The organism is Vibrio sp. Vb1127 (genome assembly GCF_033338735.1).
GTDB lineage: Bacteria > Pseudomonadota > Gammaproteobacteria > Enterobacterales > Vibrionaceae > Vibrio > Vibrio alginolyticus.
Genome location: NZ_JAWOTF010000027.1, coordinates 1 through 42,101, shown reverse-complemented (window position 1 = coordinate 42,101; position 42,101 = coordinate 1). Strand labels below are relative to the sequence as shown.

General features: G+C 45.0%; 39 protein-coding genes and 1 riboswitch. Of the genes, 20 read left to right on the top strand and 19 right to left on the bottom strand.

Annotated elements, in window-relative coordinates; all coding sequences use genetic code 11:
• The first annotated feature begins 61 nt into the window (after positions 1-61).
• Both R7H07_RS21460 and R7H07_RS21455 read left to right on the top strand, forming a co-directional pair.
• A complete protein-coding gene (locus R7H07_RS21460) occupies positions 62-1,210 on the top strand; it encodes an AI-2E family transporter (RefSeq protein WP_017634412.1) in 1,149 nt (382 codons plus the stop codon).
• Positions 1,211-1,426: 216 nt separating this feature from the next.
• On the top strand, positions 1,427-2,098 hold the full coding sequence (locus R7H07_RS21455) for a DUF2057 domain-containing protein (protein WP_017634411.1): 672 nt from the start codon (positions 1,427-1,429) through the stop codon (positions 2,096-2,098).
• Between the two features lie 58 nt (positions 2,099-2,156).
• On the opposite strand, the gene R7H07_RS21450 is transcribed toward R7H07_RS21455, so the two are convergent.
• On the bottom strand, positions 2,157-2,603 hold the full coding sequence (locus tag R7H07_RS21450; RefSeq protein ID WP_017634410.1) for an RDD family protein: 447 nt from the start codon (positions 2,601-2,603) through the stop codon (positions 2,157-2,159).
• Between the two features lie 180 nt (positions 2,604-2,783).
• Positions 2,784-3,548 (bottom strand): ferredoxin--NADP reductase, encoded by a 765-nt coding sequence (locus R7H07_RS21445; protein ID WP_062730902.1) that lies wholly within the window; start codon positions 3,546-3,548, stop codon positions 2,784-2,786.
• Positions 3,549-3,758: 210 nt separating this feature from the next.
• Between R7H07_RS21445 and R7H07_RS21440 the strand changes: the two genes are divergently transcribed.
• Positions 3,759-4,211 (top strand): acyl-CoA thioesterase, encoded by a 453-nt coding sequence (locus R7H07_RS21440; protein WP_065275502.1) that lies wholly within the window; start codon positions 3,759-3,761, stop codon positions 4,209-4,211.
• Positions 4,212-5,792: 1,581 nt separating this feature from the next.
• On the opposite strand, the gene R7H07_RS21435 is transcribed toward R7H07_RS21440, so the two are convergent.
• The gene (locus tag R7H07_RS21435; RefSeq protein ID WP_005374929.1) at positions 5,793-6,011 is read right to left on the bottom strand and encodes a VF530 family DNA-binding protein; all 219 of its coding nucleotides are present in this window, start codon (positions 6,009-6,011) and stop codon (positions 5,793-5,795) included.
• Positions 6,012-6,143: 132 nt separating this feature from the next.
• Here R7H07_RS21435 and R7H07_RS21430 point away from each other — a divergent pair, with 132 nt between their 5' ends.
• The gene (locus tag R7H07_RS21430; protein ID WP_005374928.1) at positions 6,144-7,067 is read left to right on the top strand and encodes a LysR family transcriptional regulator; all 924 of its coding nucleotides are present in this window, start codon (positions 6,144-6,146) and stop codon (positions 7,065-7,067) included.
• Here R7H07_RS21430 and R7H07_RS21425 read toward each other — a convergent pair.
• A complete protein-coding gene (locus R7H07_RS21425; RefSeq protein ID WP_005374925.1) occupies positions 7,064-7,354 on the bottom strand; it encodes a putative quinol monooxygenase in 291 nt (96 codons plus the stop codon). The two genes, R7H07_RS21430 and R7H07_RS21425, sit on opposite strands and share 4 nt — an antisense overlap.
• Before the next feature lie 69 nt (positions 7,355-7,423).
• Complete coding sequence (locus tag R7H07_RS21420; protein WP_005384588.1) at positions 7,424-8,077, bottom strand: oxygen-insensitive NAD(P)H-dependent nitroreductase NfsB; 654 nt, start codon at positions 8,075-8,077, stop codon at positions 7,424-7,426.
• Between the two features lie 167 nt (positions 8,078-8,244).
• Here R7H07_RS21420 and R7H07_RS21415 point away from each other — a divergent pair, with 167 nt between their 5' ends.
• Together R7H07_RS21415 and R7H07_RS21410 are read left to right on the top strand one after the other, a co-directional pair.
• Positions 8,245-9,708, top strand: a complete 1,464-nt coding sequence (locus R7H07_RS21415) for a helix-turn-helix transcriptional regulator (protein ID WP_170960398.1) — start codon at positions 8,245-8,247, stop codon at positions 9,706-9,708.
• A gap of 129 nt (positions 9,709-9,837) precedes the next feature.
• A complete protein-coding gene (locus R7H07_RS21410) occupies positions 9,838-12,495 on the top strand; it encodes an alpha-amylase family glycosyl hydrolase (protein ID WP_065275503.1) in 2,658 nt (885 codons plus the stop codon).
• A gap of 84 nt (positions 12,496-12,579) precedes the next feature.
• On the opposite strand, the gene R7H07_RS21405 is transcribed toward R7H07_RS21410, so the two are convergent.
• Positions 12,580-13,737 carry a D-alanyl-D-alanine carboxypeptidase family protein gene (locus tag R7H07_RS21405; RefSeq protein WP_029803147.1) on the bottom strand — a complete coding sequence of 386 codons (1,158 nt, stop codon included), beginning with the start codon at positions 13,735-13,737 and terminating at the stop codon, positions 12,580-12,582.
• A 210-nt stretch (positions 13,738-13,947) separates the two neighbouring features.
• Here R7H07_RS21405 and R7H07_RS21400 point away from each other — a divergent pair, with 210 nt between their 5' ends.
• Both R7H07_RS21400 and R7H07_RS21395 read left to right on the top strand, forming a co-directional pair.
• Positions 13,948-15,243, top strand: a complete 1,296-nt coding sequence (locus R7H07_RS21400) for an alpha/beta fold hydrolase (RefSeq protein ID WP_065275504.1) — start codon at positions 13,948-13,950, stop codon at positions 15,241-15,243.
• 455 nt (positions 15,244-15,698) lie between these two features.
• The gene (locus tag R7H07_RS21395) at positions 15,699-16,679 is read left to right on the top strand and encodes a rhodanese-related sulfurtransferase (RefSeq protein WP_017820145.1); all 981 of its coding nucleotides are present in this window, start codon (positions 15,699-15,701) and stop codon (positions 16,677-16,679) included.
• A 68-nt stretch (positions 16,680-16,747) separates the two neighbouring features.
• On the opposite strand, the gene R7H07_RS21390 is transcribed toward R7H07_RS21395, so the two are convergent.
• Positions 16,748-17,053 carry a DUF6482 family protein gene (locus tag R7H07_RS21390; protein ID WP_017634442.1) on the bottom strand — a complete coding sequence of 102 codons (306 nt, stop codon included), beginning with the start codon at positions 17,051-17,053 and terminating at the stop codon, positions 16,748-16,750.
• Positions 17,054-17,161: 108 nt separating this feature from the next.
• Here R7H07_RS21390 and R7H07_RS21385 point away from each other — a divergent pair, with 108 nt between their 5' ends.
• The 3 genes from R7H07_RS21385 to gbpA all read left to right on the top strand — a co-directional run bounded on the left by R7H07_RS21385 (position 17,162) and on the right by gbpA (position 21,154).
• Positions 17,162-18,643, top strand: a complete 1,482-nt coding sequence (locus R7H07_RS21385) for a cryptochrome/deoxyribodipyrimidine photo-lyase family protein (protein WP_065275505.1) — start codon at positions 17,162-17,164, stop codon at positions 18,641-18,643.
• 80 nt (positions 18,644-18,723) lie between these two features.
• Positions 18,724-19,224, top strand: a complete 501-nt coding sequence (locus R7H07_RS21380) for a fasciclin domain-containing protein (protein ID WP_005384595.1) — start codon at positions 18,724-18,726, stop codon at positions 19,222-19,224.
• Positions 19,225-19,491: 267 nt separating this feature from the next.
• Positions 19,492-19,592, top strand: a riboswitch (cyclic di-GMP riboswitch).
• Positions 19,593-19,690: 98 nt separating this feature from the next.
• Positions 19,691-21,154 carry an N-acetylglucosamine-binding protein GbpA gene (gbpA, locus tag R7H07_RS21375; protein ID WP_065275506.1) on the top strand — a complete coding sequence of 488 codons (1,464 nt, stop codon included), beginning with the start codon at positions 19,691-19,693 and terminating at the stop codon, positions 21,152-21,154.
• Positions 21,155-21,206: 52 nt separating this feature from the next.
• Here the strand turns inward: gbpA and R7H07_RS21370 are convergent, their stop codons facing one another.
• Entirely contained in the window at positions 21,207-22,079 is an 873-nt protein-coding gene (locus tag R7H07_RS21370; RefSeq protein WP_017634445.1) for a patatin family protein, read from the bottom strand.
• Between the two features lie 190 nt (positions 22,080-22,269).
• On the bottom strand, positions 22,270-22,911 hold the full coding sequence (locus R7H07_RS21365) for a MarC family protein (RefSeq protein ID WP_005374889.1): 642 nt from the start codon (positions 22,909-22,911) through the stop codon (positions 22,270-22,272).
• A gap of 194 nt (positions 22,912-23,105) precedes the next feature.
• Here R7H07_RS21365 and nfsA point away from each other — a divergent pair, with 194 nt between their 5' ends.
• Positions 23,106-23,828, top strand: coding sequence for an oxygen-insensitive NADPH nitroreductase (nfsA, locus tag R7H07_RS21360; protein ID WP_065275507.1), 723 nt, complete (start codon positions 23,106-23,108; stop codon positions 23,826-23,828).
• Positions 23,829-23,897: 69 nt separating this feature from the next.
• Here the strand turns inward: nfsA and R7H07_RS21355 are convergent, their stop codons facing one another.
• Complete coding sequence (locus R7H07_RS21355) at positions 23,898-24,791, bottom strand: hypothetical protein (RefSeq protein WP_065275508.1); 894 nt, start codon at positions 24,789-24,791, stop codon at positions 23,898-23,900.
• A 458-nt stretch (positions 24,792-25,249) separates the two neighbouring features.
• Between R7H07_RS21355 and R7H07_RS21350 the strand changes: the two genes are divergently transcribed.
• The 3 genes from R7H07_RS21350 to R7H07_RS21340 all read left to right on the top strand — a co-directional run bounded on the left by R7H07_RS21350 (position 25,250) and on the right by R7H07_RS21340 (position 29,158).
• The gene (locus tag R7H07_RS21350) at positions 25,250-26,368 is read left to right on the top strand and encodes a polysaccharide export protein (RefSeq protein ID WP_017820139.1); all 1,119 of its coding nucleotides are present in this window, start codon (positions 25,250-25,252) and stop codon (positions 26,366-26,368) included.
• Between the two features lie 129 nt (positions 26,369-26,497).
• The gene (locus R7H07_RS21345) at positions 26,498-26,938 is read left to right on the top strand and encodes a phosphotyrosine protein phosphatase (RefSeq protein WP_031780905.1); all 441 of its coding nucleotides are present in this window, start codon (positions 26,498-26,500) and stop codon (positions 26,936-26,938) included.
• A 51-nt stretch (positions 26,939-26,989) separates the two neighbouring features.
• Positions 26,990-29,158, top strand: coding sequence for a polysaccharide biosynthesis tyrosine autokinase (locus R7H07_RS21340; RefSeq protein WP_005374875.1), 2,169 nt, complete (start codon positions 26,990-26,992; stop codon positions 29,156-29,158).
• Positions 29,159-29,223: 65 nt separating this feature from the next.
• Here the strand turns inward: R7H07_RS21340 and R7H07_RS21335 are convergent, their stop codons facing one another.
• Positions 29,224-29,595 (bottom strand): hypothetical protein, encoded by a 372-nt coding sequence (locus R7H07_RS21335; protein ID WP_017634450.1) that lies wholly within the window; start codon positions 29,593-29,595, stop codon positions 29,224-29,226.
• Between the two features lie 7 nt (positions 29,596-29,602).
• Positions 29,603-29,911, bottom strand: a complete 309-nt coding sequence (locus tag R7H07_RS21330) for a monooxygenase (protein ID WP_206959488.1) — start codon at positions 29,909-29,911, stop codon at positions 29,603-29,605.
• A gap of 109 nt (positions 29,912-30,020) precedes the next feature.
• Here R7H07_RS21330 and R7H07_RS21325 point away from each other — a divergent pair, with 109 nt between their 5' ends.
• The 3 genes from R7H07_RS21325 (at position 30,021) to R7H07_RS21315 (ending at position 34,151) form a co-directional block, all read left to right on the top strand.
• Positions 30,021-30,911, top strand: coding sequence for a LysR family transcriptional regulator (locus tag R7H07_RS21325; protein WP_042521726.1), 891 nt, complete (start codon positions 30,021-30,023; stop codon positions 30,909-30,911).
• 280 nt (positions 30,912-31,191) lie between these two features.
• Positions 31,192-32,457 (top strand): DUF1835 domain-containing protein, encoded by a 1,266-nt coding sequence (locus tag R7H07_RS21320; protein WP_206959489.1) that lies wholly within the window; start codon positions 31,192-31,194, stop codon positions 32,455-32,457.
• Between the two features lie 389 nt (positions 32,458-32,846).
• The gene (locus R7H07_RS21315) at positions 32,847-34,151 is read left to right on the top strand and encodes a dicarboxylate/amino acid:cation symporter (RefSeq protein ID WP_017820133.1); all 1,305 of its coding nucleotides are present in this window, start codon (positions 32,847-32,849) and stop codon (positions 34,149-34,151) included.
• Positions 34,152-34,255: 104 nt separating this feature from the next.
• Here R7H07_RS21315 and R7H07_RS21310 read toward each other — a convergent pair whose 3' ends face one another.
• From R7H07_RS21310 to R7H07_RS21295, 4 genes are all read right to left on the bottom strand, one after another.
• Positions 34,256-34,630 (bottom strand): YkvA family protein, encoded by a 375-nt coding sequence (locus R7H07_RS21310; protein ID WP_047102406.1) that lies wholly within the window; start codon positions 34,628-34,630, stop codon positions 34,256-34,258.
• Positions 34,631-34,842: 212 nt separating this feature from the next.
• Positions 34,843-35,967: a M20 family metallopeptidase gene (locus tag R7H07_RS21305; RefSeq protein ID WP_206959490.1), complete on the bottom strand. Its 1,125-nt coding sequence runs from the start codon at positions 35,965-35,967 to the stop codon at positions 34,843-34,845.
• 9 nt (positions 35,968-35,976) lie between these two features.
• On the bottom strand, positions 35,977-36,444 hold the full coding sequence (locus tag R7H07_RS21300) for a YjiG family protein (RefSeq protein ID WP_005374849.1): 468 nt from the start codon (positions 36,442-36,444) through the stop codon (positions 35,977-35,979).
• Positions 36,444-37,181: a nucleoside recognition domain-containing protein gene (locus tag R7H07_RS21295; protein ID WP_064376878.1), complete on the bottom strand. Its 738-nt coding sequence runs from the start codon at positions 37,179-37,181 to the stop codon at positions 36,444-36,446. The genes R7H07_RS21300 and R7H07_RS21295 overlap by 1 nt, the downstream gene beginning before the upstream one ends.
• A gap of 448 nt (positions 37,182-37,629) precedes the next feature.
• On the opposite strand from R7H07_RS21295, the gene R7H07_RS21290 reads away from it, so the two are divergent.
• Both R7H07_RS21290 and R7H07_RS21285 read left to right on the top strand, forming a co-directional pair.
• Positions 37,630-37,917, top strand: a complete 288-nt coding sequence (locus R7H07_RS21290) for a hypothetical protein (RefSeq protein ID WP_081107505.1) — start codon at positions 37,630-37,632, stop codon at positions 37,915-37,917.
• 96 nt (positions 37,918-38,013) lie between these two features.
• On the top strand, positions 38,014-38,730 hold the full coding sequence (locus R7H07_RS21285; protein WP_005374842.1) for a DsbA family protein: 717 nt from the start codon (positions 38,014-38,016) through the stop codon (positions 38,728-38,730).
• A gap of 69 nt (positions 38,731-38,799) precedes the next feature.
• On the opposite strand, the gene R7H07_RS21280 is transcribed toward R7H07_RS21285, so the two are convergent.
• From R7H07_RS21280 to R7H07_RS21270, 3 genes are all read right to left on the bottom strand, one after another.
• Positions 38,800-40,860, bottom strand: coding sequence for an alpha-amylase (locus tag R7H07_RS21280; RefSeq protein WP_318128779.1), 2,061 nt, complete (start codon positions 40,858-40,860; stop codon positions 38,800-38,802).
• 180 nt (positions 40,861-41,040) lie between these two features.
• Positions 41,041-41,715: a monofunctional biosynthetic peptidoglycan transglycosylase gene (mtgA, locus tag R7H07_RS21275; protein WP_025768637.1), complete on the bottom strand. Its 675-nt coding sequence runs from the start codon at positions 41,713-41,715 to the stop codon at positions 41,041-41,043.
• A gap of 136 nt (positions 41,716-41,851) precedes the next feature.
• Positions 41,852-42,101, bottom strand: a 250-nt coding sequence (locus R7H07_RS21270) for an alpha amylase C-terminal domain-containing protein (protein WP_318128778.1), incomplete at its 5' end; no start/stop codon positions are given.

The window sequence follows — 42,101 nt, the reverse complement described above, 5'->3', positions numbered from 1 at the left end:
TATATGGCGATTGTTGTTTCAAGTCTCGTCAGTTCTAACATTGATCATCAGGTAAACAAAAATGGATAAACAATCGGTAAAAATCGACAGTAAGCTTTTCATCAGTAATATGGTGGAATCGGCAATACGCATTGGCTTGATCTTTGTCTTGCTGATGTTTACGTACGACATCATCAAACCCTTCATCCTTCCGGTTATTTGGGGCGCTATTATAGCCGTCGCTTTAATGCCGCTTACCCAAAAATTGCAGCGTGTATATGGTGGTCGCAGAGGCCTGGCAGCCACAACCATTGCTTTACTTGGTATTGCCCTCCTTGTCACGCCACTTGTTATGGTATCAGGCTCCATTGTGGATGGTGCAACGCACGCGCTTGAAGTACTACAAAATGGACAAGTGAAAATACCAGGGCCAAAAGCTTCCGTAGCGGATTGGCCTATCGTGGGTGATAAGCTCTACGAAGTGTGGACCCTATTCGCTACTAATCTTGAGCAAGCGATTCAAACCTTTATGCCACAAATAAAGGCAGGACTCACATCTTTACTGGGTACACTGGGGGGCGTATTGGGAAGTTTACTGCTTTCAATCTTGTCACTTGCGATTGCAGCAGGTTTCATGACGTACTCTGAATCTGCGGCATCAGGCTTAAGAACCATCGCGATTCGAACCGCAGGTGAAAACGCAAAAAGCTGGACCACGCTTATCGCAGCGACAATTAAAAGCGTACTGCTTGGCGTAGTCGGTGTAGCGGCGATTCAAGCACTGTTGATCGGTGCTGGTTTCTTCGTATTTGGCGTTCCGGCAGCAGGTTTACTCACACTGCTTCTAATGATCTTATGTATCGCTCAGCTCCCGGCGTTGCTCGCTGTGCTACCTGTGATTGGCTTCATGTACATGACCCAAGACACCTCAACAGCAACCATGTTTACTGTTTGGGTCGTAGTTGCGGCTCTTTCTGAAAACCTGTTCAAACCAATGTTGATGGGACGTGGTGTCGACGTGCCAATGCCTGTGATTCTGCTCGGTGCCATCGGTGGTATGCTTTTCTACGGCATCGTTGGTCTGTTCTTAGGTGCCGTTATCCTAGCAATTTGGTATGAGTTATTTGTTTGGTGGTTGAGCATTGAGAAAGCACAACAGCAAGAAGAAATGGCAGAACAACAAGACGCTTCTGATGACCAATCAGAACCTGGACATGGTGCAGGCATATAATAAATCAATAAGTTAGAAATAAATTTAATCTATAACTTATAGAATCAAACCGCTGAATTTCAGCGGTTTGATTCTATTTGGATCACAGTTTCGTCGTAATAAATGCGATAAAAATGACGTTCTTGTTAAATTTTCATACTTATTACACTTGGGAGTTGCAATCGGGCAATGAACGATGCACTCTCGATGACCACTAATTTGCTTAGGATAAAAACAATGAAATTGATCAAGCCTTTAACTTGTGCGCTTGCTCTCGCAATGAGTGGCATGGCATTCGCAGATGTAACCGTGAGTGTTCCTGACAACGTTTCAGTATTAGCGGCTAACGGTGAAAAAGCAGATCTTTCGGGTGGTTTTTTCGCCTCTGAGAGAACACTGACGTTACCTGATGGCCTTAACCAAGTCGTATTTCGTTTCGCCCCTTACTTCAACCAAGGTAATGACCGTTTAAGTGTTGAAAGCGATGTTATCGTTACACGATTTGACGCGACCAATGCCGAACTCACTCTACAAATGCCAGAATACCGCAACCTACGTGATGCGGAAGAGAAGATCAAAGACTTAGATTGGAAACTGGTTGATGATTCTGGCAACGCAATCGCGGTTGACCAGGACAAGCTGCTCAAACCGGGTATGCAAATCGGTCGTGATTACGTACGTGAAATCGAAGATTACAACCAGGCTGGCGGTGCAGCAGCCGTGGCTTTTGCTGGCGCAGCGACCATGCAGCCAGTCACGCTTCCTGCAAAGGTTCCTGCGGATATGAAGCAAGTGAGAGCAACTGCGGTTAAAGCGGATTCGACAGCTGAAGAGATGCTGCACTTCTGGTACCAAAAAGCAGATGCAGAAACCAAAGCTCGCTTTAAGAAATATGTTAATCAACAGTAAATCTGGTTAACTTTATCGATATTAAAAAGCCACTTCACGTGGCTTTTTTGATCAAAAATTAGGAAACTTGGACAACTTTAGTATTGGCGATCAAGTCATGCAACAAACGTCGCTCCGGATGAAAGAACAACAATGCCAAATTTACCAACGGGATCCCCGGAATGAGCATCTCCAGCAAGTAGCTAATAACAAGCCTTAACCCTGCTGTAACTTTCGTTGCCTTACTATCATTTTTCATTACAACTTTAATACCAATCATGCGCATACCAATGGTTTGCCCATGACTCAATGCATTCCAGTTGATCATTAAAACCGTTGGTAAAGAAAGCAAGTAAAACGCCTGAGTTTCACGAACAAGCGTGAGGTTATCCGCTAAAGAGAGCTGAAAGTCGTTAAGAAAAGAGTTAATACTCAATGCGATGATTAACACGACCACCATCGCAAAGAGCAGGTCGATAAAACCAGCAATGATTCTCTGTTGCTTGCTCGCGATAAAAGCATACATGGACTTCAGTCACCTCAATGTAATTGGTTAAGCGAGAATGACTGGGTGTACAGACGCGCAATGGTGAGCGCAGTTTAGGTATTGCCAACATAATATTCAACTAAGAACATACTAAATCGCGGTCGTATCTCAAAAGTAATCATTACATCTTGAGCATAACCGTATCAATTTAACAAAACGCTACCAGTAACGTTCGTAAATGATATTTCCCCCAGTTTGATGGCGATACTTTTCCAAGCCTAGCTCTTGTAAGACGGGCACGGTATCTTTGATCATTTGTGGATTCCCACACATCATGACAAAGCTACGCTGAGCTGAGAATGGCGCATCAGCGGCGTTGGACAGTAAACCCGATTCGATGAGTTCAGGAATTCGGCCTTGTAATTTACCATCAACCACTTCCCTGCTGACTATCGGTATATACTTTAATCTGCCTTCATATCGTTGCTGAAGCTGTTCAATTAGGTATTTATAAACCAGATCTTTTTCGAAACGAACGGCATGAACCAGCACAATGCGCTCATTGTGAGGCGGTAGGTTTATATCATCCAGCAGCGATAAAAACGGTCCAATCCCCGTACCTGTAGATAGCAGCCACAGGTCATGAGCCTGTTTAGGAATAGAATCATGGGTTAAATCGCCATGTGCAGTGGCACCGACATAAATACTATCACCAGATTTAAGCTTTTGGAGCCGTGGAGAAAGTTGTCCTTGAGGGTCGGCTACTATTAGAAATTCCAACCAATCGAATTGCTCGCTTGGCGCATTAACCACGGAGTAAGCACGGCTGATCGGCTTACCTTCATCATCAAGCAAAGCAAGCTTGGTGAATTGGCCAGCTTTAAAGGAAAGAGGCGCGCCAGATATTCTCAAACTGAACAGCTCACCTGTCCAATCAATGCGTTTCTCAACTCTTGCGAGGTTGAAACCTTTGAGTTCAATCATGAGACACCTCCTATCTGGTTACTCTTAGTTAAACTTACGCCTTCAACTCGATTATGTAAAGTTTCTAGTTTACATAATCAAACCACCATTTCATTTCACATTTTAAAAACAATTTTATTACATATTAAATGATTACATCTAGAATAAATGCTCAAAGTGATAAGTCGCGTCGCAATTTGTGGCAAAGCAGATGAAAAAGGAGCAATAAAAATGGACACACTGTTAAAGGACTTTCCCGTTATCACAGAGATAAAAGTCGCATGGGGTGAAATGGATGCTCTGCAACATGTTAATAACGTGGTCTATTTTCGCTACTTCGAGACGGCGCGTTTAGATTACTTCAACAAAATTAACCTGCTGGTCGACCTGCAGACCTCGCAAATTGGGCCAGTACTGAGCGAGACTCAATGCCTCTACAAATTGCCTGTTACTTACCCAGACACGCTATTAGTCGGTTCTCGCGTAATCGACATGCAAGAAGATCGCATCACAATGGAGTACCAAGTGCTGAGTAAGAAGTGGGGTAAAATTGCGACCATCGCGACCGCCACTGGTGTGATGTTTGATTTTAAGAACAACGTTAAAGCTGCGATTCCAGACTACGTTCGCCAGTCGATTTTAGATTTGGAAGGAACTGTGGGTAGCACGCATCATTTAGAGTAGCAAGAAATGAGAGATTAAAGGCGAGGTTCCCGACAGCGCTCCTTCATCGCTATCGGGAATGATGCTGAGATACCATTCCAACTTGCGCAATAAGAAAACTAGAGTCATTCTAATGAGCCTAAGTGAATCATTCGAAACCTCGCTAAACGTAACAGCAGCGCGACTCTCACAGCCTACGCGATAAGAAAGCTACGTCATTCTAGCGAGCCATAGCGAGACTAAGAATCTACTTACCGCTTGCTGCAGACCATAAAGCCATGAATAAACTAAATACAATCTGAGAGTAGATTCTGAATCACGCTCGTTCCTCGCGGTTTAGAATGACGGTTCGAGATTGGCTCTGATCTCTACAAAACCATCCCAAAAAGCGATTCCAGAAGAACCTAAGTGAGTCACTCGGAATCTCGCTTTAGACGTATCAGTAGAGCGACTCTTCCAGCCTACGCGATAAGAAAAGCACGTCATTCTAGCGAGCCAAAGTGAGACTAAGAATCTACCTACCGCTTGCTGCAGACCATAAAGCCATGAATAAACTCAATACAATCTGAGAGTAGATTCTGAATCACGCTCGTTCCTCGCGGTTCAGAATGACGGTTCGAGTTTGGCTCTGATCTCTACAAAACCATCTAAAAAGCGATTCCAGAAGAACCTATGTGACCATCCGGAATTTCGCTTTAGACGTAACAGTAGAGCGACTCTTTCAGCCTACGCGATAAGAAAAGCTACGTCATTCTAACGAGCCAAAGCGAGACTAAGAATCTACTTACCGCTTGCTGCAGACCATAGAACCATGAATAAACTCAATACAATCTGAGGGTAAATTCTGAATCACGCTCGTTCCTCTCGGTTCAGAATAACAGTTCGAGTTTGGCTCTGAGCTCTACAAAACCATCTAAAAAAGCGATTCCAGACAAGCCTAAGTGACCATCCGAAATCTCGCTTGAGACGCATCAGCAGCGCGACTCTTCCAGCCTACGCGATAAGAATTCTAGCGAGCCATAGCGAGACTAAGAATCTACCTTACCGCTTGCTGCAGGCCATAGAGCTATGAATAAACTCAATACAATCTGAGGGTAGATTCTGAATCACGCTCGTTCCTCGCGGTTCAGAATGACAGTTCGAGTTTGGCTATGACCTCTACAAAACCATCTAAAAAAGCGATTCCAGATAAACCTATGTGACCATCCGGAATCTCGCTTTAGACGCATCAGTAGAGCGACTCTTCTAGCCTACGCGATAAGAAAAGCTGCGTCATTCTAGCGAGCCAAAGTGAGACTAAGAATCTACTTGCCGCTTGCTACAGACCATAGAGCCATGAATAAACTCAATACAATCTGAGGGTAAATTCTGAATCACGCTCGTTCCTCTCGGTTCAGAATAACAGTTCGAGTTTGGCTATGACCTCTACAAAACCATCTAAAAAAGCGATTCCAGATAAGCCTAAGTGACCATCCGGAAAATCACTTTGGACGTATCAGTGGAGCGACTCTTCCAACCTACGCGATAAGAAAAGCTGCGTCATTCTAGCGAGCCAAAGCGAGACTAAGAATCTACTTACCGCTGCTGCAGACCATAGAGCGGTTAGCAGAATGTCTCAATATACAGCGCTTCGACTTTGTCCCGCGCCCATTGCGTTTTGCGCAGGAACTTCAGCGACGATTTGATTGAAGGATCTTTCTTGAAACAGTTCACACGAACGCGCTCATACATGCCATTCCAACCAAAGTGTTCAACTAGTCGGGTGACGATTTTCTCTAAACTCAACCCGTGAAGTGGGTTATTCGGCTGCTGTTGGCTCATGCTATTGATCCGGTAAAATGAAGTTGCGCGCTAATCTAACTCAAACTCGCCGTGCAACCTAATGTTTTAACCTTGAATTGGCCTACGACTCTCCCCTATAGTAGCCCAAACTTCTTAAAAGCCCTTTTCATTATGAAAGCCCTCAACGACCTCAATATTTTTGTCGAAACCGCGCGCCAAGGCAGCTTTTCAAAAGCCGCTAACAGTATGGACATGACACCTGCCGCCATTAGCGCATCGATTAAGCGTCTTGAAGGGCAAATCGGTTTCCCGTTGTTTGTGCGTTCCACCCGAAGCCTGCGTTTAACCTCAGAGGGCGAACTGTTTTTAGACAAAACCACGCAAGCGTTGGCAACATTGCAAGAGGGGTTGGATCAGATCTCAAGTGCGCGCGGGGAGTTGTCTGGTCAGCTGCACATTACTGCACCCTCCGATTTTGGTCGCAATATGTTGCTCGATTGGGTGGATGAGTTCATCGATCTCTACCCAAATGTTTCCATCAAACTAGAGCTGTCCGATAGCTTGACGGATATGTACACAAAGCCTGTCGATATTGCGATTCGCTACGGCGAACCGGCCGACTCCAATCTGGTCGTATTGGCATTGTGTGGGTCAAACGAACGGATATTATGTGCATCGCCAGAGTACGTAGCTACACATCCAGAACTCGCCTCTCCTGCCGATTTAACGCAACACAACTGCTTGTGCTACATGGTCGCGGATTCGGTCTACAACAAATGGACGCTCACTCGTGGCAGCGAGAAAGAACAAATCGTGGTCAGCGGTAACTTGTTGAGCAACGATAGTGACTTGCCACACCGGTTAGCGATCAAAGGCAAAGGCATTGCGAATAAATCATTGATGGACATTAGCCGAGACTTAATCGAGGGAAGATTGGTGCGAGTGTTACCAGAATGGGATTGCGGCCCAGTGCCGCTCTACATGGTATGTGCCGATCGTCGATTATTGACGCCAACGATTCGGACTTTCCGCGACTTTATCCAACAAAAATGCTGCCAGCAACGCGCCAACGTGCTGGCAACCTTCTGTCATTAGGCGATAAATCGAAGAGGACGAATCTGGGTATATTCAACCCAATCATTCTCTTCCAATGTTTCAAGAAACGTCGCCATATGCGGGCTTTGCAAATGCTTATCCAAGGCCTCTTGCGACGCCCAGATTTCTTGGAACATAAATAGGCCATCAACTTTTTCGTCGAGATACAACTCGTATTGGCAACAGCCTTCTTCTTTACGAGTTGGCTCTAGTAAACCAGCAAGCAAATTCACCACCTGATCCTTACTATCTGGATAGGCTTTCACTTCTGCGACTAAGTGGATCATCGTTTTATCACTCTTTTGCGATTTATATATTGATTACGGGGTTCTACGTCACCTGTAAGTAAGCTCGAATTAGATCTCGGTGAATACGGTTTCTGCGTCCCAGCGAGACTTTGGCGTTTTCGCGTTGAAGTCATCTTCCGCGTGGTAGCCAAGCGGCACGATCACAACACTGGTATAACCTTTTTCACGCAAGCCAAATTCTTCATCCAGCACTTTTGGATCAAACCCTTCAATTGGTACTGCATCAATTTCTAGCGTCGAAGCACCCAACAGCAACGTACCCACGTTGAGGTAAACTTGTTTCTCCATCCAATGGTTTGCATCTTTCAGATCAAAACGGTGCATGTTCACAAAGTAGCTACGACCACCGCGCACAGCCGCTTTCGCTTCTTCAGTTGGGAATCGACCATCTTTTTCTTCTTGCACCATTAGCGCTTCAATGTAGTCGTTATCGATGCCTGTTTTTGCACAAAACACCAATACGTGAGATGCGTTGAGAATCTTCGCCGCGTTAAACGCGTAATTCTCTTGCGCCGCTTTAGCGATGCGCTGTTTGCCTTCTTCTGTGCTTGCCAGAATGAAATGCCAAGGCTGGGAGTTCACACTCGATGGACTAAAACGAATCAGCTCTTTAACTGCATCGATTTTTTCTTGAGATAGCTTGCGCGTTGGGTCAAACACTTTCGTTGAGTAACGAGATTTTGCAGCTTGTACGATATCCATGAGGCTCTCCAATTAATGAGTTTAAGCTGAGTAACAGCATAACCTCATGAGATAAAGGGAAAAACCGATTTCGATTAAAAACATTTTCAAAATAAATTTGAAAATAAAACGATAAGAAAGGCTTTGAGCGTTCTCACTGGACTTCTTCATCTTTTCGGCAATAATGCATGTTTGCTCGCAACCAAACTCAACTCATGCTGCCTCAAGATAACGTTATTACATCCTTTCTGTGCAAAAAGCTCGGTCACAATCACCTTCGAATTGCCGGCGAATATTGGCACATTGAGAAGTTGGTGGCCTTGCAATGCATGATGTTGAAAGAAGCGCCTAACCTCCAAGAAGGGCTGCTTTGGTGGAGTAAAAGTGTCTCATTATTCGACCGCCGTTTGTACGTCACATTGCAGCATGGTGATGCCCAAATCCATCTGCAAGTCGAATGTAGAACGGGCGATATGCCAAATTGGGCGGAGTCGGTGTTTGGCTTGCTCAAAATGCAGTTGGAAATGCTTGAGTTAAGCGAATCAATACAGGTACAAGTTCACGCCAACAATCCACTCGCGGCCAATATTTTTCTAGTGGAAACGCGAGATTCTAAAACGAGTTCAAGCGTGTTTGAACTGGTGAAACATGTTTATTTGCTGCTTTCTCACCAACCAATTGAACAGCCAGAATTGCTGAGTGTTTTGAACGCCTTGTTCATCAAAAACAGTAATTACGCGCTCAAGTTAGAGCAAGCGGCAAGGCAACTGGGCGTCTCCAAACGCACCTTGCAACGTCGACTGCAAGAAAAGCAAATGAGCTACTCTCAATGCGTTGATTTCGCTAAAAGAAAGCAAGCACTCACTTTGCTTGCCGACACCCAACTCACAACGCAGCAAATCGCATATCAACTCGGTTATGAAGAACCATCGAACTTTCACCGCACTTTTCGCCGTTGGTATCCGTTTTCACCCATGCAGTATCGCCAACAATGTTTGGATAACCGAACTCAGCTAAATCAGCAACCGATCCGCTTGTACTACGCCAAAGCGAATACTTTAGCCGATCACGACATTGACCAACCCGTCGGTAGAATCTGGATGGAAGTAGATAATATTGCGTTTGAAAAAGTGGTCTCAGTTGAGTGTCGAGACCGTGATGGTGCATGGCGGCGCTATCCCGCCTTCTTCGAGCGCTTTTTAAGTCATGGCATCGAACTCTGGGCAACGACCGAACTTCCGGTAGCGCACCCCCTTACCTTTCGCCTTTGTTATGAAGTCGATGGGGAACGTTACATTGAGAATAACCACCAGCGTGATTACGTGGTTTCTAAGGGGCTTTTAATTGGCGCAACGGAATACATTGTCCCGACTCGGCAGCTTATTAATATTGGGGCGCAATACACGCTCTTTGTCGAACTGGCATGCCGACTTGAAAACGTTGCGAGGATTGACTGTTACGTCGATGATGCCCCTACACCTCACGTAATGCGCTTGACCCAACACTCGCTACATTATGCTTGTTGGGTGCTGCAATTATCGCTCACTCAAACTGCAAAGCAGTGCCGTTTCCGCCTTTATGATGAATCCGACAACGAGCTCGCGAAAGAGCATTACCCGATACAATATCCTATTGTGCAACCTCTCAATTAAAACTGTCGGTCAGATCAAAATCGTCTCTTCGTGACATCATATCACGTCTTTTTTGGCGTGAAATGACACTCTCAATTTCAAACCTTTGCTTTATCGTTTCTGCATTGCTGCATAACGGAGGCAAAGACCGTGTTTGAAACTCTACCTAACTCAATGAATAAAATAAAAATACTTCCTTTATCGATCGCTCTAGCTCTTTCTGGCTGTGGAAGCGACGAAACCGCACCAGTCGATACAGGCAGCCACGTGGCATCTCCTGATTGGCAAGATCAAATCATTTACTTCCTGATGATCGACCGTTTTAACGACGGCGACAGCGCTCTTAATGATCAAGGGCAAAACGAATTCGATCCGACTTCGGATAAAAAGTTCAGCGGCGGCGACCTCGTTGGCGTGAGTGATAAGTTAAGCTACATCGAAACTCTCGGTGCCACATCGATCTGGATTACTCCGCCAGTGGCAAACCAATGGTGGGATGCAGAACAAAACTATGGTGGCTACCACGGTTACTGGGCGCGTGACTTCCAAAAAGTGGATGAGCACTTTGGTGACATGGAAAGCTACCAAGCGTTAGCGCGAGAAGTGCACGCTCGTAACATGTTCTTGATTCAAGACATCGTGACCAACCACGTAGGTAACTTCTTCACTTACGATGACCCATACAATTACGATCCTAGCCTACCTTGCCAAGGTTTCCGTTTGATTGAAAATGCGCTACCAGCAGGACAAGAACTGCCTTACCCGCTCAACAAGAATGAGTGTAAAGAAGATGGCACAGGCAGCTACCACTGGACGCCAAGCATCACCGACCACAACGATCCGGTACAAGAAAAAACCTGGCAGCTCTCTGATTTGGATGACCTTAATACGTCCGATCCTGAAGTACGCGCTTATCTAAAAGAGAGCTACCGAAAATGGATTCGCGAAGTCGGCGTCGACGGATTCCGTATCGATACGGTGAAGTTTGTTGAGCACGATTTCTGGAACGACTTCCTGCACGCCGACGATGGTGTGATGACTCAAGCGGTTGATACTGGTCGCGATAACTTCCTGACCTTTGGTGAAGTCTTCGAAACATCTACGCCTTACAACACAGAAGGCGAAGAGAAGATGCTGACTTACATCGGCGAAAGCGGCTCGCCGGAGCAGTTAACCTCGGTACTGAACTTCCCATTGCAAGCGACCATGACGCGCGTATTTGCAGCAGGGCAACCGACCGATTACTTACGCTTCCGTCTTGAGAAAATGATGGAGATGTTCCCAAATCCATACATCATGCCGAACTTCATTGATAACCACGATATGCCGCGTTTTCTATCGCAAGGCAGTGTCAACGATATGAAGCAAGCTCTGATCACCATGATGAGCGTACCCGGTATTCCTGTGATTTACCAAGGTACAGAGCAAGCGATGCCAGCAGCGCGCGATGCGATGTTTGCTGGCGGTTACCGTGAAGACGGCGACTGCGTAGATTCATTCGACCAAAACAGCGAGATGTACTTGTTCATCCAAGAGCTTGCTAAGTTACGTACCGAAAACAAAGTCATGACACGCGGCGAAATGAAAGTCATTGGCAGCGATAAAGCTGGTGCAGGTGTGTTCGCCTTTACCCGCACTTTGGATAACGACGAAGTCTTAGTGGTAATGAACACATCTAACTCTCCAATGTTGATGAACCAACTCGATGTAGAACAAGTTGGTGGCACCGTCTTCAAACAACAAATCATGTCGAACTGGGTAGACGCTCCAGAGCAGTTAATCGCAGATGAAAACGGTCACGTAACCCTTGAGCTACCAGCCAAATCTGCCGTGATTTACTCAAAAACTAACGATACCCAATCGGTAGATACCCCAGACCTCAACATACAACTGGCGCAGGATTGGGAAGGAAAAACCATCACTGGTGATATTGTTATCGCGGGTAGTGCGAACGCCAACGAGAAGTTGAACCTTGTCGTCGATGGTAACTTAGAAACAGCGCAAGCCATTACTGCAGGCGCTGATGGTCAGTTTAGTGTCACGCTGTCGACTCGTCACTTTGCAATTGGCGAACAACAACACCGCTTCGCGATTTATTCTACTGAGAAAAAAGCTGGCATTGAAGATGTAAACTTTGTGTCGGACTTAAGCTGGTCAAACACGCCAGACGACACTATTGATGACGCAGGCGATGCGCAAGATGGCATGGGCGGTCCTAACGGTAACTACTCGCTACCAACGGATCCAACGTTCGATAAAGATAACAGCCAACTCGCAATCAACAAAGCTGAGGTATTTACCGTCGGCAGTAACGTGCGCTTGACCTTCACTATGGACAAGATCACCGATACTTGGTTGCCACCAAACGGCTTTGACCACGTTGGTTTCACCATCTTCATTGATTTACCGGAAGAAGCCGCAACCAACTTGTCTGAGCTACCGAAGATCAACGCTTCTATGCCAAACGGAACCTGGAGTCGCAATGCGGTTGTTTTTGGCTGGCAAAGCTCGATTTACAGCACCAAAGGAGCAAATGCGACGACATGGGGAGAAGCCGTAACTCCAGCACCAACAGTGACAGTAGACAAAGCCAACAACACCATTTCTATGGACTTTGCTAGCGATGCATTAGGCCGCCCAGAGTCGCTCGATGGAATCCGATTCTATGTCTCGACTTGGGACTTAGACGGCCTTTCAGCAACTTACCGTCCGCTAGAGCAAGACAAAGGCCCTTGGAACTTCTCCGGTGGCGCATCGGATGAAAGTAAGATTTGGGACGATTTACCAATCATCACCTTGTCGGAATAAACCGTTAAATAAAACACCGCCCAGCGTTTAGCTGGGCGGTCATCAACAAAAGAATGCAGAAAGAAACTTCTGCTCGTTTTTATTCTAGCTAAAGAATGATTTCACCCACAGCACCAAACTGTCCCAAAGCTGACCAAACCACGAGCCCTCTTCTACCGCTTGGCTGCTGACCAAGGGATAACTCGCCACGGTACTGTCATCGCTTTTCCAAACGACCTTACCAATCTCATCTCCTTGCGCGATCGGCGCAATCAACGGTTCATTTAACACCACACTCTTATCAAGCCCAGCCGTCATTGAACGAGGCAGAGTGAGATAGGCATCTTTAGCAAAGATCGCCTCAACTTGATTAGCATTTCCCTTCCAAACGCGAACTTTAGACTCAACTTCCCCCTGTTTAGCAACTTGCTTGGTGTCATAAAAGCGAAAACCATAGCTGAGTAGATTCTTCGATTGGCTGATCCGAGCCTGTTTACTTGGCGTACCCATCACCACCGAGATAAGGCGCATTCTTCCTTCTTTGGCCGAGCTCACCAAGCTGTATCCGGCATTGCTGGTGTAGCCGGTTTTTCCCCCGTCGACATCAATGGAATTGTCCCACAACAACTTATTGCGGTTGTACTGCGTAATGTCGTTCCACTTGAAGACTTTCTCACTGTATAGCGCGTACACATCAGGAACATCGCTGATGATCGACTGCATGAGTCTTGCCATATCGGTTGGTGAGGTTTGGATGCCATCACTATCAAGACCATGGGAGTTCACAAAATAGGTGTCTTGCAGTCCTAATTTCTCCGCCCAACCATTCATCAAGGCGACAAAGCCGCGTTCACTGCCTGCAACATGCTCAGCCAGTGCAACGCACGCGTCATTTCCTGATTGGATGATCACGCCGCGCATTAAGTTCGCAACACTAATTTCATCTTTCGGTTTGATGAACATTTTAGAAGAACCGGGAAACTTGGCCGACCACGCGTTTTCACTCACGGTGACAACATCATCCCATTTCAAACGCCCCGCTTTGATTTCTTGTCCAACTACATAAGCGGTCATCAACTTGGTTAAACTCGCCGGAGCAAGCCCTGCTCGCCCGTTATGCTCGGCAATAATGGCACCGGATTGAAAGTCCATTAATACGTAGCCTTTTGCCTGTAACTGAGGTGGGTTGGGCGTAACAACGGCAAAAGTAGGTACGCTTATTAAACAAGTCACAATTGTCCATCGAGCCAGTGACACTTTCATCCGACTTCCTCCATGCTCTTACTTTGTCGCAACTCTATTGAGCATAGCTCACTCAACCAGTTGCACCAGTCGCTAATCGTTTCATTTTCTTGAACTTACATTGATTTGATCAAGGTATAGAACTGAAGAGGCAATTGGGAAATAGCATTGGTTCTTCATGCCATTCGCAGTAAAGTAGCGCTACCCCTCAATAAGGAAATAAAGATAACAATGAACGCTCAATCATTTATCGACGCAGGATTGCATTACACTCCCCACAGTTTTACCGTTCCTCTGGATTACCAAGACGCGAGCAAAGACACCATTGAAGTCTTCGCCCGTGCGGTTTGCCTAGTTGGCGATGAAGAATCGACCAAACCTTGGTTGGTTTACTTTCAGGGCGGACCTGGCTTTCCCTCTCCGCGTCAAAACGGCAATAACGGCTGGGTAAAACGCGCCCTGCAAGAGTACCGAGTTTTGCTTCTCGACCAGCGCGGTACGGGCAACAGCAGCGTAATTAATCACCAGACGCTTGCTCACCTCACGCCAGCGCAACAAGCAGACTACTTGAGCCACTTCCGAGCGGATAACATCGTGCGCGACGCGGAATACATTCGTGAGCAATTTGGCGTCGAAAAATGGGCGATCTTAGGTCAAAGCTTTGGTGGTTTTTGCTCCCTCACCTATTTGTCTTTGTTCCCAGACAGCTTGCTACAAAGCTACATCACAGGTGGCGTGCCATCAGTCTCGCGTCATACCGACGATGTGTATGAAGCCACTTTCAAACGCACCATGGAGAAAAACCAAGCGTTCTTCCAACAATTTCCCAATGCACAGCAACTTTGCCAAAACATTGCGAATCACTTGCTAGAAAATGAAGAGTACCTACCAAATGGTCAACGCTTCACGGTGGAACAATTTCAACAAATCGGCATCAACTTTGGTGTGAGTGATACTTTCTTACCAACTTACTATTGGCTAGAAAGCGCGTTGATTGAAGTGAACGGCAAACCACAACTTCGTTATGAGTTCTTAAACGATATGTTGGCGCAGCAAAACTTCCAAACCAACCCGATCTACGCCATTTTGCATGAATCGATTTACTGTCAAAGCTTCGCGTCGAATTGGAGTGCGCACCGCGTTCGCCAAACCCGATCAGAGTTTAATTATGAATCTGGCAAGCCATTTTACTTTACGGGGGAAATGGTCTTCCCATGGATGTTCGACCAATACGTTAACCTCAAACCACTAAAAGACGCCGCAGAAATATTGGCAGCGAAAAAAGATTGGACTGCGCTGTACGATCAAACACAACTGGCTCAGAACAAAGTGCCGGTCAGTTGCGCCGTTTACGCCGATGATATGTTTGTTGAAATGGATATCAGCCGAGAGACGCTCGCGTTAATCCCAAATTCAAAAGCGTGGATCACCAACGAGTACGAGCACAACGGTTTGCGTGCCGACGGTGAACGCATTCTCGACAGGCTCATTGCCATGGGTAAACAGACCGCAGCTGCGTTGAAATAAGCAGGACAGACGTTAGAAATACGCCTTTTTAGTATTTGATGAAAAGGCGTTTATAGCGGTTTATGAACAATGGCGATCAGTCATTCACTCTTTGTCCCTAAACCTTTATCCCTCACCACCTCATGTATAAAACTGCGACATGTCCTTTCCTTGTCAATGACTCCGGTGATTACTTGGTGCTTCTTGCGCCTAACTTTTTTGAAGGGCCCAAAACGGCATAAATTTAAACCAAAAGTATCGGCTCCAACCTACCTAACCCACTATAATTAATGATTATAATTTGAACACATAGCGGCTTCACCTGCGGACATGCTCCCCCTACCAAAGACCGCCAGGCCCCGCCTACTCATAATATCCGTATAATTTGTCCGTATTTCCGACTAGTTTAGTCAGGTATACTTCGTGCCGCTAAAATTTTAAGGTCGTTGACCACCTGTATTTTTAAAGGAAACCTCATGAGTCAGTATGTAGTTTGTGCGCTGTACAAGTTTGTTGAGCTGAATAACTATCAAGAGCTACGCGAGCCATTACTTGCGTTGATGGAAAAACACCATATTCGCGGAACATTACTACTGGCAAGTGAAGGTATCAACGGTACTGTTGCATCTGATCGTGCAGGTATTGATACGCTACTGGAGTGGCTAAACAACGAACCTCGTTTGACTGGCACCGTATACAAAGAGTCGTATTCTGAGACCCAGCCATTCAATCGCACCAAAGTGAAATTGAAAAAAGAGATCGTAACATTAGGTGTTGAAGGTATAGACCCTCGCCACGTAGTGGGTACTTACGTGAAACCTCAAGAGTGGAACGATCTTATTGCTGATCCTGAAGTGTTTGTTGTCGATACACGTAATGATTACGAAATCGAGATCGGGACATTCAAAGGCGCTGTAAACCCAAATACTGAAACCTTTCGTGAATTCCCAGACTATGTAAAAGAAAACATGGACCCGGCAAAACACAAGAAAGTTGCGATGTTCTGTACCGGTGGTATCCGCTGCGAAAAATCAACGGCTTACATGAAAGAACAGGGCTTTGATGAGGTCTACCACCTAGAAGGCGGCATTCTTAAATATCTTGAAGAAGTTCCTCAAGAAGAGAGCATGTGGGAAGGCGATTGTTACGTATTTGACGGTCGTGTTGCCGTGAACCACCAGCTAGAAAAAGCAGATTACGATTTATGTAACGCTTGTCGTCTACCGATCACTGAAGAAGACAAACAGTCAGAATTGTTCGAGCAAGGCGTGAGCTGTCCAAAATGTCACGGCAAACACTCAGAAGAACAAATTGCTCGATTCCGCGAGCGTGAAAAACAAATTGTTCTTGCAGAGCAGCGAGGCGAGCAGCATGTTGGTGGTGAAAGTGCCAAGCAAAGAGAAGCTCGACGTGCCGCTAAGTACGCGCAAAAAGAAGCGCAGCGTAAACAAGACTAAGCCTAACTCTCCTTATATTTAGCGAGCTGCCGTAAGGTGGCTCGCTTTTACTGCGCACCAATACTCTTTCAATACAATTTTGTATCCCTCACCAATACCTCTAGTTGATTGTCTCTTTTACCTTCGGGTAGCCCCACCATTTCATCATAAGCACTTTGATGCACTAAGACCTGCTTATTTGCTTTGATATTCCTGCACTTCTTTTGCATCTCGATCAGGGAATGAGCCCTCAAAAAGATACCGTTGTCATCAGTGATAAATTGCGCTTCTCCATCAATCACAACAGATGCCTGATACAATGCGAGATCAAGCGAATGAATGACCAATTTGTCCACATAGAAGTATTTTTGTAACTTACTCAATGCTATTGCCATGTGTCACCTCCCTAAAAGTTACCTCTACGTTTTGTGGAATAAAACCGATCATTGGATGAGATTTCTTCGGTTTACTTGCGTACAACATCGGAAACAAAGAGGATTCCGATGCAAACAATCAATGTCGTGTGGTTAAAGCGAGATTTAAGGCTGACTGACCATCAACCACTAACTCAAGCATTATCAACAAAGCACCCAACTGTGCTTTTGTATATTGTTGAACCATTGCTATTGAACAACCCACACTATTCTGAGCGCCACTGGCGATTTGTTTGGCAATCACTGCAAGACATGGATGAGACGCTCAAAGCGTATGGGCATCGAATCACGGTGCTGTTTGACGATGCCTTAGCATGTTTCCAATCAATTCAAGCGCAATATCAAATCAACGCTGTTTTTTCTCACCAAGAAATAGGACTCAACTGCACCTTTGAACGAGACCGACAAGTTGCCGCTTGGCTGTATGAGCATAACATCGACTGGTTTGAATTCGAACACGGTGCTGTAATCAGAGGTGCAATAAACCGGCAAGGTTGGGACAAACATTGGGACTCTGTCATGAGAGCCTCAATAAGCCCTATTGAGCTCCAAACCGACTTATTGCATTCATTGGATGCAGAAGCTCTCGGCTGTTCGTTTTCGCCACCATCATCCTGGCTATCAAAATGCAAAGGAATGCAAACGGGAGGAAGCCGGCTCGCTTGGAAAACACTAGAGGACTTTTTCCATCGTCGAGGTCGTGATTACTATCGAAGCATTTCTAGTCCCACAGCCTCACGCACAGCCTGTACTCGACTTTCTCCATATCTCGCTTGGGGTAACATATCCTTGCGTGAAGTGTATCAATACCTTTTGAAACACTGGCAAGTCGCTGGGTTTCGTCGCAGCTTAATTGCATTGTCTTCACGGCTTCATTGGCACTGTCACTTCATCCAAAAATTCGAATCGGAATACGACATGGAGTTTTACTGCGTTAATCGGGCTTACGAACCATTGATTAAACAAAGTAGTACTTTCGATGAAGAAAAGTTAGCAGCATGGAAATCCGGGCATACTGGCGTACCTTTGATTGATGCCTGCATGCGCTGTTTGCACCACACTGGTTACATTAACTTTCGCATGCGTGCCATGCTGGTTAGCTTTCTTACTCACCACATGAACATGAATTGGCGAGTAGGTGTAACGCATTTAGCGCAACTGTTTCTCGACTTTGAGCCCGGAATTCATTACCCACAATTCCAAATGCAAGCAGGAGTAACCGGGACTAACACAATCCGTATTTATAATCCGATCAAGCAAGCCCAAGAACATGATCCTAACGGTACGTTCATCTACAAGTGGGTACCTGAGTTACAAATGGTTCCTCCCCCTCTTTTATTCGAGCCCTGGACAATGACCCAAATGGAAGCTGTCATGTATCAATTGCAGCCAGATAGCCGTTACCTTGCACCTATTATCGCACCAGACAACGCAGCTAAGGCAGCAAGAGAGCGCTTATGGACGTGGCGGAAACGAGCCGATGTGAAACAAGAAGGCAGACGAATTCTTGCGCGACATGTTAGACCCTCAAAAGAAAGTAGGACGCGATGATCATCTTTCAATGACAATGCGTACAAATGCAAACACACTCCAGGGAACCCGTTGTACCCTCAACTAGTAAGGAACACACTATGTTCAAACGTATCTTAGTTATCGCGGCTACACTGATGGCGACATTATCTTTTATGCTTCCCGTCAAGGCTCATGAGCATGGCATGATGAAAGCCGATATTGTCGACGTTGCCGCTGAAAACGGCTCTTTCAATACGCTTGTTGCTGCGGTGAAAGCAGCGGGCCTGGTTGACACTCTCAAAGGGGAAGGCCCATTTACTGTTTTTGCACCAACGGATGACGCTTTTGCAAAACTGCCAGACGGCACAGTCGACATGCTCTTAATGCCGGAAAACAAAGACAAGTTAGTATCTGTTTTGACTTATCACGTCGTCCCAGGGAAAGTGATGGCTGCCGATGTTGTTAAGCTAGACAAAGCGACTACGGTTCAGGGGCAAGATGTGATGATTAAAACCATGGGCGATAAAGTCATGGTTAACGATGCAAATGTCATCGCAACCGATGTGAAAGCTAAAAACGGTGTCATTCACGTGATTGATACTGTCATTATGCCGAAATAACACCATCCAGAGGGCGGTACACTCCGCCCTTTAGACAGAACTTCTTCCACCCTTAGCACGATTCCTCTCCACTTATCCCCACCCCCACTCATTCACCATGACTATAAAAAGGATAAAAACAAAATTAAAATCAATACCTTGCAATACGACACTGCACAATATTGACGAGGTTAAGATATCGTTATCTTTCAATTTGAGAACAGGATTCCATGTCAGTGACGTTTACTTTTCCACATGTAAATTCTTAAGCTAAATTTTGGCTGCTCAATCACATTTCGGCAAACCATTCGAAAGGGTGGGACGCAAAGCTTCCGGTCTGTCAGCATTTAAAAATCTAAAAGAATGCTCATGATAGCGGGGTTACCATGACGCAGTGTTACAGAAGTCCAATTTCTGTAGCGTTGCTTTATGCTCAGCATGCGCCGGGGTGTGACACTAGTTTGTCAGCCATAACAGAGGACATGTGATGAAATCATTTCCAACCAAATCCGTACTCGCGTTAGCACTTGCAAGCATTAGCTCAGGTGCTGCGGCTCACGGTTATGTATCAGAAACCAATGGTGGTGTCGCTGCAAGTCGCTCGGCACTATGTAAGTATCCAACGCCAGATACTAACGAAAAAAATAATAACTGCGGTGCGATTCAATATGAACCGCAAAGCGTTGAAGGCCCTGATGGCTTTCCCGAAACAGGGCCTCGCGATGGTAAAATAGCGAGTGCCGAAACCGCTTTAGCAGCTGCCCTTGATGAGCAAACTGCCGACCGTTGGGTAAAACGCACTATTCAAGCAGGTACACAAACTTTTGAATGGACATTTACCGCTAACCACGTGACGCGCGACTGGAAATATTACATCACCAAGCCTGATTGGAACCCAAACGCTTCACTATCACGAGACTCTTTTGATCTAACTCCTTTCTGTGTCGTCGACGGCAATATGGTTCAACCCCCGAAACAGGTAAGCCATCAATGTAATGTGCCTACTCGCGAGGGATACCATGTCATCCTGGCAGTATGGGATGTTGGCGACACTGCAGCCTCATTTTATAACGTGATCGATGTGAAATTTGATGGTGACAGTCCCGTTATTCCAGATTGGAAGCAAGGCGGTCAAATTATTCCTACAATGGATTTAAATATTGGGGATTCGGTTTATACGCGCGTATTTGATCAAGCAGGTGAAAACATAGCGTATAGAACTGAACTAGAAATTACCGATGCAGCAATGGGCCAAGCGAAAAACTGGTCTTACGCACTCGCGACTAAGCTAAACCAAGAACAAGCAAAACTGCAAGCCGGGCAGTATGCAGAGGATAAATTCACTCCTGTTTATGGTACTAATCCGGTGTATCTGCAAGCAAATAGCGGCCTTGAGCGAGTAGAGATCGGCTATAACATTGAAACTCCTGTTCCAGAATACTCACTCACAGTAGATGGCTTAGCAGACGAATATATCATTGAGTCAACACCGACAACGTTGGATCTGACACTAACTGCTGAAGGCGATTTAAATGCAGAACTCACCGTTTACAATCACCATCGCGAACCACTTGCAAGTTGGGCAAACGAAATGAAAGACGGCTCGGTAGAGGCGATATCGCTCGCTTTAAGTAAATCGGAGCCGGGTCACCATATGCTCGTGACACGTATTAAGGATAAAAATGGCAACTTGGTGGATCAGCAAACACTCGACTTTCACTTAAAAGAAGAGTCAGTTACTCCGCCACCATCTGGTGAGTACGATTTTGTCTTCCCTGAAGGACTATCTAGCTACACGGCGGGCACAAAAGTGCTTGCCAGCGACGGGGGCATTTATCAATGTAAACCTTTCCCATACTCTGGTTACTGTATGCAGTGGAAAGAAAGCGCAAACCATTACGAGCCTGGAATAGGTTCACACTGGGAGATGGCTTGGGATAAAGTCAACTAAATCCCCCTTTGAACGTTACGCAAAAGAGCCTCACTATGAGGCTCTTTTATAATCAAACGCAAAAATGACAATTTTCCCGGTCTAAACCATGAACACCAGATAAACTAGTGAGATGCGCTCGCCCCTCAATCAGTCCCATTTCATACCCTTCTAGTAAAACGGATTGTCGCATTGATAAGCGCTGAACATGAAAATTATCTGGTGGGGCAATTACCCTAACATGTGTTCCTGGTGGAGGGTTACGAATAAACTCTAATGATTGATTATAGTTATCTGCACGTCTTAACATCGCATCCGCCATTTTGGGGTGCTCCGCAAAAAGTTTCTTCATCAGCCATGTGGTCTTAACTGGCTTTTTGGCATAATTCAGCGGGTGAGAGAGTACTACGGTTATGTCGCGAGCCCCTCGACGATAAGCTTCACGCACTGGGATAGAGTCCGCGACCCCACCATCGGTATAACAACCACCAGAAAAACAAGGGGTATGCTTGTAGGCAATCGGTAATGCTGTTGTCGCTTCAATCGCATGGTGAAAATTATCACGTGTCACGCGATAGTAATCTGCCTGCCCTGTATCTACATTTGTTGTCGCTGCGAGAAAAGGAACGCCATTAAACAGTTTATTTTCATCGACGGGATACAAGCGATTAGATTCTTCAAACAACCACTTCACATCGATGAGGTCCCCACCTTTAACGAAGCGAGTCGGGTCAAAAAAGCGTTTGCTTGTGGCCAGCTTAGTAATGACGTTAATACTGCGATGTGGGTAGTCGGTCAAATACCCAATCAAATTTGATGCACCAGCAGATACACCGATTGCAAAATCAAACGGTTTATAACTCTGCTCTAAAAACGCATCTAACACTCCGCTTGCGAAGACGCCTCGCATCGCGCCACCTTCTACTACAATTGCTTTTGTTGCCATATTTCCCCCATTCTCCTTGCCAAAAGAGTAATGAAATTCGTGCAATCACAACAATTGAATATTCTTATTATTGAAATAGGTGAAGTCTATTTATTTCTCTCTTAGAAAATGAAAACTAAAGTTCAAAAAATCCGTCCCCGTTAGAAATGTAATTGCGGGTTGAACCAAGGTGGCAAGGTCTAAGAGAAATCTAGGAGAAAACCGTTTTATAGGCTTCGCCCGCGCCATCAATGAACATTTGAGTACCAATAACCGCTAGAATTAAGCCCATCATTTTAGTCACAACATTTAGAGCACTTGGTCCAACCGCTTTGACCAATTTGTCTCCAAACAAAAACAGTACATAGGTGATCACACAAAGGACAGCGAAAGAAACGATAGTAATAATGGTTTGATCGAAACCACCCGCTGTCGCAAAGTTCATCGCGGTAGCAATCGTTCCAGGCCCAGCTAATATTGGCATCGCCAGTGGAGACACTGCAATACTCAATGCCGCCCGTTGCTGAGCTGGTGAATACGCCTTCTCTTTGGTTTTCTGATGCGTCGAATCACCTTGAAGCATGTTAAAACCTATCAAAAACACCAAAATACCGCCTGTTATTCGCAATGCATAAAGCGTGATACCAAACAAATCAAAAATTAACTTACCGGCAATAGAAAATATCGCGATGATAATAAATGCAATAAAAACCGAGCGGAGCGCAATGGAACGGATGGTTTCTTTATCTTCATCAGCAGTTAAACTCAAAAAGATGGGAATATTGGCGATAGGGTTCATGATGGCAAAGAAGCCCATAAACACCGTAACTGTATGAACAATGAGTTCTTTCATATTTTCCACTGCATTTAAATTATTGATTCTAAAAACAGTATATACGCTCTCAAACAGAACGAGTGGTGTAATCTCGAATCGTCTTCACACTTATGCGCCAAGCATTGTTTTTCTTTTGAGATAGTTTACCGACTCATCAAATGTCGCTAAGGTGAGTCTTCAGCCTTTAACGTAACAGGGGATGTTAAGTCACCATGAACAGCACGATTCAAACAATTCTCAATCACCGCTCAATTCGAAAATTCACCTCACAACCGATTGAGAGCGAACAATTAGATGCCATTCTTCAAGCCGGCCTTGCGGCGTCCTCATCAAGCATGTTGCAAGTCGTTTCAATTATCCGCGTGACCGACAAAGAAAAACGTACGCTATTAGCTCAATATGCCGGAAATCAAGGGTACGTTGAAAGCGCGGCTGAGTTTTTGGTGTTTTGCATTGATTACCAACGCCACGCCAGTATCAACCCAGATGTTCAAGCTGACTTTACCGAGTTAACGCTAATAGGCGCTGTAGACTCGGGCATCATGGCACAAAATTGCTTGCTTGCGGCGGAGTCGATGGGACTAGGAGGTGTGTATATTGGTGGTTTACGAAACAATGCCCAAAAAGTAGACGAATTATTAGGTTTACCTAAAAATACCGCCATTTTATTTGGTATGTGTCTTGGTCATCCAGATCAAACCCCTGAAGTAAAACCTCGCCTACCTAAGCATGTCGTGGTGCATGAGAATCAGTATCAAGACCTAAACTTGGATGATATTCAGACGTATGACCAAACTATGCAAAACTACTATGCAAACCGTTCGAGCAATCAAAAACAGAGTACTTGGTCGCAAGAAGTCACCAGTAAATTGGCTGGGGAATCACGTCCGCATATCCTGCCTTACTTAAACAGAAAAGGGCTCACTAAAAGGTGATGACTACAATACGATAGGATCAAAAAAGGCCTCTGAAGAGGCCTTTAGAATTTGTCAGCAAAAACTTGCTTAGTTACCGCCTGTCGCGCCAGTGCCTGGACCCGGTGGATCTTCAGGTTCAATTGGCTCACCGACTTCCGCATCTGGAATTTGTGGTACGTCAGGTTCGATATCTTCTAATGGAATCTCGTTATCGATAGCCTCTTGTACATCAGCAACAACTTTCTGAGTATCTTCAGCTGGAATCGTTACGTAGATAACGTCACCTGAATCATTCTCAGGATAATTTGGGTTCGCCGCGATTACATCTTCTGTGATTGCTTTTGCAGCAACAGCTACAGCTTCAGGCGAAGCTATTGGGTTCGCTTTGATGATATCTGATACAACGTTTGCTGTTGCAACTAGCTGAGTAGCAAGTGCGCTGTTACCACCCTCACTGCCAAGTCCTGCTACTACAGATTCTGTATCACGAAGGATTTCGTCAACTGTTTTACCACTTGCATTGATATCGATACCCAAATTCTCGAATACTTTTTCAGCGATATCAGAAGAGTATACTTCACCATCTTTTAAAGAGTTAGCAACCAAAGTCGTAAATGGAGAGCCTGTTACCAATGAATCCGCCTGGGCTAGGCCTTGAGGGATTTTGTAGTCAGATGTAATAGGTTTGCCATTTGACGCGTCTTTACTATCTTCTGTGTGCGTTAATACGAAAGCACAATCACCTGGCGCATTTACAACGTTGATATTTTCAAAACGCGCTTTACCAACCATACCTTCATAGTTTGTTGTATTTTCAATAGCGTCGTATGTCTCACCACCACATACTGCTTGAACTTTCATGCCGATAACAGCTGGGTCATAAGCCTGAACTGAGTATCTTTTTACCTCAGGATCGCTGTCACTACCACAACCTGCTAGTAGGACTGCTGCCACACTTGCCGTTAAAAGTTTGATTTTCAAAATTAGCTCCAATATTTGTTGTTATATCCGACCGCAACAGGAAGCATAACGGCAGTTGCATATAGTGTAAATAGGATGCATACAACTTTGGCATGAGTTTTTTCACATTCTTGCCTGTTTGCTTGTGCAAAATCATGCATTCATCTCATTAACGTTAAATAGACACAATTTTGTCATGTATTCGTCAGTATTTTTTCAAGTAACTTGTTGCCTTTATTGCAACCAGATGGATAATAGTTGACTATTTTTTGTGGGTCGGATTTTCACACCTTCATTAATGAAACTAAGAGCTCTAAGTCGCTAGCAGCCATTTGGAGTGTTTATTACACAAATAATTCTGAATGGACTCGCTTTCTAAAGGCTTAAAACTGCAGTAAATCATCAATATTGATGAAATGCAGTTCAATTAGAATGAATCAATTTCAGTCGGCAAACTTTCTTTCGGTAGTTATAAACCAATGAACACATTTAATAAATTTTTGGGGATATCAGTACTTCCTATCCTTCTTACAGGGTGTACTTTGCCTGGTAGCCACCTTTCGGTCAGTGACAAAACAGTCATGAGCACTGAATCGAGTGATATAGAGTCTCAGGTTACCGTTTATCCCTTAACTTTGGAGCGCGTAACGTCTTTAAATTCAGTGGACCCTTTTTCAAAACCAAACCCAGAGTTAGATATTGAAATCGCAAAATATGAATACGAAGTAGGACCTGGCGATATCCTAAATATCACTATTTGGGATCACCCAGAGCTAACGATCCCAGCGGGCTCATACCGAAGCTCAGCCGAAGCGGGTAACTGGGTGCATTCGGATGGCACGATCTTCTACCCTTACATAGGTGTCGTACATGTTGAAGGCAAAAACGTACGTCAGATTCGTGCAGACATTGCAAGCCGCCTTGCAAAATACATTGAGAGCCCACAGGTCGATGTAAGCGTTGCGGCATTTCGCTCTAAAAAGACTTATGTAACTGGCGAAGTTAACAAGCCAGGACAACAACCAATTACAAACATCCCCCTTACACTTCTAGATGCTGTGAATAGAGCTGGCGGACTGGCTGCCGAGGCTGATTGGCGTAATGCGACACTGACACGCAATGGCGTTGTTGAAAACGTCTCTTTGTATGCTCTGATGCAACAAGGCGATTTAACTCAAAACCGCCTTCTAAAGCCTGGTGATATTGTTCATATTCCTCGAAACGATGCGCAAAAAGTATTTGTTATGGGCGAGGTTAACGATCCGAAATTACTCAAAATTGATCGTAGCGGCATGAGCCTTACTGAGGCTCTTAGCAGCGTTGGTGGTATCAGTGAAATCTCCGCAGATGCTACCGGTGTGTTTGTCATCAGACGTTCAAAAGAAGAAGCTAAAATGGCGGACATTTATCAGCTAGATGTTTCTGACGCTTCTGCTTTGGTGATTGGTACTGAGTTTGATCTCAACCCTTACGACATAGTCTATGTGACGGCTGCACCTGTTAGTCGTTGGAATCGTGTGATTGCTCAGCTCGTTCCAACCATTTCCGGCTTTAATGAACTAACTGAAGGTGTACTACGAGTACGCACTTGGCCGTAAAACAACGTGCCGCAAGAAACTTATCTCTTGCGGCACGTAATCGATAGCTACTCAGCTCAATTGCGCAATATAAAGAAGCCAGCAATTCAGTTGAGATCATAAGCATACAATTTAAAGTAGGGTAAGCATTTGTTTTCTAATATTCTTGTCGTCTGTGTCGGTAATATTTGCCGCTCTCCAACAGGAGAGCGGCTTTTGCAGTCTTTACTACCAAACAAACATGTCGCATCAGCAGGAATCGCAGTAGATAAGAGCCATCTAACGGGAAAAGCTGCTGACGAGATGGCAACCACTATCGCGAACGAACATAGCGTAAGCTTAGATGGACACGAAGCACGACAATTAACACCTGAGCTTTGCGCTCAATACGATCTGATATTGGTTATGGAAAAAGGTCATTTAGAAGCCTTAACCAAAATCGCTCCTGAGGCACGAGGTAAAACGATGCTGTTTGGACAGTGGATAAATGAACAAAACATCCCTGATCCATACAGACAAAGTAGAGAAGCTTTCGAACATGCATATACGCTTATAGAAAAAGCAGCAAAAGCGTGGTCTCAAAAACTATAAGCCGCAAGGCTAAATAAACGCCAATGGCAAGGTATTTAAGAAGTTAAAGTAATGACAACACAAACTATTAAGCAATCACGTCAAGCCGACGATGAGATCGATTTGGGAAAGTTATTTGGGATCATTCTCGATGCCAAATGGCTCATTCTATGTACCGTAGTCCTATTTTCAATTATAGGCGTCGGCGTTGCCATTCTATCAACACCTATCTATAAAGCTGACGCTCTTATCCAAATCGAAAGTAAGAGTTCAGGTGGTATTTCAGCGATGGTTGGTGATATGGGAGAGCTGTTTTCAGCAGAATCATCAGCGACAACAGAAATAGAGATCATCAAATCTCGTATGATCTTGGGCGGTACTGTTGATAAGTTCAACTTAACGACTGTCGTTTCTCCAAACTACATGCCAATTATTGGTAAAGGCCTAGCTCGACTACAAGGTGAGCAAATCAGTCTGAGCGTTTCACGATTTAATGCTCCTTCTTACGCAGTTGGCGTTCCTTTAACTCTTGAAGTTATTGATTCTGAAAAACAGACGTTCAGGCTCTTAGAAGATGACAATAACGTCATTTTAGAAGGTAAAGTTGGTGAACTGCTTGAGAAGAATGGATACCAATTTTTGGCGACTGAACTTGTGGCTCAAACTGGTGACTCATTCACGGTCAGCAAAATCAGTAAATTAGATGCAATTAATAAACTTCAAGAAAACTTATCGATTAGCGAACGTGGTAAGCAAACCGGGATTATATCTTTAAGCTTCTCTGGTGAAGACCGCGCTAAGATTCAAGATATCTTGAACGACATTAGCCAAAACTACTTCTTACAAAACGTTCAAAGAAATTCTGCAGAGGCAGAGCAAAGCCTCGAGTTCTTGAAAGGTCACCTCCCAGACATCAAAACAAAACTGACCGCTTCTGAAGACGTTTTAAATCGATTCCGTCAAGAAAATGAATCTATCGATTTAGGCCTTGAAGCTCAGTCAACGCTGAAAGTAATGGTTGAGTTAGAAGCACAGCTAAATGAGCTTACATTCAAAGAAAGTGAGATCAGCCAACGCTTCACACAGGATCACCCAGCTTATAAGTCGCTACTTGATAAACGTGAAACACTACTAAAAGAGAAAGAACGTCTTAATAAACAAGTTCAAAAGTTACCGAAAACACAGCGTGAAGTTCTACGTATGACACGCGATGTAGAAGTAAACCAACAAATCTACATCCAACTATTGAACAAGGTTCAAGAGCTCAACATTATTAAAGCCGGAACAGTTGGCAACGTTCGAATCTTAGATAACGCTCAATCTTTCTCTAAGCCAATTAAGCCGAAAAAAGCGCTTATCGTTGTGCTAGCAACACTGCTTGGCGGTATGGCAGGCGTTGCTTTCGTATTAATTCGTGCAGCATTCCACCGTGGTGTGGAAACACCAGATCAAATTGAACAGATTGGCATGCCAGTTTACGCAAGCGTTCCAAAATCTATTCAACAACTGGAATTTGCAAACAAGCTTAAGCGCAACAAAGGCAGCAACAATGAGCTAGTCCTTCTAGCGGAAGCTAACCCAGCCGATCTTTCCATTGAGGCTCTACGTAGTCTTCGCACTAGCTTGCACTTTGCAATGATGGAAGCGAAGAATAACGTTCTTATGATTTCAGGTCCTGCACCATCTATCGGCAAAACATTTGTATCGACCAACTTTGCGGCCGTCGCTGCGAAAACCGGTCAGAAAGTGCTGCTTATTGATGCGGATATGCGTAAAGGTTATTTGCAGCAATGCTTCGGTCTACGTTGGGACAACGGTCTTTCTGATTACTTGAGCGGTAAGACATCCCTTAGCAACATCATTAAATCTACATCCATTGATAATTTAGATGTTGTGACTCGCGGCCAAGTACCACCAAATCCGTCAGAACTTCTTATGCACCCTCGCTTCAAGAGCTTTGTTGACGAGATGTCTGCACAATACGATCTAGTCATCATCGATACGCCGCCTGTACTCGCAGTTACCGACCCAAGCATTGTTGGCGCGCTTGCAGGAACAACTCTGATGGTCGCTCGTTTTGATCAAACGACTTTGAAGGAGATTGAAGTCGCGCAAGGTCGCTTCGAGCAATCAGGCGTTGAAGTTAAAGGTGTGATTCTCAATGCAGTTGAGAAAAAAGCATCTAACTCATACGGCTATGGATACGGCTACTATAACTACGCGTACAAAAGCGAATCATAACTTGAATTTAGATCGCTAATTAAACCAAATATGACAAAGCCCTGCTAGAAACAGCAGGGCTTTTTCTATTGCACTCTTAATTGCTTGTACGTAATCAAACTAAGCAAGACAAAGAATATTGGGTCACTCCAACCAAAACCGACAAATACTCCGATAATGCCGGCATAGGTAGTAATCACTGCCCCTAAGCCATTAGTAATCAATAATGCTTTAAACAGCTGTTTCGCAGTATGCCCTGATTCCACATTACGTAACATCAAACTCACCGCTGCGATTCCACCTAAAAAGATCGAAGTATGCTGCGATAAAAACAGCGCGTACTGGTCGTTAATTTGTACTCCATACATCGGCCACATTATGGTTGGTACAAAAAACAACGCAAAAGCGAATACCGTATATACGACACCATGAACGGTTAGAAAAGTGCGGTTGGTCATCATCTCCTTATCCTCTAATAGGCCCTTGATTGAGCGTCGTTAACGGCACATTGATATCGAAAATTTGACCTCGTACTTCGACTACGCCCATTTTTCGTAAGCGTGCGGCATGCATTTCGAGATAAGCTTGCGCCGTGGCTTCATCTTCAAAAAGATAGATACCACCACCGAGTTTGTCTTTTTCGCTTTCCGTCCAGATTTTCCAAATCATGCCCGGCTCTTGGTTAATCGACTTAGCTAACTCGACCAGAGCATTCGACATCTCGTCACCAAACGGACCATGAAATTCAAAATCAACTTGCAATAATTTCGCCATCTTGAGTCTCCTCTTCTTATTGACTCGTTTTCGATGACAAGATTATTACCTTTATAAAACTGACAGAAAAGTTCATAATTTCGCCATTAACTGTCTAAAAAATTGACTCATGAGACTAAAAACGACCTTAGAACAATGGCAAACGCTACAAGCGATTAATCAAGAAGGCAGCATTCAATCCGCAGCTTTACTGCTCAACAAGAGCCATACCACATTGATCTACTCGGTGAGGAAGTTAGAAGACCAACTTGGTATTCAACTTATCGAAGTACGAGGGCGCAAAGCGGGTTTGACAGAGCACGGCAAAACCATACTGCGTCGTGCACAATCCATGCTTGAACAAGCGCGGGAACTAGAAGTCATCAGCGAGCAGTTAAAAAGTGGGGTGGAATCTCAAATCACGGTCGCAATAGATCATCTTTGTGACCCTTGTTGGCTTTATGCACCACTCAGTCAATTTTTGGAGGACAACAACACGACCTCCGTTCAAGTGGTTGAAACGTCACTGAGCAAAACAACCGAAATGGTCGTAAATGAGCTCGCTGACATCGCAATCATCAACTTACCGATAACCAACTACCCTGCCGAAGCATTTGGCGTAACAACCATGCTGCCTGTAATCGCAGCACACCATCCACTCGCTAAAAAGCCGCATGTTTCCATCGACGATTTTGCGACCACCAGCCAAATTGTCATCCGTGACTTAGGTGATTCAGACAAAACGAAAAGAGATGTGGGTTGGTTACGCGCACGTCAGCGTATTACCGTCGATAACTTCGACCACGCTTTTCACGCCGTAGAGCAAGGCGCTGGATTTTGTCGGCTACCAGCGCACTTAGTCGCAACCCGCAAGAGCGATAAAATTAACGTATTGGAGATCGAACACTCCCATCAATATCAAGTTGCGCTGCACCTCACTTTGCCCAAAGGAGCCAAAAGTGGTCCTGCGACTCAAGCGCTTTATCGTACTTTACTCAAAAGTGTAGAAACTCGAGTCTAGCAACAGTGGTATTGAGTTGAATCGCTAGTGTTATCGGCTATTGATTCTCCCTAAATATAGAGAAACGGCCATTTTGTGACGCTACACTCTCACAAAAGGTTGCACGAAGGATAGCGACCACCTACTATCACTCTGCTCATGCCTAAAGCACCCAACACTCGCGGAAAGAACTCGGTTCACGGCAATATCCTCACCTGCTTGGTTTAGCAGGCACAATCTGTTTTTACCTTCTTTTTTGCTTCTATATAGGCGAGTGTGGAAGAAATAAGAAAGGTGAAATATGAACTCTACAAATAGCTTCTCGATCAATATCAATCAGCAAAAATCCATTGCTAAAAAAAGGCTCAAAGCTATCCGCCTATACGATGACGCCATGTTGGAGTTAGTTAAGCGATTTCACTCCAAACCAGAATCTTTGGCTCCCAATACAATTCAATTGGCTGACGTTCAACATGCACTCGCAAGAGAACTTGGCTTATCCAGTTGGAGTAAACTAAAAGCTCATGTCGAAGAGCTAGAAGCGCACAAACTAGCCATCAAACAACAAAAACCGCCCCTAGATGCGAAAGTAAAAACGCTACACGTTCGTTGCGGTCACGATATACAACAACAGCTTAAAACCAGTGGATTTGAAGGGACATTTTTAGCCCTGATCGATCCGCTTTGTATTGGCCCCATACCAGCAACACCGCAGAACTTCCTTGCCATTCGTGCCCAATATGTCGTAGAGACTCTGCTGCCGGTGATGAAGCGTGAAGACTCGGTTCAAGATATAGTCACATTGGAACAATCAAACCTCGATCTGTTGCAAAGTGATGTATTTGAACGAATCGTCTTTTGGGTCGAACATGACAGTTATGATCAATTGATGCTAATTCGTGCTCTAACACAGTTAGAGAATGTAGAGAATAAAGTGATAGAGATCATTGAGTTGAACCAGTTCCCGGGCACTGAACGATTCATCGGCTTTGGGCAGTTGCCTGAAGAAGCTATTCGTTCTTGTTGGCGATACCGTAAACCTGTGACAGCAAAATTATTCAGTCAGGCTAAACGGTGTTGGCACGCTATTACATCACCGACACCTATTTCCATAGTTAATTTGATTCAGCAGCATAACCTGGATTGCTTGCCCAATATATTCAACGTGCTTAAACGCCATTTGCAAGAGTTACCTAATTCACAAACTGGATTGAGCTTGACACAACACCTCGCACTAAAGGTCTTGAGCTCGCAAAATCGTTCAATTCCCATCAAAGATTGGTTTGAGCAATATCAACAACTAGAACCTCTTCCTTACCTAGGAGACGTGATGTTTTACGCGTTACTCCTCCCTCTAGCACAGTGTCAAACACCTTTGATCACGATTGAGCCACGTGAAAGGCACTGGTGGGAACAAAGCGTCCGTATCACTGAGGCTGGCAAGCAGTGTTTGGAAGGCTTAATACGAGCGAAACAATGCTATTGGGTTGGAGGGATTAAAAATACCAGTCAAAGTTATTGGAGCTGGGATCACCTCCAACTAACTACACTTGCCAACCATCATTGAGTTGACAAATATGAAAGCATAAAGGGTTCGTTGGCTCTGATGAACACTCAATACTAAATTATCCCTAAAGAAGCGACCGCTAGCCTGAATATAACTTAAATAGTTATGCAGAAATGCATCCACTCCAAGAGAGTATGCACTCTATCTCTTATTAAAATTTATTGTAAATCCTCTTTGTTATCGGTTGTATATTCGATAAAAGTGTTAAAATACAAACTTTTCATCCGGCCAATTCGTTAATATTTGGTTAAAATCCCATTTTTATTAGTGATAAAGTTCACATCTATTAACCATTTAGAGGATTATTCTTTCGTATTTTCTCACTCCGCTGCTAATCTGCTCGCCGCTTTGAAGTGAACTCAAGGTGCATAACTATAAGGAGTGTTCTCATGAATACCAAGAAACCGATGTCGCTCACCAGCCGCGTAATTTTGGGTATGGTAGCGGGTATCTTGACAGGATTTGCAATTCGCACACTTTTTGCCGACAACGGATTTGTCGACGCATACATTGTTAATGGATTATTCGAAGTTGGTGGACAGATCTTCGTTGCCAGCTTAAAAATGCTTGTTGTACCGCTAGTATTTGTTTCGTTAGTTTGTGGTACTAGCTCTCTCAAAGACCTCTCTACACTGGGTCGCATGGGCGGTAAAACCCTCGCTTTCTACGTTACGACAACGGCTATCGCGATTACGCTTGCTCTAACTATGGGTACTCTATTCCAGCCAGGGGCAGGGGCAGATCTAACGGCAGCAAGTTCATTCAAATCAGCCGAAGCGCCATCTTTAGGTCAGGTGATCATCGATATGTTCCCGACCAACCCAATCAGCGCAATGGCAGAAGGTAAAACTCTGCAAGTTATCGTGTTCGCCGTGCTATTCGGTATCGCGATCAGTGCAGCGGGTAAACCAGGCGAACGCATCGCAGCATTCTTCTCTGATCTGAATGAAGTGATCATGAAACTGGTCGCGATTTTGATGAACTTGGCGCCTTATGGGGTGTTCTTCTTAATGGCGAAGCTATTTACTGGTCTTGGTCTGGGCGCGATCGTCAATCTGGCAGAGTACTTCTTAGTACTGGCTGGTACGCTTGTCCTACACGGTCTAGTTACTTACAGCTTAATGTTAAAAGGTTTCACAGGTCTAAACCCAATTACGTTCCTACGTAAGATGGAAGACGCGATCATGTTTGCTTTTTCTACAGCATCATCGAACGCGACGATTCCAGTGACAATGGAAACAGCAAAGCACCGCATGGGTGTTGAGAACCGTGTATCATCGTTCACAGTACCACTTGGTGCAACCGTGAACATGGACGGTACGGCGATCATGCAGGGCGTAGCAACTGCGTTTATTGCTCAAGCTTTCAATATTGATTTAACTATGGGCGATTACCTAATGGTTATCATGACGGCAACTCTGGCGTCTATCGGTACCGCAGGTGTTCCTGGTGTGGGTCTTGTCATGCTTGCTATGGTATTGAACCAAGTTGGTCTACCGCTTGAAGGTATCGCGCTCATCATGGGTGTTGACCGTCTTCTTGATATGATTCGTACCGCGGTAAATATCACTGGTGACAGTGCTGTAACCGTCATCGTTGCGAAATCAGAAGGTGCATTGGATGAAGCTCGCTTCAACGACCCAATGGCAGGCGTAGCCGAAGAAGAAGTGCACCTGAAACGCGCTGACGCCTAAATCGTTCTACGATTACCATCCTGAAATTATATAGTCCTGTCTAAAAGAAAACCCCGATGGAAACATCGGGGCTTTTGTTTTCTCCGCGTCTAGAAATGCTCTTTCTAATCCACCATCGAATTCAGCTTTTCTCTCGCTTGTTCTTCATGCTCGTCGGTGATGGCATTGCCGACCGAGTTCGCCGCCAGAGTCAGTGCCGCCATATCATCGGTAAAACCGACGCCAGCTAGTACGTCTGGCACCATATCTGTTGGTAGGACGAAGTAAGCCAGCGCGCCACCTAAAATAGCCTTGTGGCGAACAGAGGTGTTGGAATCTGCCATCGCGAGCCATGATTTTATGCCCATTACGGCAATTTCTTCACCCGCTTTCTTAACCGACCCTTTCATTTTTCGCCAGAATGTTTTCTCATCTGGCGCTTGCATCGTTTGATCTTTGGCGTCTTTCGGCGCCGATTTTACAGACATTGTTGTGGTCATCGTTGCCTCCGAAATTTATGACTATGTCCAACATATTAATAAATCGAACCTGAACGCAAGATTAATAGCAAGAAATGATAGTAAAGTGAAACACAGATAGAAAAATCCCCAAACCGAAGTCCGGGGATTATTGCCTTGGAAACAAAAAGTCTTGGAAAACAAAAGTTTTGAAACCAAAAGCTTTGGGAGCCAAGCTTTAGAAGCAGAATGCCTTATTGAACAATCTTCTCCAGTACACGTATCAACATTTTGATACGTGGTTCAATAGACTCAAGCAACAAGTACTCTTGATCGCTGTGGAAGCCCGCACCGATAGGTCCTAGACCATCCAAAGTTGGAACACCAAGAATCGCCGTGTTGTTTGCATCAGAGCCACCACCTACTTCTTTCCAGTTGATGTCGATCGCCAGTTCACTTGCGGCTTCTTCAACTAGCATCATCAGGCTTTCTGTTTGTGGGCTTGGCACCATAGAAGGCTTATAAGCTTCACGAACCAACTCAATTCTCACGCCATCAACGAATGGTGTTTCCAGCATGCCATTTAGCTTGCTATCGACATCATCGTATTCTTCGTTGCTCCAGAAACGCACATCCACGATCGCTTCCGCGTGCTCAGGGACGATGTTCGCACCGTTGCCGCCAGAAACAATGCCGACGTTCAGCGTAGTACCAGATTCAAAGTTGGTCATTGCATTGACAGCCAGAATCCAATTTGCCATCTCAGTGATTGCGCTGCGACCGTTTTCTGGCTCGTTACCTGCGTGAGCAGCAACGCCATTAAAGGTCATTTTGTAGCGAGCCATGCCTTTACGCGCTTTCACTAAACCACCGTCTGCACGTGCTGCTTCTGCAACCAGTACATTCTTAGCGTTTTTCGCAACTGATTGAATCCAATCCACAGAATCCAGAGAGCCTGTCTCTTCATCTGGGTTCATGCAGATAGCGATAGATAACTTATCCAACACAGCTTGGTCTAGATTACGCATCGCGTACACGATGTTCAGCAAACCAGATTTCATGTCAGACACACCTGGACCGTACGCTTTCTCTGCATCTTGAAACATTGGACGAAGCTCAGCGGTACCCACAGGGAACACCGTATCCATGTGACCAATTAGCATCACATCGATTTGCTCAGCTTCCGGCTTATTTCGAACTTCAAGACCAACACCGGCTCTGCCACAGTCGATGCGTTTTACGCTCCAACCTGACATCGCTTGGTACTTCTCTTCAAATTGAGAAGCGATGAACTCGATACCATCAGTAGTGTAAGTGCCACAATCCACATTGATTAGCGGACGTAGCTCTTCTAGATATTCATTTAGAGAGAATTGCATGACTCACTCCTAGACAAACAGATTCATCACTAGCATTGCGCCAAATGCGTTCAATACTGAGATTGCAATCATAACTGGGATGTAACGACCTTCAGTACCAATTGGACCCATGATACGACCCATGTACTGAACTTGAGAGCCCATTAGGTAGATAGCAGGCGCAAGAATCGCAATGTGCGTGCCGTTCAGGATACCTTGGTCAAACAGTGTAATCACTACGCCAACCGCGCCGCCCATCGACATCCAAGCCCCGATCAATACCGCTGCTGCTTCACCCGGAAGACCAAACACTGCCATGATTGGAGAAAACACCGTGCCCATCAGATCCAACGCGCCAGTGATTTGAAGCGCTTTGATGATAACGAACGCCATCAATACGTTAGGCACCGTAGAGGTAGTCGCAATTACCCAGCCTTTCTTAGCACCCTCGACGAAGATATCCGTCACCATTGGTTTTTTCGCTTTAACGTCACCCATTATGCCGTCTCCTCTTTTAGGTTCTCTGATTTGTTTGGGTCTTGCTTGTCTTCTTTACCTTCCGTCATGTTCAGGTAGATACGGAACAGGTTCGCGCCGATGATCTTAAATGCGAACATCACCACAACTGCTAAACCAATAGAAGACGTTACTGCTAGAGAGCCGTCAGCTATCGTCAGTGTGAACAGCACAGCACCCGATGAGAAGAAGTTCACGATGGTTGCACCTGCAGTGAACTGGAACATGGTAAATACGTCCGTTTCACGCTTAGTTAGGTGACCTTCATCTTTTAGCTGACGCGTCATTGCCGCACCTGCATCGGTACTTTGTAGAGAAGCAATTAAAGCCAGACCAGAGTTACCAGGGATGCCCATTAGAGGACGCAGAAGAGGAGTAAGAAGCTTACGAGCTGCTTCAAGTGCACCGTAGTGCTCAAGTACGTTGATCATACCTAAGGCGAACATAACAGTTGGAATCAAAGTAAGTGCGAAAATGAAACCGTCGCGAGCACCGCTACCACCAGTACCGCGAAGCGACGTTGTTGCAACTTGCACACCGTCAGCCGTTTCGGTGACACCATACGCCACCTTGCCGAAAGAGCCATTGAGCGTTGTAAAATCGAATACACCGTACCATTCGCTAGATTGCATCAGGCCAGAAAAGAACACAACCGCAAACGCCAGAGCAACGTAGCACCCCAGTGTAACTTTACGCTCAGTTTGAACAGGAATTTTCATAACATTACCTACACATGTGGAACTTAACACATATGTTCACCTGAATAATGTGCTAGAGAGATGATCAAAATCAATCCGCCTGCCGAACATTATCGCGACTCAGTTATGAAGTTTTGTTTTATGATTCCAATCACAATTGAAAGATAATAAAAATTTGTGCTAACAATTAGGTATATTAATCTATGTCGATAGCTCACGACTTCTTCATCAACTCAACAAATGATTCTGACGAATATTGCTTTCTACAACATTCATGACGTACTTCATACTTTGGCATTGAGGCAATATCGATTAACTCGAAAGTAACATTCAGCCACGAAATTTAGGTTAGGATGGCCCGGTCATATGTAAACGGTATAAACCAGAATTAACAGGACTATACGACCCATTGTTACGCTCACAATATAAAATAGCCAAATGGACACTCGCCCTCGTGCTTTGGGTGGTGATGATATGCTTAAGCCAAAATTCTGGTTTCTCGAAAAGCTGCCCGAAGGCTCACCAAATACAGAGTCAGCAAGATGAGAGTGTGAATTTATCACCATCTTGCGACCTTTCAGAAAAGCTGGTTCAAGCGTACCAACATCAGTTTGATCATATTCTTATTCCATTTTTTCTGTTTGCTTTGGTTGTGGCGCTGCCGATGACAACCACAGCAATTCGCTATCTGGAATACACAGAACCGATACCGGAAAAGTATCGGGTTCACCTAAAACTTTGCGTGTTTAGAGAATAAAGCCAGCAAGGCGAGAGACCTTTCGGCCTGACTTTTGTACATATTTTATTCACTTCACATAACAAACAACGAAATTTAAAAGTTTTAGGAAATATTATGACATTCACTCGTACACTTTTGGCGTTAACGATGGCTATCGTACCTGCCGTATCTTTCGCATCAGAAAAGACCGCAGAACAAAAGCTAGAGGAAGTTACTCAGATACTAAAAGAAAACCCTCAAATTCTTGATTCATTGCACCAAAACCTTCAAGAGTACATTGCGTATCAACAGTCATTTGGCGACACCTTGAAGGAGGTTCGTCAATATCTAAGTGATGGCAAACATTCCTCTTTTGGTGCTGAAAACCCTGAGTTAACCATTATTAACGTAACAGACTATAGCTGCCCTTTTTGTAAACGTTTAGAAGGAGAGCTGGTCAAAGTTGGTAAGGAATATCCGCAGGTAAAAGTGCTTAACCTCAATGTCTCTTTTAAAGAACAATACGAGAAAAACGGCTACAACTCGGCAAGTTACGCATTAAATGTTTGGCAAAACCAGCGAGATAAGTACGAACAAGTGCATGAGTTATTGGTGAAAAAACCGGGCGCACATGACGCACGTTCCTTAAATCAAATAGCGAAAAAAACGGGGACAGAAGCACAGCTTGTCGACGACAAAGAGACCAAGGCGTTGCTTGATAAAAACTATCAGTATTTCACGCAACTTGGTTTACGCGGCACGCCCGCGTTGATCATTAATGATCAAGTCATTCCTGGCTATGTGCCGTTTGACGAGCTAGAAAAAGTCATCGACCAAGAACTGGCGAACTAATACAACAAAGCCCTTCCCTGATAACTCAAGGAAGGGCTTTTTCTATCTAGGCTTAAAACGAAGTTCTAACTACTTGTCGCGACCCACAAACGCCACAACGACTTTGTCATTGCCAAGCGAGCGAGAGAACACGTACGCGCCTTCTTGTTCAATTACTTGATGCTGACCCGCACCAATCGCTGGGTGCGCTTTACGGAACTGACCAAGAGTTTGCCAGTGTTTGAGCAGCGCTTGCTTCTCATCAGATAGCTTCCATACCATGTCAGAACGAGTGCCTTGGTGGAAATCGTCCGCGTAAGGACCAATGTTACGACCAACTTCATCACCATAATAAACCTGAACAGCACCAGGACTCAAAAGCAGTGCATTCGCGGCGTTACGCTGCATACCGTAATCTTTGAAGCGAGAGAAGAACAGCTCGGTATCGTGAGAAGACATGTAGCTCACAGGGTTAAAGTCTTTCTCATTGGCGATAGTGTCCGCATAGCTTTGGTAAGTGTCTGCCATTTGGCTGAAACACGCCGCGCCTTTGTCTAACTTCTTCTGCATATCGAAGTTAATCAACGCATCAAAGCCGTCGTCGAAGTAAGGGCTGCGATATGCGGTATGTCCCCATACTTCACCCATCATCCAGAATGGCTGACCTGACTTACCGTTCTCTTTACGCCACTGCTCAAGGCTGCTTGATGCCTCTTCTTTCAAGCGTTTCCACACATCGCCTTCAACGTGCTTCACCGTGTCGACACGGTAACCATCAATACCAAAGCGTTTCACCCAATCAGTTTGCCACTCAATTAGGTAGTCCGAGACGGTGTAATTATCACGCTCCTCAACGCGAGTGCCAGGGTTATCCAATAGCCATTGAGCTGGCTTCACGGCTTTGTCTGATTCAGTGATAAAGTCTGGCAAACCCGCCAATGACATGGTGATATCACTGCTGCCCGGAACTGGGTATCCCGGTAGACCTGTTCTTACCCAGTCACCGCCCCACCATTTCGCCCAGTTTGGACTCTGGTAATCAATATTCTGGTGGTAGCTATGCCAGTTTTCGCCCGCTTTTGGTTTCCAATCCCCCCATTTCTTAGGTAGGTCAGCGTTTGGTTTTAACACCTCAATACCGTCAAATTGCAAATCGGCTAACGTTGAGTAACCAGTGTGGTTGATTACTGCGTCCATCAAGACTTTAAGGCCACGTTTATGTGCCTCTTCCACCAGCTTTTTAAGATCAGCTTCGTTACCGAAGTTCTCATCAATCTTGGTAAAGTCACGCGTCCAGTAACCGTGGTAAGCGTAGAATGGGAATGAGCCGCTATCGCCGCCACCCACAAAGCCGTGTACTTGCTCAACGATTGGCGACAACCAAATCGCATCGGTACCTAGGCTCTTTATGTAATCTAGCTTTTCGATCACACCTTTTAGGTCACCACCGTGAAAGGTACCAATCTCTTCTTTACCGTCTTTCTTGCGACCATAGCTGTTGTCATTGCTCGTATCAGCATTATTGAAACGGTCGACCATCACGAAGTAAATGTTGGCATTGCGGTAATCAAACGGCACTGCTTCTTTGGTTCTCTTCACTGGCTCTAGTAGCACCAAACCGCCTGAATCTTTGCTTGGTGTCAGCGATACTTGCTGATCTTTTACTTCGACCATCTGACCAGAATAGGCATCACGCAACTTGGTGCCATCGGGGAAACTGTCACCCAGCGCGATGGTGACTTCGCCGCCTTGGTAAACCTCACATTGCACTTGTGGGATTGGGCGTTTAAATTCTGTCTTGGCAGCTTTCTTAGGCTCTCGCTTGAAGCGTAGAGTTTTGGCTTCCGCATCAAAAGCAAAAGAGTAATCGCCAGTAAAACGGATTTTTAAAGGCAGTTCTGTTGGCTTTCCACAGTTCAGCGCGATAGGTTTGTTGAATTTGACCTTCTGACCATCAGGCGCGACACAGTCGCCTTCAATACCCGTGATTTTGAGCGTGTATCCGTCTTTGGTTAAGGGCACAACCAAAGGCTGCTCTGCACTTAACGGAAAGTCACGGCTGTTGGTCGTGGTAGCAATGGTGATGTTTGGCTCGGCGATGGCACTTGCCGATGCAAGCAATAAGGTAGTCGTAATCAGATTCAGTTTCATCGTTCAGTCCATTGGTTGCGCATAGGCGCAGTATTCGTGTTGTAGTTTTATTCACACTAATAGTAAATGGATGAAAAACTGAGCACATCATTCTGAAAGGCTACGCCCTAAAGCTTGTGACGCTTCACATTTTGCTTTTATGGGGGCGTAGTTCTACTTATGAGCAGGGTAAAAAGGAGTTTAAAGCTGAATGCTACCAAGGTTACGCATTTGTCTCATCGCCCAATTGACGCGGCTGATGGTGTAAGAAGTCTGAGGGTAAACTTTGATGCGATACGGATTTGGCAGCACCACCGCAAGCCTTGCTGCTTGGCGTGTTGAAAGTTGTTTAGCAGGAATACCAAAGTAGTTTTGCGCAGCGGCTTCCGCGCCATAAATACCTGGACCAAACTCCACCACATTCAAATACACTTCAAGAATGCGTTTTTTACTCCACATTGCTTCCATCAGCAGAGCAAAATAAAGCTCATACGCTTTGCGCACATAAGAGTGTGAAGGAAACAGAAACACGTTCTTTGCAGTTTGCTGAGTAATCGTGCTCGCACCGCGAGAGGGACCGTTCTCGCCAGACTCTGAGATCACTTTAAACAAGGAATCAAAATCCACTCCGTAATGGGTCGGGAACTTTTGATCTTCTGTCGCAATCACGGCCAGTTGAATGTGTTTAGAAATATCACTCAAAGGCACCCATTCATTTTGACTCTCTTCAGGAAATCCTTCAGGAGGAGAAATCATGCGGCTGATCTTCCATCCCCAAATTGGTGGATCGATGTATTTCACTATGCCAACGAGCATCACTGGTAAAAGCAAAAGCACCAATAAGATATTGAACAGAAGGGATTTAATCTTTCTCAAAGTCCGACCTAGCCTGATTTAACAAAACAATATGATGCAAGTATAGAGTATGCAGTCTGTTTATCGTTAGTGAAAACTTGGTCAAAAAAAGCCCGATTTACAATGTAAAACGGGCTTAGAATTTGATTAGACTAAATTATTTGTGCAGCTTGTAGAACACGGTTGAAAGTGGAGGCAAACGAAGCTCAAGTGATTGAGGCAGTGATTCACTTTCAACTTTTTCCGTTTTCACACTGGTCAGCACTTTAAAATCGCTGCCGCCGTATTTGCTGTCGTCTGTATTCAGTAGCAGTTCGTATTGACCTGCATTTGGAACGCCTAAACGAAAGCGCTCGTGTGGTACGGGCGTAAAGTTGGTGATGATCAGAATACGCTCACCTTCTTTA

What these genes read in the sequence shown, in the direction of transcription:
- R7H07_RS21310 (WP_047102406.1), bottom strand. Translation starts at nt 34,630, where the DNA reads ATGACCACAACAATGTCTGTAAAATCGGCGCCGAAAGACGCCAAAGAT.
- R7H07_RS21340 (WP_005374875.1), top strand. Translation starts at nt 26,990, where the DNA reads ATGACAACACAAACTATTAAGCAATCACGTCAAGCCGACGATGAGATC.
- R7H07_RS21305 (WP_206959490.1), bottom strand. Translation starts at nt 35,967, where the DNA reads ATGCAATTCTCTCTAAATGAATATCTAGAAGAGCTACGTCCGCTAATC.
- R7H07_RS21385 (WP_065275505.1), top strand. Translation starts at nt 17,162, where the DNA reads ATGCAAACAATCAATGTCGTGTGGTTAAAGCGAGATTTAAGGCTGACT.
- R7H07_RS21315 (WP_017820133.1), top strand. Translation starts at nt 32,847, where the DNA reads ATGAATACCAAGAAACCGATGTCGCTCACCAGCCGCGTAATTTTGGGT.
- R7H07_RS21320 (WP_206959489.1), top strand. Translation starts at nt 31,192, where the DNA reads ATGAACTCTACAAATAGCTTCTCGATCAATATCAATCAGCAAAAATCC.
- R7H07_RS21435 (WP_005374929.1), bottom strand. Translation starts at nt 6,011, where the DNA reads ATGAGCCAACAGCAGCCGAATAACCCACTTCACGGGTTGAGTTTAGAG.
- R7H07_RS21350 (WP_017820139.1), top strand. Translation starts at nt 25,250, where the DNA reads ATGAACACATTTAATAAATTTTTGGGGATATCAGTACTTCCTATCCTT.
- R7H07_RS21425 (WP_005374925.1), bottom strand. Translation starts at nt 7,354, where the DNA reads ATGATCCACTTAGTCGCAGAAGTGAAAGCCTATCCAGATAGTAAGGAT.
- R7H07_RS21415 (WP_170960398.1), top strand. Translation starts at nt 8,245, where the DNA reads ATGTTTGCTCGCAACCAAACTCAACTCATGCTGCCTCAAGATAACGTT.
- R7H07_RS21420 (WP_005384588.1), bottom strand. Translation starts at nt 8,077, where the DNA reads ATGGATATCGTACAAGCTGCAAAATCTCGTTACTCAACGAAAGTGTTT.
- R7H07_RS21455 (WP_017634411.1), top strand. Translation starts at nt 1,427, where the DNA reads ATGAAATTGATCAAGCCTTTAACTTGTGCGCTTGCTCTCGCAATGAGT.
- R7H07_RS21395 (WP_017820145.1), top strand. Translation starts at nt 15,699, where the DNA reads ATGAGTCAGTATGTAGTTTGTGCGCTGTACAAGTTTGTTGAGCTGAAT.
- R7H07_RS21280 (WP_318128779.1), bottom strand. Translation starts at nt 40,860, where the DNA reads ATGAAACTGAATCTGATTACGACTACCTTATTGCTTGCATCGGCAAGT.
- R7H07_RS21400 (WP_065275504.1), top strand. Translation starts at nt 13,948, where the DNA reads ATGAACGCTCAATCATTTATCGACGCAGGATTGCATTACACTCCCCAC.
- R7H07_RS21450 (WP_017634410.1), bottom strand. Translation starts at nt 2,603, where the DNA reads ATGTATGCTTTTATCGCGAGCAAGCAACAGAGAATCATTGCTGGTTTT.
- R7H07_RS21335 (WP_017634450.1), bottom strand. Translation starts at nt 29,595, where the DNA reads ATGACCAACCGCACTTTTCTAACCGTTCATGGTGTCGTATATACGGTA.
- gbpA (WP_065275506.1), top strand. Translation starts at nt 19,691, where the DNA reads ATGAAATCATTTCCAACCAAATCCGTACTCGCGTTAGCACTTGCAAGC.
- R7H07_RS21325 (WP_042521726.1), top strand. Translation starts at nt 30,021, where the DNA reads ATGAGACTAAAAACGACCTTAGAACAATGGCAAACGCTACAAGCGATT.
- R7H07_RS21290 (WP_081107505.1), top strand. Translation starts at nt 37,630, where the DNA reads ATGATATGCTTAAGCCAAAATTCTGGTTTCTCGAAAAGCTGCCCGAAG.
- R7H07_RS21330 (WP_206959488.1), bottom strand. Translation starts at nt 29,911, where the DNA reads ATGGCGAAATTATTGCAAGTTGATTTTGAATTTCATGGTCCGTTTGGT.
- R7H07_RS21295 (WP_064376878.1), bottom strand. Translation starts at nt 37,181, where the DNA reads ATGAAAATTCCTGTTCAAACTGAGCGTAAAGTTACACTGGGGTGCTAC.
- R7H07_RS21440 (WP_065275502.1), top strand. Translation starts at nt 3,759, where the DNA reads ATGGACACACTGTTAAAGGACTTTCCCGTTATCACAGAGATAAAAGTC.
- R7H07_RS21405 (WP_029803147.1), bottom strand. Translation starts at nt 13,737, where the DNA reads ATGAAAGTGTCACTGGCTCGATGGACAATTGTGACTTGTTTAATAAGC.
- nfsA (WP_065275507.1), top strand. Translation starts at nt 23,106, where the DNA reads ATGAACAGCACGATTCAAACAATTCTCAATCACCGCTCAATTCGAAAA.
- R7H07_RS21390 (WP_017634442.1), bottom strand. Translation starts at nt 17,053, where the DNA reads ATGGCAATAGCATTGAGTAAGTTACAAAAATACTTCTATGTGGACAAA.
- R7H07_RS21445 (WP_062730902.1), bottom strand. Translation starts at nt 3,548, where the DNA reads ATGATTGAACTCAAAGGTTTCAACCTCGCAAGAGTTGAGAAACGCATT.
- R7H07_RS21380 (WP_005384595.1), top strand. Translation starts at nt 18,724, where the DNA reads ATGTTCAAACGTATCTTAGTTATCGCGGCTACACTGATGGCGACATTA.
- R7H07_RS21365 (WP_005374889.1), bottom strand. Translation starts at nt 22,911, where the DNA reads ATGAAAGAACTCATTGTTCATACAGTTACGGTGTTTATGGGCTTCTTT.
- R7H07_RS21370 (WP_017634445.1), bottom strand. Translation starts at nt 22,079, where the DNA reads ATGGCAACAAAAGCAATTGTAGTAGAAGGTGGCGCGATGCGAGGCGTC.
- R7H07_RS21430 (WP_005374928.1), top strand. Translation starts at nt 6,144, where the DNA reads ATGAAAGCCCTCAACGACCTCAATATTTTTGTCGAAACCGCGCGCCAA.
- R7H07_RS21460 (WP_017634412.1), top strand. Translation starts at nt 62, where the DNA reads ATGGATAAACAATCGGTAAAAATCGACAGTAAGCTTTTCATCAGTAAT.
- R7H07_RS21300 (WP_005374849.1), bottom strand. Translation starts at nt 36,444, where the DNA reads ATGGGTGACGTTAAAGCGAAAAAACCAATGGTGACGGATATCTTCGTC.
- R7H07_RS21285 (WP_005374842.1), top strand. Translation starts at nt 38,014, where the DNA reads ATGACATTCACTCGTACACTTTTGGCGTTAACGATGGCTATCGTACCT.